The organism is Nitrospinaceae bacterium (assembly GCA_018669005.1).
Lineage (GTDB): Bacteria > UBA8248 > UBA8248 > UBA8248 > UBA8248 > UBA8248.
The window spans coordinates 287,069-344,739 of sequence record JABJAL010000072.1 but is presented as its reverse complement, the minus strand read 5'-3'; the positions used below and the strand labels follow the sequence as shown (position 1 = coordinate 344,739).

Sequence of the window (57,671 nt, the reverse complement as noted above, 5' to 3'; positions counted from 1 at the left end):
AGCTTCACGGGTCCCTCCGGTAATATCATCCGATATCTCATGACTGGACAGGAATCTTCACTCAACTGGGGAGCCTGGATGATTCTCGGAGTACCAGTAGGCGCTTTTTTCGCCGCCTCATGGGCAAAAGAATTTAAGTGGCGCGCTCCAGCACCGGAGAGAATGGTAAAACAACTCATCGGTGGACTCATGATGGGATTCGGCGCTGCCACTGCTGGCGGTTGCAATATTGGGCATAGCCTGACTGGGATAGCCGCTCTTTCATCAACAAGTTTGCTCGCAACTATCTTCATAATTATGGGAAGTTGGTTGGGAACTTATCTCTTTTTCATGAGGAAATCATAAAATGCCGGATCCGAAAATTATCGATTTAAAAGGCGAAATATGCCCCGATCCTCTGATTCAAGTCCAAGCGGCCATGAAAAACAATTCGGTGGGTGATATTTATATCGTCATCGTGGATTATCCCCTTGCGGTCGAAAACATTGCCCGTTGGGCGGAAAACGAGGGAATGGATGTTGAGGTTACGCACAATGAAGGCGAGTGGGAAATCAGCATAACGGTGACGTAAGCCTACTAAACCTGCGAAGGGCCTTTGACTGCAACATGTCGCACATATCGCCCGAGAAAGGGGCGGCTCCCCTGGAGAGGAACGCCCGGCCCCGGGTCGCACAAATCCAGATCAACATACAACCTTTTTAATATCAGTTAAATACAAGTCGAAACGCGCTTCAGGGAACGAGCACCAGCTTGCCCGTAACCTCGCCCCCCCAAAGTAGAGCATGTGCGGCATTCGCCTCGATAAGCGGCATCTCCCGGAAAATTCGCACATCGAAGTTCCCCGCCTCAACCATCGGCGTTAAGTGCCGCATCAACTTGGGCAAGCGCGGTGGCAGGTTCACCATCGAAACGCAAAGAATCTGCGCATCCTTCATCAGCGCCCGCTGCACCCCGAACGCCGCGTCGGGGTCCAGGCCCTTTGAAGTTCCCACGACGACAATTCGACCAAGCGGACAAATCGCATCGACATCCTTATCCAGATTCTCCTCGGCGATCATCTCAATAATAACGTCCACCCCGCGCCCGCCGGTGAGTTCCAGACACCTTTCCGCAAAATTTTCCTCACGATAATTTATCACCTCATCCGCGCCCATCTCTTTTGCAATTTTCAACTTCTCGGGCGAGCTCGCCGTAGCAATCACCCGGCAGCCCACCGCCCTGGCAAGTTGAATCGAAGCCATCCCGACGCCACCCGCGCCGCCCTGCACCAACACCACCTCCCCAGCCGAGGCCCGCCCGTTAATCACCACCGAGTTCCAAGCCGTAATAAACTGAACCGCAAGCCCCGCCCCTTCAGCCCAACTATAGGCGTCCGGCAAATTCAGCGTCCAAGGCGCCCCCAGGCGCACAAGCTCCGCATACGCGCCCCCCATTGCCCGGCCGCAGACCCGTTGCCCAACCTCAAAGCCCTCAACGCCAACGCCCAACTCAACCACCTCGCCCGCCGCCTCTGGGCCAGGCATATAAGGCGGCGTCACAAACTTTTGAAACGGGTGCATTCCGCCCCTAATCGTCACGTCCACCGGATGCGCCCCGATGGCGTGCGTCTTGATCAACACCTCGCCCGCGCCCGGTCGAGCATCTTCTATCTCATCGAGCTGCATCGGCGTCTCAAGACCAAATTTGTGCACGCGCATCGCCTTCATCCTAAACCTCCTTCATCGCCGCCAGAAAGGGAGAATATCTCGATCATGACTCCCCAATATTATTTTGAGAACCACGAACCTCCCCGCATTTCCTGTAGTTTTGTCTTTCCAGCCCGCTAGCTCTCTAAAAAACCCTGCACCTCGCTGAACAGATCCTCGCGCCGCTTTTCAAATTGCGCAAAATGCGTCGCCCCGCCGAGAATGACATAGCGCTTGCCGGGGCTCTTTGTCATCGCCCGAAAAAGCCCCTGCGCCTCGGGATCCTTTGAGACAAGATCGCATTCCATGCGGACTAACAATGCCGGGCTTTTCACCTTCGCCGCATCGAAAAACGCCAGCCCCTGCGTTCGGTCATAATGATCGGCCATCAGACCGTTTGGCACCTTCACCGCAGGCACCCGCCGCCGCGCGCCCCCGGGGTCGTGGCGAAGCTGCTCGCTCCAATAGGCGCGCACCGCCCGCGCCTCGCGCCAGCGGCCGTGCTGCCCCTTGGGTATCAGGCGGTTCCAGTTATGAAGCTGGCCTTTTTGCGTCACCCAGCGCCAGGCGCCACCGAAAAACACGGGGTTAAGCTCGCCCGGCTTTTTCGGGTCCTCAAAAAGCGAAAACGACCCCGGCTCATCACAAAGATAAAGCGGGGAGATGAGAGCCAGCCGCCCAGCCTCTTTTGGATACGCCGCCGCAAAAGCGCAGGAGAGCATCGTCCCTTGAGCCCACCCCAGCAGGTTTACTTTTTCCGTCTCGGACTGCTCGCGAATAAAGCGCACGGCGGCCACAACATCCCTAAATGCCTCCTTCGCCCTTACGGCTGGCGGCGCGCCTTTCGGATTTGCCAACATCTCGGGCGGCCGCGTAGAGGGGCCGAACCCCCTTAACGATAGCGCAAAAACATCAAAGCCCCGCCGCGCGGCGTAGTCCATCCACGAATAGCCCGGCACCGGAAAATCAAACGCAACCGTAGAAGGAATACTCTGCCCGTGCACGCACAAAAGCGCGCCCTCCGAGCGTTTGCCGAGACCCTTTAAGCGCTTCTCGCGCAGGTGGAGCTTGAGGCTCCCGTCCAGGGCGTCGATCATGTGGTCTTCACAAATAATTTTTCGGGTAACTTTAGTCATGCGGGCCGCCTATTCACTATCATCTTTCCACGGCGCGGGAAGCGGGGGCTGCTTCATCCAGCGCAGAAGCTCGCGGCCCCGCGCCTCGTAAATTGCGCGTTCGCTCTCGGGGGTCCATTTATGAAAACCCTCCCCGCTTTTAACGCCCAGCTTGCCCTCTGCCACCATTTGGCGAACAAGCTCAGAGCCCCCTGCATCGCTGTCGAGGTGGGGGAGCACATTTTTCTGGCTGTGATCTGACATGTCGAGCCCGGTAAAGTCTGTGAGCATGCACACCCCCATCACCGGGAGAAGCCGCGCCACCGAGCGCACCACGGTGTCCACCGCCTCGGGTGTCGCCCAACCCTGCTCGATGATGTAGTTCACCTCGCGGCGAAGCGCCGTCGTTAGGCGCACCCCGATGTGCCCCGGAATTTCACTGCAAACAACCGGCTCCTTGCCCACCTTCCGCAAAAGGGCGCAGGTCGTCTCGACAACCTCGGGCGCTGTGCGCTCGCCGGGCACCACCTCGACCACCGGTATCAGCGGCGGCGGGGTGTAGTTGTGGGTTGTAATGCACCGCTCGGGGCGGGTGGTGTCTCGGGAGATGTCCGTCATCCGTAGCCCCGAGGTCTCACTGGTCAAAATTGCATGCGCAGGCGCCAGGGCGTCCATCTGCTTAAAAATTTTCTGCTTGAGAGCCAGATCGTCCACCACCGCCTCGGTAATGTAATCAGCATCCCCTACCGCCTCGGCCAGATCCGTTACCGGGCGAATCCGCGCCAGCGCGGCGTCGGCCGCGGCCTGGGTGGAGATGCCTTCTTCAACAAACAGGGCGAGCCCCTGCTCCACGCCCTTCATTGCGCGCTCTGAGCTCTCCTTGGTGCGGCTGTACATCGCGACCGGGTAGCCTCCCTGCGCGAAGAACTGGGCCACCCCGTGCCCCATCAACCCACCGCCCACGATGGCGATTTTTTTTATGTGATCAATATTGTTCGCGTTCATTGCTCCCTCACTCGGTTATGTAGCCAGCGGTCTTTACTCCGCTGAGCATTTCGCCGATTTTTATTTTATGAACGTCCGAGGTGCCGTCGATGTGGTAGCACATCAAGGTGTCTCGCATGAGCTTTTCAATTGGGTACTCTTTCATGTAGCCGTATCCACCCATAAGTTGCATGGCCAAATCGCAGACTTTGGGCCCAACGTCCGAGGCGAAAATGGACGAGAGTAGCCCCCTCAAGGAGTCGTATTCGGGCTGGTCGGCCAGCCAGGCTGCCTGAATGGACACGGCCCGCGCCGCCTCGATAAGCGTTGCCATCTCGCCAAGCCTGAGGGCGACCGTGGGATGCTCAATAATGGGCCTCCCGCCTTGAACCCTTGTCTTGGCGTATTCCAGGGCATACTCGAAGGCCGCGCGCGCCAGCGCCAGCCCGAACGCGCCCGTGGTCGGTATGTGCCGCGCTCCGAACGAGCCCAGAAACGAGAGCCCCTTTCCCACCTCGCTCACCCGGTTGAAATCGGGCACCCGGCAGTTATCAAAAATCATCTCGGCGTTCATCATCAGACGGTTGCCCATCTTGTCGTGGATTCTACCGATGGTGAAACCGGGCGTGTCCTTCTCAACAAGGAACACTGTCACCCCCTGGGTGACGCCCACAGTTTTGTCGGTACGCGTTGAAACGAAATACAGCTTCGACACCGAGGCGCAGGCGACAAAATGTTTGGTTCCGTTGAGTACCCATTCATCTCCATCGCGCACAGCTGATGTGCGCATACCGCCGTCCGGCTCATCGTAGGGCATTAAGTTATCGCAGCCCGCATCGGGCTCGGTAATGCCCACCGCGAGGAGCGCCCTGGGGTCGTCCGTAAATTTGGGCAGGAAGTGATCTCGCTGCTCAGGCGAGCACCGCTCTACAGGGAGCTTGGCCATCTTCCATGCCTGGTGAAAATGGGTGGCAAAACCTGAATCGGCCTGGCATAGCTCCTCAAGCATTAATAGATGCGTCAGGATTCCGATGCCCGCGCCGCCGTGGACCTCGGGAAGCGCCGCTGTTCGAAGTCCGAGCGCCGAGCCTTTTTCTATGAGATGCCAGGGGAAATTTTCATGTACCTCATTGGGGTCTGCAATCTTATCCATCTCGTCGGTAACGGGCTTGATGTCGTTAATCGCAAAATCGTGAGCCAGCTTTTGAAGGGATAATTGCTCTTCGGTGAAATTAAAATCGACCATGATTGGGCCCTCCCGTCGCACATCAAAGGGAAAACTACGAATAAAAAAACGCTCGCTGGAATCAGCTTACGACAAAAATTTCATCCAGTGGATACTGTTGAAGGTTCTCGATACCGGTATCGGTGACGACCGACGTATCGCCAATCCAGATACCGCCTTTTTCATCCTCGGTCGTAGGCCATCCGATGATATTCATGCATTGGTTTTTCTCGAATACGAAATCTGCGCCGGACACTACGCCTGCCGCCGTGCGGATATCGGGCTTTGAGTTGTAGTTTGACCAGCCGAAGATGCTTGATTTAGCCTTGTAGCCCCCAGCCTGGATGGTATCGGTGCAAACATGGGCAATGTCGCCACCGGTGAGACCCGGTTTTATGGCCGCATGAAGCTCCCGGTAGCTCTGCTGGCCAAGCTTGAACATTGTTTCGTACTCTGGCGTTGGGTCGCCCATGAAGTAGGTGCCCCATAGCTTGCCGAAGTAGCCACCCCACCCCACTGCGATCTCAGTCATGATGACATCACCCATTTCGATGGGAGTCGTCAGCGCAAACTCATGGGCATAGGACATATCGGGGTTCGACATTGGGGTGCGCCCAACATGGCCGAAAGGGATTTTTCCGTCCATGCCCTGGGCTGTCTGCATTACGAGGTTATGGAGATCGCAGGGCCTGGCGCCGGGCCTTGTGGCTCGGACCAGGACCTCATAACAGGCGTCTGTCATCGCCACCCCGCGACGAACGTATTCCATCTCTTCTTCACTCTTGATGAGACGCAAATCCTCGTACCACTCGGTAACATATTCAAACTCTGTTTTGGGGTGCTCCTCGGTGATGGCCATATGGTGGTCGTAGGGCAGATTAATGTTGGCCCAATGCATGGCACCGACGATGCCTACTTTTTTCCCGTCAACGCCGAGCTCGCCCAGACGATCAGCCACACGAAGGGGGGTCTGGGCCATACCTCCGGCGCGGACATCCTTAAGCGGGGTCATACGCTTGGCGTTGGCCAGGTGGTTGCCCCAGGTGACAAAAAGAGTGGGCTCGCCTTCCAGGGGAAAGACGATGTAGGTCTGGACCATGGCGGCAAAACTAGAGATGTAGACAATATTGGGCTGGGCAGGCTCGTTCCCTAAATAACCGCCAATGCCGTAGACAATTAGCGCCTCTAGATTTTTTTCGGCCATCCCCTCGCGAATTCGCGCATAACGGCGCTTGTATTCATCTTCTGAAAACCATGGCCAAAAATTATTCTGACATTTCATGCGCGACTCCCCGTTTCGTGTACTCTTTTTATAATTTACTTGAAGACAGTCATGCTTAACTTATTTGTCACCTTCAATTAGATTTTTACCATCAGCTTTCTTGGCAGCAAGGAATTTTATAACGCTGCTGCAACCTTGAACCGTTTAAGCCAATTGCCGCCGTCTAGATGTTTGATGCAAAACGCGTCCCTCAATAGCTTCTCGAATGGCGCATCTTTCATCACCCCCAGACCACCAGCAAGCTCAGCAGCTTTGTGAGCAATTTCAAAGGCGCCCTCGGTGCAGTAGGTCATTACACCGGGCACCGCCTTGGGATCGGGCGGCTCGTTGTCTATCGACCAGGATACGTTCCATACGAGCGCTCGCATGGCCTGCAACTTCACGTGCATATCGGCAAGCTCACACGCGATGGCCTGGTGCTCGATAATGGGCTTTCCACCCTGAATCCGGCTCTTACACCATTCAACACTTTCCTCAAAAGCTCGCCGCGCCACTCCGAGACACCGCGCTGCGTTTAAAATACCATCGCTTCTCAAACCTGCCCGCATCGAAGCCAGACCCATGTTCAGTGGGCCAAGCATCCACTCCTTTGGTACCCGGCAATTATCGAAGAGAATTTCCTGATTTCGGAGTAGCCGGAAACCCATCTTATCGTGCACCCGACCAAAACTCATTCCGGGGTGGCCCTTAGGAATTAAGAAGCAGGAACAACCGTCAGACATACCCTTGTTCGGATCGGTTCGGGCAAAAACAGTATAAAGCCGAGCAATGCCGGCGTGCGCAATAAACTGCTTGCGCCCGTTAATAATATAATCATCTCCATCTGCAACAGCTGTGGTACGAACCCCAGCGCCAGGTGCGTCATATGGAAGAATATTATCACCACCTGCATCGGGCTCAGTCATGGCGATGGACACCATAAAACCAGGGTCATCACAATATTCTCTCATCCACTTTTCTCGTACCTCATCGCTCGCTACATCTGGGTTAAGCATGTGAAGCAACTTCCGACCATTAACGGGTATACTAGCCAGTGATAAATCAGCTACACCCAACTCCTCACAAACGATACCCACTGTTACAGTGTCCTCTATACCGCCGCCGCCGTACTTTTCAGGCAATGCCAATGTGCGAAAACCCAACTCCGAGCATCGCTTCATAAGAACGTCGCTCACACAATCCTCGGGATTTGGCTGTCTATCTAACTCAGCAACCACGGGCTTTGCCTCGTTGTTAACGAAGTCACGTGCAAGTTGCCGTAGAGCAATCTGTTCCTCGGAAAGTTTAAAATCGACCATATCCTTGTCCTCTTAGTATAATAATCATGTAGATTTTTATATCTATCTTTCCATTTTACAAACCCAACACTTTCCTTCTTCTCAAGTAATTGCATGAAATCACTCTAAATCTTTTGTTGTTATCGGGTTTTCTTATCTTTATCCTGCCACAAAGGCCCCAAAATGGGGAACTCTTTCCCTCTATTTTCTATATTTTATAATACAAAAAATCTTTATTTTCCCCATCAATTTCCTGCTTTTCTATTCTTTTATGCATGCTAGAACTTTTTTTAATTTAACAAATTATACCCACCACCTTAAAACCTCTTTTTTATTTTTGCACAAAAAAAACGGGCAGGTTCGAAAACCAGCCCGTTTTTTTATTTTTTTCTAGCGAGTTTTAGTAATTCACTCCCACCAAAAATTCAAAGGTGTTGTTATCGTATTCAATACTTGATTTATTCTCGTTAGTTGTTTTCCGCTCATAACCGAATTCAATTGACGCATACCATGGAAAACGTTTGGACGGAGACTGATACTTCAATTCCGTACCGAAATTTAAGAGGCTATCTTTACGGCTTGCCCGTATGAAAATGTTTCGCTCCAACGAGGCATCAAGAATTAAGTCAAGGTTCTGTGAAATAAACGGCAGACCTTGCGTCAATGTGCCACCTATAGACGATTTACGAAAACCGAACTGACCAGGGCTCGATGCATTCTCAATTGAAGATGCACCTGTAATGTTAATTTTTGTTTTCGAAGGCCTTGCCGACCATGTTAAATCAACATCCACACTCAGGTTAGTCGAATCACGATCACCGTTGTCCGTTGAACTAATGTTTTCATTGTATTGGCGTAACTCCGCACCAACTGTGGCATGTCCGGTAATCAAGGCAGAGGGTGTGAAGGATAGACCAGCGCGAACCGTGTGGTCTTTAGCATCATCGCGCTGGTCACTACTTGTACGGTTGATGTATTTAACACTCTCAAATTCATACTCAACCCGAATATTTGTTTTCGGAGAAAAGAAGAATTCCGTTAGTGCACCAAATCGGGTCAAGTTGTGCTCCAACCTATCTTGATCCGCTCCGTCATAACGTTTACGGGTTATGCCTGTACTACCCTCAACCTTGAGTTTGCTACCATCGTAGCCACCAAATCCTAGTTCCGTATCAATTACACCACTTGTCGACGCGGTACGTGGACCGGTCGTACTTTCTGTCTCGCTCGATGAGGCATCAGAACCATCAGTCCAGCTCGCAGAGGTTCTGGAATAGATATTTCAGTTAATACGTTCCAGATCAAGGCCCATCGTTCCTTTTTTCTCTTCGTTGTCTTCACCACCGAACTTATTGAAGTCCTCTATTGTATATTCAAACCCTGCCTTGAATGAACTTTCACCTGCAAACGGAAGCTCTACATCAATCGAGGGGGCATACGTCATAACTGAATCGTTCTTTTTATTTGTTTTAGTCTTGAAAACGTTGTCATCCGTTTTTACTGATACTTCTACTCCCGGATGGATATCCATCGCACCAATTCTGAATCGAGGTGCCTCACCAGCTTCTTGGGCCAACGTATTTCCTACTGGCATGGCCAATACCGTTGACACAAAAATAGCGGCAAATAATTTAAGACTTCTCATCTAGGTAGTCCCCCTCCGTATTTCGCAGGAATCGTTAATTCAAAATTAACTTCAAATCTTCACTTTGCAAAATCTTAATTTATGTATAATCCCACCCCATCTAACGGGGTAAAAGGCCTATTAACTAGACGGACTAGCAGTCGCATTTGTAATAACGGTTGCCAATTCTTCTCCTGTCACACCACTTACAACTGCTGCAATAATCGTTGCATCAACAGCTAACGCATCCAGCGCTGCAGCAACAGGTGCTGCAACCGTCGCCTGGACAACTGCAATCACTGCTTGTGCCACCGCAGCAGCACCAGAAGACTGAACCGTTGCAATTACAGCAGCATCAACACCAGCCGCCTGTGCGCCCGCAACAGCGCCAGAGGAGGCCGCTTGTGCAACCGCAGCCACGCTCGAACCAGACGCCTGCGCGCCCTGAACAGCGCCTGAGGAGGCTGCCTGAACAATCGCGGCAATCGCCGCTTCATTCGCACCGGACGCCTGTGCACCCTGAACAGCACCGGATGCCGCCGCCTGAGCAGCCGCAGCAACATCCCCACCTGAGGCCGCAGCTGCCTGAACAGCACCCTGAACCGCCACATTAACCGGAACGCCGGCTGCGGCAGCAGATGCCGTAAGAACCTGAGCCGCTGCAGTTGCACTCTGGCCGGATGTGATAAGTCCTTGAGAAACCGTCTGAGCGACAGCAGCCGTAATCGGCGATGCCGCAGTCACGTTTGCCGGAATAATACCCTGGGCCTTAAGTAACGCCAGGGCTTCCTCCGGATTCGCTGCCGTAAGATTTAGCTGTTGCGCTAGTCGAAGAGCCAGATCTCCCGCATTGTTGGCCGCCTCCGCAGGCTTGGCCACGAGCAACGAAACAACACACAACAAAATAAATACACCCTTTATAAACGCTGACGTTTTCGATCTGGTCATATGACTCTCCATTAACACTTAACTATATAGCTAAAGTGACATTAGTTCCTTAAACGAGAATTAATTATAAACATCGCTTCGAATTAGTCAATTCTCTTACTTACAGTAAACAAAGTAGATCCACTCACACACCAAACACAAAAATGAAACAAAACATCCCAACCCGTTGATATTACACTAGACATACCAATAAAACAGCTTGACTTTAGGGCATACAATATCTACCTTTGCCCCACCAATTGATCTTTTTTCTGAACTCAAAACCCGGATATACTAATATATATCTCCACCAGGGGAGCATTTTTGACCTCAGCACATCCACCACAAACTGAACTTTCAAGCTTAGGTTTAAATAAATTTAATTCCTTGTTGCTAATTGACCATGTTCGTTGGTTTAAACTTCGCCCACAAATAATTTCTCCATTATCAGACCAAAATTTCAAACTTCAATACAAGAACAATGATAAGTTTGCCTTCTACCGAAAATCGAAAATGAGTGTTAGGATTCGCGAAATTTCTCGTATTGTCTTTCTAATCTTTGATAATGATTGAGGTCCCGGTTAATGCAGCGTTCCCTGTTCAAGCGAATTAATCTTTTTTCATACTTGATTTGCACTCTATTCGTTTCCGCTTTTTTAGCTGGGTGCGGCAGCCAGGGGGACAGGTCTGTACGGTTAGCTCGAATACAAGCGTTGGAAATTGAACCGGGCAACAACAGCACTGCCATCACCTTGAAAGGAGATCGCTCTTTTGAGCCAAGAGTCGAGGCAGTGGATGTCCCCCCGAGTCTGGAAATCAGAATCCCGTTTGCCCTTGGCCAAGACATCGGCAACATAAACAAGAAACTCAAATTACCTCGTGGCGGCATCAAGTCAATCAAAGTTTCAAACCTCCGGAGAAAACACGGGGGACTTAACATAATCATCCAAATGGATAGGCCGTTTAAATTCACCTCGAAACAAGCCCGGAATAATTTCCGGATTGAAATCGAATATTCGGGCAATTTGGCCAAAACCACAGAAACCGGAAGCAAATCCAAAAGAGCCGAAAATACTAAGCAAAACAAAGAATCCCAGTTCCTCATTCCCCAGGTATCCGGCTTAAAAAAATCTATCGATTACACTATCGGCGGAAAAGATGTCCTCTCGGTTATCATTTTCGAGGAAGAGGAGCTGTCGAAAAAGGCCATTCGCGTGAGCAACGATGGCTTTATCACTTTTCCCCTGATAGGCCGGGTCAAGGTAATCGGCCTTACAACCAACGAAGTGGAAAATGAGATTACACGGCGACTGAGAAAAGACTTTTTGGTCAACCCCCAGATCACCGTCCAGGTGACGGAATTCTCAAGTAAGTTCATTAACGTCCTTGGCGCGGTGAAGACCCCGGGCGGCATCCCCCTCAAAGGGACGATCACCCTTCTGGAAACCATCGCGAAAGCTGGCGGGGTGAATATCGAAGGCGCAGGGAAAAACATTATCGTGCTCCGCCAGTCGGAGGGGAAAGACAAAAAAGTTCAACATATCACCATCGACCTGAACCGCCTCCTCAAGGAAGGCGACCTTTCACTCAACATGCCACTTCGTGATAAAGATACCGTTTTCATACCGGAGGCGGATCAAATTTTCGTCTTCGGCGAAGTGAAAAGCCCGGGTCCCTACGATCTAACAGATCAGACCCGGTCGGTGGTTGAGGCGATTTCAAAAGCTGGCGGCCTAACCAAACTCGCGGCGGCTAACCGGACCCGGGTCGTACGTGTTGAAGATGGGGAGGAACGCGTTATCGAAGTTGATGTCGAGAAAATCATGGAAGGCGACCGGAGCCACGATCAATTTCTTAAACCGGGGGATATCATCGTCGTCCCCGAGGTCTACTTCTAGTATCGACATTTACTACATTGCAGGGAATGATGGTCCTGCGAGCACCCCAATGCGAGCTGATTTTAGCTGAGTGCCATATCTATTAGAGCCCTTTGTACGGCTCCCTTCTCAAGTTCATCAAACCCTAAGTTGATATCATCAAGCGGGTAGGAGTGCGTAATTAACTCTTCGAGTTTGAGCTTTCCGGCGAGGTAGAGTTCCGCATAAAAGGGGATGTCCTTATCCGGGCGGCTCTCCCCTCCCCAACTACCGACGATTTTCTTTCCCTTGATCAGATCAAAAGGGTCGATAGAAATTCGCTCCCCGAACGGCAGGTTTCCCACAAGAACGCACAGCCCGCCGCCCACACGAACACACCCAAAAGCCACCTCCATTGTCTGGGCGATGCCGGCCGCCTCGAAGGAATAATCCACCCCGCGACCATCGGTGATGTCCATAATCGTTTTCAGCGGGTCTTTTTCGTGGGCATTGATCAGATGCGTGGCGCCGAGGCGCTGCGCCTGTTCAAGCTTACTGTCTACAACATCAATCGCGATAACCACTCCCGCCTCCACAAAACCAGCGGCCAGCACCGCGCTCTGGCCAATGCCGCCGATGCCGAAAATGGCGACACTCTCCCCCGCCCCCACACCAGCCGTGTTGCGAACAACCCCCGCCCCTGTCGGAATGGCACAGCCCAAAAGCGCGGCCTCCCGAAGCGGCAAGGCATCGGGAATCGATGTCACTCGATTTTCACATGTCACCGTCCGGCGCATGAAAGTGCTGATCGCACCGGAGTTAATTTTCATCTCCCCGGATTGATAAACCGTGGCGGGCACATCAGCACCCTCGCCTTTAAGCCAAGAAAGAACCACACGATCGCCGGGCGCAATCTTTGCCACACCGGCGCCAATGGCGGCGACAACGCCTGAGCCCTCGTGGCCCAAAGTATGGGGAAGAAATCGATCAGGTCCCCGTTTTCCCCTAATTTCCAAAAGCTGGGTATGGCAAAGGCCGCTGAACGCAACATCCACTAAGACCTGACCTGGCGCAAGATCTGGGATTTCGAGCGGGAGTATTGAAAGTGGTTTTCCCGTCTCGGTTAATATCGCAGCCTCTGTGCTTTGTGGCATTGGCGCCTCTTCCTTTACATATTAACGGGGCTTTGAGCCCCGACAAAATTTACTCGGCGATGAACCAGTAATAGTCTTTGGTGTAGCCCGCCTCAGCAAAAAAATTCACCCAATCATCCACGTGCATATACGTCAGCGCCGTCAGGTTCCAGGACAGCATGCGCTCATGCTCCTCCTCGTTTCGCCAAGCATCGTTGATGATGAAGGCATGCGCACGGCTCACGCGTTCGATCTCACCCAGCGCCTGTTTACATTCCTCACGAGGCAAATTGTGGATGGTATTGATGGAAATCACCAGGTCGAACGAGTCGTCCTCAAAGGGCAGCTCACGCGCATTGCCCACCCAGCAAAATTTAGCAACCGGCTCAATAGTTTTTCCAATGGCGTATTCGGATATGTCTATTCCGGCAACGGTAAGTTCCGGCATAAGCGCCTTGAAGTCATGCAGCATAAATCCTTTGCCGCACCCGACATCCAAAACACTGGCATCATCGGCCAAACTGTAATGATCCCGAAAACGTTTAACCGTCTCTTGCCAAAAACGAGGGTGGTAATTATAGCCCCCGTATCCGTTCAAACGACCACCATCGAAAAAATCTTTTCCAAACTGGCGTGCGACCTCGCGGTGCGCCTCAGTGATAAGCCTCGCGCGCTCATCGATAGCACGTTTGCTCTTTGGATATCGGTCCATGAGATTAATCTCGACCACTTCAATCACCCCGCATTCGAAATTCGCACACGATAACCCCTGAATGTTTCCCAAAGTCCTCGGGCTAATGGCTTAGCTCAGGGCATATCCCCATCCAACTCCCAAGCGAGCCGCCTGGTCACGCTTCCATTCCAACATCGAGGAAACCTAAACTTTATGGATGTATTCCAGAGGCTCTTTTTCAATCTGGGCCCAATTGGCTTCCACCCATTCGATGACTTCGTCCACACCTTCCTCGAAGGATATCCGGGGCTTCCAGCCAAGTTCCTCCATCGCCCGCGAGCAGTTGAGCCAGTAGCTAGGATCCTGGCCCAGTCGCTCTCCCACCACCGTGGTGGATTGCTCGAAATCGCTGCCCAGCCTCTCGCACACACGCCGGACGATACCCGCGATCACCTCATTGTCAGGAACCGAGAAATGAAAAGTTCCCGTCTTCTCCTTCTCGATTGCAAGCATCAATCCGTTGACCACATCCCGGATATGGATAAAAAATTTACTGGACTTGCCTCCCCCGTGAAGCTCAACCTTCTTGCCCAGCTTATTGTATATAATCATTCGAGGAATGATCTTATAAAGCTGCTGATGCTTTCCGAAAACGTTCGTAGATCTGATCAACGTGACGGGAAAATCAAAATTTCGTATCAGGCTGTACAAAAACATATCGGCCGCCGACTTGGACACGGCATAGGGTGTGGTGGGGTTAAAAAGAGCTACCTCATCAAGCTGGCCCGTATTCGCGCCAAAAACCTCGGCGGAGGAAATATGAATATATTGCCGAAGATAGGATGTCCGCCGGAGATGGTTGCAAAGCCTCACAACCGCAGTTGCGTTCACCGCAAAATATTCCACCGGTTGCTCGTTGCTGATCCCGACCTCGCTAAGGGCCGCCACGTTGATTACATATTCGGGTTTGAATTGATCCAGGAGTTCGGCAATTGCCGCAAAATCCCCCACCACCTCAAATTGATGGAACGTAAAATTATTCCCTGGGTGTCGTTTATAGGGCAGGAAGAAATCCTTGTACTCAGGCGAGCGGCTGATGCCGATAACCTGATTGTCCGGGTTCTCGACAAGCGCGTCCACGATATGGCTTCCCGTGAAACAGTTGCTTCCGATGACAACAAATTTATTTTGAGCCATCTTCAAGACCGCCTATTTATTCGAGTAAAATTCCCTGACTTTCTTAATCGAATATTCAATTTCCCCAAGTGTAAGATGTTGATGAGCCGGAAGGGTAATAATATTTCGGCTATCCTCCTCGCTCTTGGGGAAATCACCCATTTTATAACCCAGATCCCTCGTCGCCTCCTGGAGGTGCATCGGAATGGGATAGTGAATTTTAGCTTCAACACCATTTTCATTCAAAAACTTTAATAGTTCATCTCGACGCGCCACCCGCAAAAGATACAGATGATAAACATGCTGCACACCAGGGCGGCGCTGCGGGATGTCGATAAACTCGCCCATGTCCGCAAACGCCTCGTCATATTTTTTAGCGTTAGCGATTCTTTGGGTGGTGATAAATTCTGTCTGGCCGATCAGACGATTTCCCACCACGGCCTGAATCGTGTCCAGTCGGCAGTTGATCCCATAAATAGCCACCTCATCGCGACCCACTAGCCCATGATTTCGGTAAAGTCGGAGTTTGTCGGCAAGCTCTGCAGAATGGGTGACTATCACCCCTCCATCAGCCCACACATTAAGGTTCTTGAGCGGATGAAGGCTAAAGCCTGCCGCTGCCCCCCACGATCCAACAGGCTTGCCGTTGATTGCTCCCATGATGGCCTGGCAGGCGTCCTCCACAACAATAAGGCCGTGTTTGTCGGCGATTTCCATTATGGCAGGCATGTCCGCGACATTGCCCGTGTAGTGGACGGGTACAATGGCTTTCGTTTTTGGTGTGATCGCCGCCTCGATTTTTTCCGGATCGATTACGAATCCATCCTCGCTATCCACAAACGCGGGTCGTGCACCGGTCATCGCAATGGCGCCCACCGTTGCAACAAACGTCGTCGGCGTGGTAATTACCTCATCGCCCGGTCCCACGCCGAGAACCTTTAGAGACATAGCCAGCGCGTCCGTTCCAGTGCCTACACCAACGGCATGAGGTGCGCCGCATAACTCGGCGAAGCGGTTCTCGAACTCGGCAAGTGCAGCTCCGAGGGTGAAATCTCCGCTGATGACAAGCTTCTTGATGTCCTCAAGATAATCATCGACATTGGCAAACTGCCGGTCAAGATAAGAAAACGGAACGCGGGTGACTGTCTCAGGCTCAGGCGTCATTTTTGGTAAAAGTCCTCTATGGTTGCGGCCACATGGCCGAGATCGTCTTCCGTCAACTCTGGATAAATAGGCAGGCTCAATATTTTATCCGCTTGCCGCTCGGTTTCGGGAAAACTCCCCGGCCCATAGCCCAACGATGCGCCCACCGACTGTAGATGAATCGGCCTGGGATAATGAACGGCCGAGCCCACCCCCCGGCTTTCGAGGTGCGCCTTTAGCTCATCGCGGCGCTCTGCCTGAATCACAAACGCATGGTAGACCGCCCGCTCATGCTCCTTATCGGTTGGAACGGATACATCCGTTACCCCGGCCAGCGCTTTTTGGTAGTGCGTAGCGTTTGAGCGGCGTTTTTCGGTCCAAGCGTCAAGATATTTCATCTTCACGAGGAGCATCGCCGCCTGGATACTGTCGAGGCGCGAATTACCACTCCAGATAACCGTATTGTCCCGGCTCTCGAGCCCAAGGTTGCGCATCAGCTTGAAGCGCTCGAAAAGCGTCTCATCGTCGGTGGTGAGCATTCCGCCGTCCCCGCAGGCATTAAGCGTTTTGAGGGGATGGAGGCTAAAGCAGCCTATCGTTCCGAGCGCGCCGGCGTTGCGGCCCCTGTAACCCGCAGACACGGCCTGGGCAGCGTCCTCGACCACATGGAGGCCGTGGCGGCGAGCCACCTCATTAATCGGCTCCATGTCCGCTGGGCGACCAGTCAGGTGCACCGGAAGAATCGCTCTGGTCTTGGGCGTAACCGCCGCCTCTAAAAGCGCCGGGTCGATGTTGTAGTCATCCCGGACATCGACGAAAACCGGCTTGGCCCCGGTCAACTCGATGCAACTAGCGCTGGCGACAAAAGAGTTGGGCGCGGTGATAACCTCATCGCCTGGCCCGATATCGAGCGCACGCAGGGCAATAACGAGCGCATCCGTCCCGGAGTTGACACCCACGGCATAGCGGACGCCGCAAAGCTCGGCGAAGCGCCGCTCGAACTCGGCCACCGATTCTCCGAGGATAAAATCTCCCCGATCAATGACGCCTTCGACCGCCTGCATCAACTCCACCTTGATGGCGGCATGCTGGCCGGCAATATTTACATAGGGAACGTTTCGAGAATCAGCACTCATTTCACCACCGGCCCGACAGTCCTGAACATTCCGGGCGGAGTGTTCTGTCTTGAAGCGTATTTCTCGTTCGGCGGCCAGGAGTTCCGCTTACTTGAGATTTATATTTTGCATCACTTTGATGTTGTAGTAACGATCATCGGACATCGAATCGGGAATCTTTCCAGCTTCGAACGCGCCCACCAGGTCGGCAGCGGCGTCTTTGATCGTTCTCTCGGGGGCAAAGCCCAACTCGTTTTTAATTTTTTGTGAAGATATATGGTAGGAGCGATTATCGTCGGTCGGGGTCCTGACGATTTCCACGCCCTCGCCAATTACATCCTGAATCGTCTCGGCAATTTCAATGACCTTTTTATTGTCGTAACCGGCATTGAATATTTTTCCGTGAATTTTCTCATCGGGCCACTCAAGACTTTTGACATACAGATCCGTCATGTCCTCAATATGAATGTTGGGACGCATCTGATCGCCGCCAAACACTTTGATCAGCCGGTTGGTGATGGCATGATTGGTGAGGATGTTCACCGTCAAGTCCAGCCGAAGTCGAGGCGAGTAGCCGCACACCGTCGCCGGTCGAAGGATGAGCCAGTTAAAGCCCGGCGTGTCCTTTTCGAGTAGGACGTCCTCACACATGGCCTTGTATTTCGAATAGTCGGTCAGGGGCAGAAGGGGGAGTTCCTCGGTAACGTTATCCACATCCTTTATCCCGTAGACACTGGACGAGGAGGCGTAAATGAAGCGGCGCACCCCCATGTCGCGGGCAAGCTCGGTCAACAACACAAACGCATCGTAGTTGATGGATTTACCCAGTTCCGGGTCAAGCTCAAAGCTCGGGTCGTTCGAAATGCAGGCAAGGTGTATCACCGCATCGCAGCCCTCAAGCGCATTCTCAAGCGTCTCGCGGTTGCGAATGTCGCCCTTGATCTGCTCAAGGTTCGGATTATCCCCATCGGGGCTTAGAATATCTTCACCGAACATGAAAAGATCGAGCACCCTGACCCGGTGCCCTGCGGCAAGAAGCTTGGGCACCAGAACCGAGCCTACGTAGCCAGCGCCACCCGTTACGAGAACTTTGTTAAAGTCGTTATCAGACACTTCAGTTCCTTCCCTTGTCTATGTTGTGCATGGCACTGTCCGTCACATAGTGGGCCAGCGCCATATGGGCAACCTCCACAAGACCATACGAATCCGAGGAAATATGAAAATTCAAGTCGCCCATCCCCCGCAAAGAATTATCCGGTGAAAAACCCGAAAAAGTGATCACCCGGCACCCCCGGGAGCAAGCCGCCTCCACCGCACCAAGTATATTGGCAGACTTCCCCGAGCTGCTAATTGCCATCAACAAATCGTCCGGCCCGGCCCACATTTCCACCATCTGGCGAAACGCCGTGTCATAACCATCGTCGTTCGCCAAAGCCGTCAGTAGCGCGGGCTCATTGAACACCATAGTGGGCACGCCTACGCTTTTACACATGTCATTCTGAATATGGCTGGCAATAGCCGCGCTCCCGCCATTTCCGATGATCATCGCCTTGGGAAGCGAGCCCTCCGCCTCGGATGCACCTGCCTTGGCAGGAACCAGCGAGAGCACCATCTGCGCCGCCCGCGCCATCCCTTCCTCAAGAGAAAGAGCTGCGCCGCCGCTCTGCGTCACCTGCGTTTCCAAAAGCAGACTCCCGAGCTGCCCAAAATAGGTTTCCGCCTTCATGTTCGTAAAATCCAGGGGCCCCATTACAATCTCCAGCAACAAATCTACTTAAGAAGAGACTCGATATGCTTGTATAGTGAAACGCGCTTTATGGCCGAGCGGTTTCCGATCGTAGCGACCGCCTGTGCCCCGGCAGCGCTTCCAATAAAATTTACAACCTCCATGGGTATCCCTTGCGCCACACAGGGGGCCGTCAGCGAGAGAAACGAATCCCCCGCACCCACTCTGTCCACAATCTGTCCCGCCATGGCCGGGCAGTCGCTGAATCCGTCCCTCTCGCTATAGCAGCGGCTCCCGAATTTCCCCCGGGTAACAGAAACGCGCCCGCCTGTGATGATTTTCGAAAGATCGAGAATCAGTTCATTCAAATCGCCCCGGCGATTTCGGGCCTCTAGCCTAATTTCGTTTTCCGCCATGCAGGCGTAATCGGCTCGTGGATAGGTGGAGATGGTGTGGTACCCCAGATTGCCCGCATTCGATTGGGCATTGACCGCCAGGAATCGCGACTTTTCGCACAAAATATCGACTGCATTTTTGCTCATCATGCCATGTCCAAAATCCACCACGAGCACAACGTCAAATTCATGCAAACGCTTATTGAGCAGGGTGCAAAATTGCTGATCTTCCTTGGCACCCAGCCCCTGGTCATCCATCTCATAAATTTCAAATAGCTTTGTAAAGAAATACTGATCGATAAACCGACGTTTTACGATGGTGGGCGAGCGGTCCCTGAAAAGAAACAATTCTTCAATATTGTCGTTCAGATTATCCTTAACAAATCCTATCTGAGAGTTTTCCTCGCCAAGAAAAGTAAGAACGCTAACCTGATCGCAGAAGTTCGACACGTGATTAGCCACGGCCAAAATTCCACCGGCGAATTTTTCTGTGTACAGGTGCTGGAGTGCGAGCATAGGTTCTTTCGACGATTTACCGATGCTATTGCAATATTGATATTCGTCGATGATGGCCTCGCCTACGACCAAAACCTTTTTATCCCGGACACTTTCGATAAACGCCACAATATCATCCGTCGTGTACTTCTCGCCAAACACACGCAAATACTCCCGAACCTCGTCCGTAAAAATATTCATGTGCTGGTTGATCAGGCTTGAGGAGCTGTAGGTAATGTCGTCGGTGAAAATCACCTGCCCGCCCACCGCCTCAACAACCATCGATTCTTTTTCTATTCCACCCGTCCGATCTTCCTCAGAGTATTTGTAGTCCGAGCCCTTGGCATAAAAATCGGGACGAAGAAGGCGTATAGCCTCAACAGCCAGAGGCCATTTATTGATGGCCACATAATCCACGCAATCCAGCGCAGCAACAGCCTCTGCCCGAAGCAAGTTAGGAAAAGCAGGCCGATGGGGGCCTTTATTCACATGCTCATCGGGGGTCAATGTAACGGCTAGAATATCACCAGCTTTCCTGGCTTCCTCGAAATGTCGGATATGCCCTATGTGCAGCAAATCGAAAACACCATGGCACTGGACGATTTTGCTGCCCTGGCTACGATGCTCCTCCAGAATTTCAGCCAAATCCTCGAGGCTCTTTATTTTTTCCTTGGTCTTGCTGGTGAGATTATTATCCGTCAACCTCTCTCAACCTCCCTGGCTTAACCCAGATACTCAAACCAATCCTCCGTGGCCTCGGCAATCGAATCTTTGCTCCATACCGGTGCCTTACGCCATAGTTCGATATTCTTCAGCATGACAGTCACACCCTCCTCAAAGGACACCCGGGGGCGCCAGTCCAGCGCCTCCTGGATTTTCTTTGTATCGGCGAATGTACAATCAGGCTCTCCGGGTCTTTTGGGGATGTATTCAACCTCACCGCCAAGCTGTTCCACCAGACGATTCACGCTATAGGTATCGCCCGAACCGACGTTGAATATTTCACCGCTGACATCCGAGGCGGCAGCGGTAGCGAACGCATCCACCACATCTGCAACAAATGTAAAATCCCGCGTCTGTGTCCCGTCTCCCACCACAGTAAACGCCTTGCCACTAATCTTCTGCGCTAAGAATACACCAAACACCGCGCCATAAGCACCACTTGTACGCGAACGGGGACCAAACACATTGAAAAGCCTAAGAGACACGCATGGAAGTTTATAAACCTGGGCCCAGTGCATGACGTATTGCTCGCCCAGATACTTTGTCAGGGCATAGGGGTACATCGGCCTAATGGCTGCCTCCTCGGGGGTGGGAAATACATCCGGCAACCCATAGCACGATGACGATGCCGCATACACGAGGCGGCTTGCCCCAGCCGTACGCGCAGCCTCAAGGACAGCCACCGTCCCGTTCACATTAGAATGATGGTAGAGCATTGGTTGTTGGATCGAGGGTACGATATCCGCCAGAGACGCGAGGTGAAACACCCAGTCGACACCATCGAAATATGGTTGAATCTTCTCAAGAGAGGCGACATCGGCCTGATGAAAAGTAAAATTCGGATGACCTTCTGCTGTCTTAAGGTTCTCCCGGCGCCCCGCAACTAGGCTGTCGATAGCAACCACCTCATGACCATCCGCTAGAAGACGGTCAACAAGGTGACTTCCAATAAATCCAGCGCCGCCAGTGACGACAGCCCGCTTCAACTCCTTCATTAAATGCCTCTTGATTCAAAATTGTCCGGGCGGGCAACCAGCAAAGTACTGAAGTGTATCGGGAAAAAATACTAATCAGGGCGGTCAATAAAGCGATGGAAAACGGCACCATAACACTTGGCATCAAGGAAAAAGCTGAAACAAACAGCAGCAAATCTATCCGAGCATGAAAATATTAATGTCCGAATTTCGGGTACTAGCCCCTCTGATTAGGAAGGGTTGGCCCTCTGCCGATACAATGATATTCGATTCCCTCCTGGGCAACCTGCTCAGGCACATAGATATTTCGGCCATCAAAGAGAATCGGATCTTTGAGAGCATCGCGGATACGGCCCAGATCGAGTTGAATAAACTCCCGCCATTCTGTCACCACCACTACAGCATCCGCACCCTGGGCAGCGGCAACAGCCCCGCGGCAGTATTCGATGTTTTTTTCACCCATGACTTTCTTGGCATTCTCCATGGAGATCGGATCGTAGGCTTGTAATTTAGCGCCCGCCTTGAGCAATTTATTACACAGCGGCACACTTTTCGCCTCGCGCATATCGTCCGTTTCGGGCTTGAAGGCCAGCCCGAGGATCGCGATAGTTTTCCCCGAAAGTGGATTATCGCCGCCTGCTCCAACCCTCTCGATAATCCTGTCTACAAATCGCTCTATCCGGTTTTCGTTGATATCGACAACTTCCTGCAAAAGACCGAACCCGGTTCCATATTTTTCCGCCATGTGTATCAACGAGTCGATGTCTTTCGGGAAGCACGATCCGCCATAGCCCAAACCCGCATCTATAAAACTTGAGCCAATCCGCTTGTCGGCGCCAACGCCTTTCGCCACCTCCGCAACATCGGCCCCCGAGACTTCACAAAGGTTAGCCACGGCATTAATAAAACTGATTTTCGTGGCTAAAAAGGCATTGGATGCATATTTGATGATTTCGGCGCTAAGAATATCTGTCACGAAAACCGTGCTGTCCCAAGGACGGTAAAGCTCCAAAAGGCGAGCGGCCGATTCTTCGGATGAGGCGCCGATCACTATTCGATCAGGATGGAGGGAGTCGCTTAGTGCCTGCCCTTCTCGAAGAAACTCAGGGTTGCTCACCACATCAAACGAACCGTTCCCTCCGCGATATTCCTCAATCACCTTTCGGACGAAATCGCCAGTACCCACCGGGACCGTGCTCTTATTTACAATAATCTTGTGCCCGTTAAGAGACTTGGCGATAGCTCTTGCGGCCGATTCCACCTGGGAGAGATCTGTTTCTCCTCCATCCTTGGGCGGCGTGCCCACACAGATGAAAATAATTTCGCTTTGCTCTACGCCGTGGGCTGTCGAGGTGGAAAATTCAAGGCGTTTTTCCTGGGTGTTTCGGCTCAAAACCTCTGGCAAGCCAGGCTCGAAAATCGGACATTCTCCCGACTGAAGATCTTTGATACGTTTTTCATCAATGTCCACACAAATGACATCATTACCCATGTCGGAAAACACAGCAGAAGTAACCAAACCAACATAACCACATCCGAGCACACAAATTTTCATTCTTCTTATAGACCCTTCTTCGGCATCGTTGGCGGATAAATCAACAATACGGAAACCGAATGCTGGCACGGTTTCGCAATCTACGAAATTCGATTCATGGATACTACCCGGGCGGGGCACAACGAAGAGATTCTATACCTATCTTTCGACTTGTTTCAATTCGGAAAGGCATAACCCCCCTGTTTTAATTAGGTTTACCACCACCCAGCGGCTTCCACGCCACCCTTCTCCTGTCCGGGCTCGTTTTTTTATGTAAAGTGCATGTGTGAGGCCACTCTTAGAAAATGGCTGATTTCGACAACCATATAAAATACGGAAGCCCTCCCATGACCTATGATATGAATTTCCTCCTATTTTTTCTCATTTTTTTGGTCATTTTTGTTACCGCTATTATCATTATCTTCAAGCAACTAAGGCAAAAACGTCAGGCTCAAGGGGTCTTCAAGGGCATTGTCGAGGCCTTTAATCCAGGCGGGGCAGAGAACATCACCAAAGAGAAATGGACCCAAAAAATGAGCGCCGCCATCGCTATAGGCGGCACCCCCTACACCATCGCCTACACACCCCGGGCGAAACGGAACAACCAGATAATACCGGCTCATTTCGATCTTTCGCTAAAATGCGCGATAAACGTCGAATTCACGATTAGAGAAGAGGGCGCTTTAGACCGACTCGGGAAAAACATCGGAATCGCCGTGGAAATACAAACAGGGGACACCTCATTTGACAATGCATTTTATATCGAGTCTGAAGACCGTATTTTCATGTCAACCTTCCTTGGGGAGCCTGCTAGACGCGAGGCCATCCGAGCGCTGATGCGCATCGGCTTCGCCGAGATCAACCTCGACGGCGAGGAAATGACCGCCAGTTGGGATGATTTTCAGCCCGGCGATAATTTCAATACCGGGCCCATCGAGGAGGCCGCCGGTCAGCTCACCACACTGTGCGAGGATATCCCCGAAATCTCGATAGACACCCTGAGAAGCTCGGTATCCGCCTCCTCAAGAAACGCCCCACCCTCAAAAATTAGGTACGGCATTCTCTACGGCCTTCCCATCATCTTCACAGTGTTTCTCACGATCTGGAATATGAAAGCAGGCACCGGGGAAACTCCTATCGATTTTTTCCCCTTCATCCTCTACACACTCAGGTACAGCCTGCCGGCGATCATCGTGTACTTTTTCATCGCCCTCAGGGTTCTACGGGCAGGCTCCACGGCACACCTCAGCATGGTCAAGATTCTCTTCGTATCAATAATCATGTTCGGTGTCTCTGGATATCAACTGGGCATGTACCTGAACAGCCACCAGGACACCGGGGAGCCCAAAATCCACACGCTCCAGATTGTTAGCAGGACCGCCTCCTCTTCATCATCAAAGAACTCTCATGCTCCCTACATCCAACTAAAACCTTGGCCCCCGCGCACCGAAACGATCAAAATAGATATCTCCCAGAAAGAATACGCGAGCATCATCGTCGGTCGCACGCTTGCCATCGTCACCACCCGGCCCGGCGCGCTCGGATTCGAGTGGATTGCCTCCTACAAATTCGATGGCCCCTTCCGGACAGCCAGCGCCTCTGGCCTCTCTCCCACCCGGCGCCTCAGGGACGGGGCTAAAAATGGCAAGCTTGAGGAAGTGAAGCGTCTGCTCCTAGAGGGAACAAAAGTCGACGCCAAGAGCCGGGCCGGATTCACCGCCTTGCATCTGGCCGCACAATTTGGCCACGCCGATGTCGTCCGCTTATTGCTCTCAAAGGGAGCCAACATCAATGTGCAAACGAGAAAAGGCTGGTCCCCGCTTCTGCACGCCGTCAACAAACAACACCGCGAGGCGTACGAAGCGCTTCTAGAGGCCGGGGCCGACACCATGCTAAAAAACAGAAACGACTGGACCCCGCTTCAAAAAGCGGCACGAGCCGGAGATGTCTTTGCCATCAATGGGCTACTCGGAAAAGGCGCAGACATCAACGCGCACACCGAAAAAAGACCCACGGCTATTTACTACGCGGCGCTCAAGGGACACACCGAGGCCGTGGAAATTCTGCTGAAAAAAGGCGCGGACGCGAATCTGACGTTCAGCAAATGGACGCCGCTCGGCATCGCCGTAAAGCAGGGGCACACTGAAGCCGCCGCCCTGCTACGAAAAAGCGGGGCCAGATAAAAAAATCCCCGCCCTCAGGTCTGAAGGCGGGGAACAAACCATGGTGCCACGGGACGGAATCGAACCGCCGACACGCGGATTTTCAGTCCGCTGCTCTACCGACTGAGCTACCGTGGCAAATAGCTGATGAACTGGATGTGTATTTCTTACTCCGGCTGCGGCCCCTTCAGTCAACGAATTCCAGGGCATCCAACCGGGCTATCTTCTATACCACGCAAAGGCATCCCGGACAATTAGCACCCGGCCCCAAATCTCTGTTTTTTCAGCCCCCTGCCAAGCCGCAAGGGCTCTGCCTCAGGGGCGCACGTTAGGGTAGAATAGGGGACAATCTATCCATTTTCAGAGCGGCCCCAGAGGGGGCCTCTGGAACAATAATTTTTAAAGGAGCGCACCCAAGATGTCAGAGCAGACATGGAAAGTATATCTCTCGGGCGAGGTTCACACCGACTGGCGCGAGGTCATCAAAAACGGCACCGAAAAAGCCGGGTTGCCCGTTGAGTTCCTCGCACCCGTCACCAACCACGATGCCAGCGATAATTGCGGGGTGGATATTCTCGGGGGCGAGAGCAGCTCGTTCTGGAAAGACCACAAGGGCGCCAGCGTCAACGCCATCCGCACCCGAACCCTCATCGAGAAGGCCGATATTGTCGTTGTCCGCTTCGGGGAGAAATACAAGTAGTGGAATGCCGCCTTCGATGCCGGATACGCCGCCGCCCTGGGCAAGCCCATCATCACGATTCACGACTCGGGCAACGGGCACGCTCTAAAGGAAGTGGATGCAGCGGCAATGGCAGTTGCCGAGCAGCCCGAACAGGTGGTCCGCCTACTCAACTACGCAATCAATGGAACGCTCTAGCCGGGCTCATGCGAGACAACATGCCCGCTATGGATCCTTCCACCAAGGACTTGGCATCTAATGGCCACTAATTCTGCGCCCTTCCCTCCGGGAAAGCTTCCGGCCGATCTTCTCGGCAAGCTTCTCTCCGATGTGGAAGGCCATCCCCGCCTCCTGGTCGGGCCCCGTGTCGGCGAGGATGCCGCCGTCATCGACATGGGTGATCGATGTGTCATCGTCAAATCCGACCCCATTACCTTTGCTGAAAAACGCATCGGCTGGTACGCCGTCCACGTTAATGCAAACGACATCGCCTGTATGGGCGCTCGGCCAGCCTGGTTCCTGGCCACTCTCCTCCTCCCTGAGAGGCAAACCGATGAAAGCATGGTCGCCACAATCTGGCGCGACATTCGCGCCGCCTGCAGTGAGATAGGAGCGACTCTCTGCGGTGGGCACACAGAGATCACCATCGGCCTCTCGCGACCTATCGTCTGCGGTCAGATGCTCGGCGAGGCGCCAAAGGAGAACATCATTCGAGGAGAGGGAGCCCGGGAGGGCGACGCCATTTTGCTCACCCGGGCGGTGCCTGTCGAGGGAGCCGCCATCATGGCCGAGGTAAAAGGAGACGAGCTGGCAAAAAGTCTTGGGCAGGATCTGATTGACCGCGCAAAGGGCTATCTCGACACCCCCGGCCTCAGCGTGGTCCAGCAGGCGCTGGCTGCCGCTGCCACCGGCCATGTACATGCCATGCACGATCCCACCGAGGGCGGGCTCGCCACCGGACTTCATGAGCTGGCAGAAGCAGCCGGGCTGGGAGCCGTGATCGATGAGACGGCCATCCCGCTTTCAAGCGAGGGGGAGGCTATGTGCCTGTCGCTTGGCCTTGATCCGCTCGGGGTGATTACCTCGGGCGCGCTGCTTTTGGCCGCGGCCCCCGAGGGAGAGGCGCATGTGCGCCGGGCACTTGAAGAATCGGGCGCCTTAGGGGTGCGCATCGGCACCCTGCACCCCGAATCAGACGGCATACACCTTCGCGGGAACAAGGGGGAGCGCCCCCTTCCCCGCTATGATTCAGATGAAATCGGAAAGATTTTCTAACCTGCCTCAGGCCTTATAAGTGTCGCCTGAGCGCTCGCTAAGCTCGATGCGGATATCCTCGGGGCCCCTGATAAAAGCCGTCGTGCGCCCTCCCATGCCGCTGGCTCCCGGCTCGCGAATGAACTCCGCTCCCCTCTCTTTGAGCTCGGCGGCGGCGGCATGCACATCGTCAACAGCTAGGGAAAAATGGTCCAGCCCCATAATTGCATCCGGGGCGGCCACGCCAAGCGTCTCCTCGGGGCGAACCCCCCGCAAGAAAAAACGCGCACTACCCAGCTTCATAACAGCGTTCGGCGCCCCGTGAAAATTATCTTCCCGGTATACCTCCTCGGCGCCGAAGACACGCTCGAAATAAGCCGTCATCTTGTCAAAGTCTTTACAAATGATATGAACGTGGTCGAATGAATAGTCCATGATTACTCCTTGTTAATGAAAAGAATATTTTTCGTGTTTTCTTTTTAGGCTTTCTTATTACAGTATACTAAATATTTACGCCTAATAAATTCTTGAGTTCATTCTTGGTGCGCTTGCCTACAGAGCCGTTTCACTGCTAAAAGCGCAAAGCTTGTTTGATATAGGTTCTATTTTATCGAGAAAAGGAAACTACATGTCTTCTGAAGAATGGGGCATTCTACTCGATTTCGACGGCACGCTCACTAAGCCAGCCTTCGATTGGGAAGCCATGAAAAATGAAATGGCGATTGAGGACGGCACGATGATCCTCGAGTACATCGAAACCGCCCCGCCCGAGCGGGCCCGCGAGATCGCGGACATACTAGAGCGCCACGAAACCGAGGTGGCGCACCGAGCCGAACCCAATGAGGGAGCCCATGAACTGGTCGCCTCCTTGCGCGAGATGAACCTGCCAATCGGGATTGTCACCAACAACGCCATGCGTCATGTCGACGTTATGCTCAAACGCATCGAACTTTCATTCGAAACCATCATTACCCGAGATGTTGGCATATGGAAGCCAGACCCGCGCCATGTCATTCTGGGCGCAGAGGCCATCGATGTTCCTCCGAAAAATTGTATCTTCATCGGCGACGGCAAACTCGATATGCTCGCAGCAGGAAAAGCGGGTATGACGACAATTCACCTCACACACCAATCCGGCCCAAAATCCGACTACCGGGTTCCTCGCCTCATTGATGCCATTCCGATAATCCGCACAATCGCTTTCAATAAAATTAGCCCCTAAAACGAAAAGAGGGCACGTCGTTAGACGTGCCCCATATTCGGTAGGTGCCTATCCAGCTCGCGCTGTACAGACTATCCAGGTGGGAAAACAGTGCACTGGCCTCCGGGAATCCCTTAACCAGCCACCGGGAGAATGACTCTTCAAAATTTCAAGAAGAGTCTTTGATGAGCTTTTTTTATTTCTCCTGTTTATCTCGTTGACGATGAAGCTATTAGCCTCAGCCTTCTTATCGTCATCGAAGTGTGTTAATTGACACTCAAATTAAATGCACGTTGCATACCAAAGAATCAATTATATTGTCCACTTTAGTTCAATGTTAAATAAGCATTTAAAAACAATCGATTACAGGTACACATCCAATTATAGAGTGTCTAAAATTTAATTTTCTTTAGGCATATTAATGACGTTATGGTTACGATAAATCGTAGACTAACTAAATTCCCGTGACATTTTGACAATTTTAGGTAAAATACCCCAACCGGATGTGTCACTAATGCAACACACCTGGGACACAATTGCTTTGATCTATCTACAATGTAGGTGAATTTGAAACGGTATTTCGAGGATAACTTCTGAATTTCGTCAAAAATTTGAACTATTATGCCGTCTGGTGGAAAGTATTGCCTAGATTAAACCAGCGACAGAGTTTTTCGCTGCCTCGATAAAGCCGCCCGGGAAAATCCCCAGATACAGCGTCGCCAACACGAGAATTGTCAGCGCAACATAGAGCGAGGGTGCCAAGGAAAACTCCACGGTCGGCTGGCTTTCGCCTCGCGGCTCCATATACATCACCATCACCACGCGGAAATAATAATAGACTGAGACTGCGCTCGATAGGATACCGATGACCGCCAGCCAGTAATACTCGTTCTGAATTGCCACACCGAAAAGAAAAAGCTTCCCGACAAAACCGGCGGTTGGCGGAAGACCGCCCAGCGAGAGAAAGAACACCACGAACGCCATTGCTGCCAAAGGATGAGCTTGGCCAACGCCGCGCCAATCCTCGATATTGTCACCCCGGTAATTATCCCGGCAGATGAAAATGAGCATCCCGAAGGCACCCAGGTTCGTCACCATATAGGCCACCAGGTAGAAAAGAACAGCACTCACACCTTGAGCAGCAAACACCGCCTTGCCACCGACAAACGTTGTTGTCGCAACGATGCCCATCAAGATATATCCGGCATGGGCAATACTCGAATAGGCGAGCATGCGCTTTAAATTCGTCTGAGCTATGGCCGCAATGTTGCCCCAGAGCATGCTGAACACCGCGAGCAGCCAGAGGAGGAGATTCCATTTACCCGCTAGCGCCGGAAACGCGACAAAGAAGATACGCATCACAGCGGCCACCGTTGCCATCTTCACCGCCACCGACATGAATGCCGTGATGGGCGTTGGTGCGCCGGTATAAGCATCAGGGAGCCACATATGGAAAGGAACGAGCGCCAACTTGAAACCGAATCCTGCGACAAACAAAATTAGCGCAAAAATCATTACCGGGTCGGCAGCTATTGCAACTCCCTTTGGCCCTGATAGCGCCTGGGCAATTCCTGCCAGCGATGTACTTCCAGTCAGCCCATAAGACAGTGCAATACCATAGAGAAGCACCCCTGAGGCAAAAGCGCCCATAAGGAAATATTTAAGGCCTGCCTCCCGGCTCAATGGGTCATGCCGCATGAAACTCACCAGCACATAACTGCTGATGCTCATCGTCTCTAAACCGAGATATATCGAAATGAGATCGCTGCCAGAGGCCATAACCAACATACCGAACGCCGCGAAGAGAATCATTCCGTAGTATTCGCCATAGTTTATTTTTTCAACTTTCACATACTGAAGTGAAAGAAGTATCGATATCGCCGTCGTCGCGATAATCACCATCTTCACGAATACACTAAAATTATCAGCTACATAGAACCCGCTAAAAGTGGTTCTAACGCCTTCGCCCCATTGGGAAATCGAAATCATCCCGATGATCAAAACTCCGACGAAGCTTAAAACTCCGATGGCCGCTTTGTTCTCAAGAGGCGTAAAGAGGTCTGAGATCAACACTACGCACAGCAAAATTACCAAACCCACTTCCGGGGCGGCAACAGCCAGTGATATGTCGGGTATCACAATCGGCATCGAAATCAGATCCTATTCAAATTCGAGATTAATAGTTGTTGTTTAATTATTTTTCACCGAAGTTCTAACTCGCTTCGGTAGGGCAGCAGATTTTGTATTTTGCGGCACTGAGGCCACGTTCACCATTTTCACCACCTTCGCCACACTCGCTTCCATCCTTGAGAGGAACGGCTTTGGATATAAGCCAATCCAGAACATCAGCACGATCATCGGAAGCATGTACAAAATTTCACGGCTATTGCAGTCGGTGAGTTTCTGGTTCTCAGGGTTATCCAACGTTCCAAAAAACATCCGCTGGAACAGCCACAGCATGTAAGCCGCTCCAAGTACGATACCGACTACGGCAAATGCCGCATATATATAGCTTGCCTTGAAAGCACCGAGAAGTATCAAGAATTCGCCAACGAATCCGTTCAATCCTGGAAGCCCAATGCTGCTCAGCATCGTTATGGCGAAAATCGTTGAGTAAACTGGCATCTGTTTTGATAAACCGCCAAATTCTGAAATTTCCCGCGTGTGCCGCCGCTCGTACACCATTCCCACCAAGAGGAAGAGCGCCCCGGTGCTGATACCGTGGTTGATCATTTGAAGCTGACCGCCGAGGACCCCTTGCTCGTTGAGAGCGAACACACCCAACATTACGAAACCAAGATGGCTCACCGATGAGTAGGCAACAAGTTTTTTCACATCGGTTTGCGCCATGGCCACCAGCGCACCGTAAATAATCCCGACTATCGATAGCAGCACCATGAACGGGACAAACAACTGGCTCGCCTGTGGCAACACCGGCAACACGAAACGGACAAACCCGTAGGTTCCCATTTTCAGCAAAATACCCGCCAGGATGACACTCCCGGCCGTTGGCGCCTCAACGTGGGCATCTGGCAGCCAAGTATGGAACGGGAACATCGGCACCTTGATTGCGAATCCTATAAAGAAGGCTAGGAAGATCCAGGATTGAAGCGCAATCGGAATTTTCGGGCCCACAGCATATAGCTGGGTCAGGTCGAAAGTCAGGTTTCCGGTGCCATATTTCAGGTTAGCGAAGTAGAGCGCCAGTATACCCAACAGCATGAGCACACTTCCGAACAACGTATAGAGGAAAAATTTGATAGCCGCGTAGAGCTTTCTCGTTCCGCCCCAAATACCGATGAGGAAATACATCGGGACCAATGTGATTTCAAAGAATACGTAGAAAAGGAATATGTCGATCGCCATGAAGGTGCCGAGCATCCCCGTCGCCATCAGCAACAGGCATACGTAATATTCCTTCTCTCGCTCTACGATGGCCGTGAACGAAGAGACTGTAGCCACTATCATCGTTATCGTCGTGAGCAAAATCAGTAGAACACTAATCCCGTCCACAGCAACGAAATAGCTCACCCCGATGGAGGGTATCCAGTTCATTTTTTGTATGAACTGAAACCCTGCCTCCGATGTATCAAATCGGGTCCATAGCGGAATGGATAGCAAGAAGTCCAAACCCGCCACCGCCGTGGCGAAACCTTTAATGGCGCTCGTCTGCTCCTTTTTGAAAAAGAGCATAACAATCACCGCCCCCGTGAGGGGAACGAAAGCGATTAGCGAAAGAAGATAATTCTCCATCGGACTCTCCTGGTTCCTTAAACGCCTAGCGGAACAAGTATGCGCTCAGCATTACGAATATGCCAAGAAGCATCACGAAAAGATAATTTTGCACCATTCCGGATTGAATGAATTTCAACAATTGGGAAACAAAACTTAACAACGACGAAACACCATTCACCGCACCGTCTACCGTCCTTAAGTCGAATGCGGCGGAAACGCGACTCGACACCAAAGTAATCAGGCTACTGCCGTTCACTGCGCCATCAACAACTTTAGCGTCAAACGACCACAACGAATTCATCAGCCTATAGATCGGGTTAACGATGCAAGCCTGATAAATTTCATCAATGTAATATTTATTAAGCAATAATTTATGAAACCCGGAGCAACGCTTAGCGATATTTGTCGGTATAGATGTATTCTTCACATACATTAACCAAGCCAGCGCTATGCCGCCCACCGCAATCAAGATAGCAATTACTATGAGAATGGTGGCTGCTGGTCCGCCATGACCGCCGGTTTCTGAGGCTACTTGTACTAGACGCCCACCCTCATTCATTGCATGCGCGCCGCCAGCACCTTTGGCCAGCGACGGTGCAAGGAAGCGGTGAATCCAGCCACCCTCTGGCGGATAGCCCGGAATAATACCCCCAACAATGCTTAACGCTGCAAGAATCATCAACGGCACCGTCATTGACAACGGCGACTCATGGATATGCTCCCTGGCGTGATGATCCACACGCATTTCGCCGTGGAAAGTCATGAAAATCAGCCGGAACATGTAGAAAGCCGTCATGAAAGCCGCCACCGAACCCATGCCCCAGACAAAATAATTGCCGGTGAAAAAGGCATTGGCCAGGATTTCATCTTTACTCCAAAAACCCGCCAATGGCGGCACACCGGCGATAGCCACCGCGCCGATAACGAATGTCCAGTAGGTAATGGGCATCTTTGATTTCAGGCCGCCCATGTAGCGCATGTCCTGCTGCTGGTCCACAGGTGCATGATGCAGCGCATGGATTACGCTGCCACTTCCCAAAAAGAGTAGCCCTTTAAAGAAGGCATGCGTCATCAGATGGAAAACACCTACCGCAAACGCTCCCACGCCAAGTGCCATGAACATGAAGCCTAGCTGGCTCACGGTGCTGTATGCGAGAACTCGTTTGATATCGTTTTGAACCAATCCAATTGAAGCCGCGAAAAGCGCTGTTAGCGCGCCAACGATGGCGATAACCTCAAGCGCCCCCGGGCCCATCACATAAATCGGGCTCGTTCGTGCCACCATGTAAACGCCCGCCGTCACCATCGTCGCGGCATGGATCAACGCGCTGACCGGAGTCGGGCCTTCCATCGCATCGGGTAGCCAGACATAGAGCGGAATCTGCGCGCTTTTACCGCAGGCCCCGATAAACAACAACAGACCAATGGCCGTCGCGCCAGCCGTCGTGATGCCCGGTGCCGCATGAAAAACTTCTGTGTAAGTCATGCTTCCGGTCAGCACCCAAATCATGAAGATGCCGAGCAGGAAGCCTGCGTCGCCAATACGGTTAACGATAAATGCTTTTTTACCCGCATCCGAGGCCGATTTTTTCTCGTACCAAAACCCGATCAACAGATAACTACAAAGACCAACGCCCTCCCAGCCGACAAACATGAGCAGATAATTGTTGCCAAGCACCAGAAGGAACATCGAGAGCATGAACAGGTTGAGATAGGTGAAGAAACGCGGATAACCCGGATCGCCGTGCAGATAACCTACCGAATAAACATGGACCAAGAATCCTACGCCTGAGACCACGAGCAGCATGATCGTGCTCAACGGGTCGATCAGGAATGCCACCGACACAGAGAATTTGCCCGCCTGAATCCAGTTCCAAAGGTGGACCGTATGGGTGCCACCTTTTCCGAAAATCATCTCATAGGCGATGCCAAGGACGACGGCAAAAGAGAGGCCAATCATCAGCGCAGCAATATGGCCCGCCTTGTCCTTCGTGTGCGAGAAGCCGAAGAAACCATTGATCACGACACCCAGCGCCGGGAACAACGGAATAAGCCATGCCAGTTCGATCATGCGTTACCTACCACTTCAAAAGGTTAACTTCGTCAACGTTCAGAATCGATCTATCCCGGTTCAATGAAATCAGTATTGCCAGCCCTACAGCCGCCTCGGCCGCCGCAACGGTGATGACAAAAATAGCGAACACCTGCCCCGCCATGTCGCCCCATTGGCGCGCAAAGGCGACAAAGGTGATGTTCACGGCGTTCAGCATCAACTCGATGCTCATCAATATGATGATGGCGTTTCGCCGCATCAAGACGCCGGCAGCGCCAATGACAAACATAATCGCGCCCAACGCTAAATAATGTGAAAGAGGAACCATCTAAAACCCCTCCGGCTACCGGTCGATTGTTCGTTTTGCCAGTACGATGGCGCCGACCATGGCCGCCAGCAGCAAAACTGAAGCCACTTCGAACGGAAACAGGTACTTCGTATAAAGAATAGCGCCGAGTGCCTCAACGTTACCCGGCGTCGAGCCCATGGCCCAGGCAAATCCCTTGTAACCCGGATACGCATCGCCCCGAGCCAGAACCACCCAAACCTCCACCGCCAAAATTACAGTGATGAGAACCACGAAAAAGGTCTGGCGTTGAAATTGTCTAAGACGTACAGAGACATCCACGTTCATCAACATGATGGAGAACAGATACAGCACCATAATGCCGCCGGCGTACAAAAGAATCTGCACCACCGCCAAAAACTCCGCCCCGGCCAGAACAAACACCCCGGACAGAAATAAGAACGTCAGCACCAACAGCAGGGCTGCATGAATTACGTTCGAGCGCGTCACCATCAGGAGCGAGGCTCCGATGATTCCGGCCGAGAATAGATAAAAGAAAGGCAGTTCCAAGATCAGCGCCTCACGCGTTAGATAAACAACAACTTAAGTAAACCGGTCACGAATATATTCAATATAGCGAGCGGGAACATGAACTTCCAGCCCACCCGCATCAATTGATCGTAGCGGTAACGGGGCAGCGTTGCCCGAATCCAGATAAACACAAAAATCAGAACTGCCATCTTCAACAGATACCAAACGATTCCCGGCAGCGGTATCGCATCGATGCCGCCCCAGCCGCCAAAGAAAACAGAGATGCAAACGGTGGAGATAGCCATAATGCTGGCATATTCAGCCAGGAAGAAGAAGGCAAACTTCATTCCGCTGTACTCGGTATGGAAGCCAGCCACCAGTTCGGTCTCGGCCTCGGGCAAGTCGAAGGGAACGCGGTTCGTCTCGGCCAGCGCCGCAATGAAGAATACGATAAACGCGACGGGCTGATAAAAAACGAACCACACATCCGCCTGCGCCTCGACGATATTTTGAAAATTGAGCGACCCCGCCAGCATGAGCGGCCCGACGAGGGAGAAACCCAGAAAAATTTCGTAGCTCAACATCTGAGCGGCGCTCCTGAATGCACCGAGCAAGCTGTATTTACTGTTCGATGCCCAACCAGCCATGACGATGCCGAACACACCCAGCGAGCTTACGGCCAGAACAAGAAACAGCCCGACGTTGACCTGGGTGATGTAGAAATTCTTATCAAACGGGAGCACCGAGTAAACTACGAACGCCGGCGCCAACACCATGATTGGCGCAATGACAAACACAATCTTATCCGCTTTTGCGGGAATGATGTCTTCTTTTAAAAAGAGTTTGAGGCCGTCGGCAATGGGCTGAAGAAGGCCGTGCCAGCCAACCCGCATCGGGCCCAGGCGCATCTGAATATGCCCGATAATTTTGCGCTCAAGGTAGGTCAAATAGGCCACCACGAGCGAAATCACACCGAGAACCATTGCAATCTTCAAAAACGCCGCAATCAATTCAGGTATCATACCGGTTCAAAATCCTTTATGCCGGAGCCTGGGGGCTCCTTAAACTAGCGGTCGCACTCGCCCAGGACGATATCGATGCTGCCGATAATCGCCACGACATCCGCCAGAAGCTCGCCCATGCACAGTTTTTTCAAACCGGCGAGGTTGATGAATGAGGGCGGCCGGATTTTCACCCGGTAGGGCGTCTCCGAGCCGTCACTCACGATATAAAATCCAAACTCCCCCTTGGGGTTTTCAATGCTGTGATAAATTTCGCCCTCTGGCGGCTTGATTGTCCGCGGTGTTTTACAACTCACCGGGCCACCGGGGAGCATGTCGAGACACTGGTCGATGATGTGTGCGCTCTGGCGCATTTCCACGAGGCGAACCAGATAGCGATCATAGACATCGCCGTTCTCACCAACAGGAATCGTGAAGTCCACGTAGGGGTACGCGGCATAGGGTTTGGCCCGGCGAAGGTCCCACTTCACACCCGAGGCCCTCAGAATTGGGCCTGTCATGGCGTAGTCCAAGGCGTCCTCGGCCGATATAACGCCCACTCCCCGCGTCCGCTGAAGCCAGATGCGATTTTCAGTCAGCAGGGTTTCATAGTCATCCACCCGGCTCGGAAAGAGATCGACAAATTTTCTGGCCTCGACAAGAAACTCAGGCGGCACATCCTGGTGCAGACCACCTAGCCGGAAGGCATTTACCGTCAAGCGCGCGCCAAAAGCCATCTCAAACAAATCGAGAACCATCTCCCTTTCCCGAAATGCCCACAGGAACACTGTCATCGCGCCGATATCTAGCGCATGGGTGGCAAGCCAAAGAAGGTGGCTGGCGATTCGTGACAGCTCGCCCACCATGGTTCGGAGGAACAAGGCACGCTCAGGTATTTCCCAATCAAAGAAAGACTCAACCGCCTGGACCCAGGCCAGGTTGCTTGAGGGCGCAGCGATATAGTCGAGCCTATCGGTATAGGGGATGAACATCGTATAGGTGATGTTCTCGCCAATTTTCTCTGTGCCTCGGTGAAGATAGCCGATATCGCTATCGACATCCGTGACCGTCTCACCGTCGAGCTTGAGGATGACTCGAAGCACCCCGTGTGTACTGGGATGCTGCGGTCCCATATTGATGACAAGCTCCTCGGTGCCCGGCACCGTGGTAATACGCTCAATCCGAGATGAGGATTCGACTCCACCAACCATCAAAAATCTCCTGAATCAAATCAAAATAACCGGGCGCCTCAACCTAGACGCCAGATGCGTTATTCTCCGATTTCCTTGCGCTTGGGCTTTTCGTACACCCGTTCTCCCAAACCCTCAAGAGGATAATCCTTACGGAAAGGATGGCTCCCCCAGTCCTCGGGCATAAAAATGCGGCGGGGATCGGGATGGTCTTTGAACTTGACGCCGAACAAATCGTACACCTCGCGCTCCATCCAGTTCGCGCTCGACCACACGCCCGAAACCGTGGGCACCTCCTGAGACTCTTTCACCATCACCTTGAGGCGAAGCAACCGAGAGTGATCCACACTCACCAACTGGTAGACAACCTGAAAAGTATTTTCATCATCAGGGTAATGCGCAGCGGTCAAATCAGTCAGAATCTTGAAGCTTGAGGCCGGGTGATCGCGCAAATAGGTCGCAACTTTCACCAGCGCGTCATCCGCAAGAACAAAAGTGACTTCATCCTCACGGTCCTCGTATGCCGTCTGCTCGAGAATCGCGCCAGGGTACTCCGCATCCACCAGCTCCCTCAACGCCTTTCCGGGAGGCGTTTTCGGGGCCTCCGGCGCTTCGGTCTCTGGGGAACTACCCCCACTCGCTTCCTCGTTCACTACTTCATCAGCCATTGTCGGGAGTCTACGCCGCTGAAATGCTCTTGCGGACGAACCTTTCCTGTTCAATTTTCTTTTGAAGCTGCATCACACCCCACATCAGCGATTCCGGGCGAGGGGGGCATCCAGGTACATACACATCAACGGGGATGATTTCGTCCACCCCCTGCACCACAGCATAGTTAGAATACGGACCACCGCAGGTCGAGCAATTGCCCATTGCTATCACCCAGCGGGGCTCAGGCATCTGGTTATAAACCTTCACAATCGCGTCGGCCATCTTATGAGTAACCGTGCCGGCAATGATGATTACGTCCGACTGACGCGGGGTGGCCCGAAAGATTACGCCGAAGCGGTCAAAGTCATATCGCGCGGCACCTGAGGCCATCATTTCAATAGCGCAACAGGCCAGCCCGAATGTCATTGGCCAGAGCGAACTTTTCCGAGCCCAAGCCACCAAAGAGTCGAATCTTGTGGTCAGAAAATTATCGCCGAGCTTTCCATCGATTAAGCCCATTCCAGCGCTCCCTTCCGCCAGGCATAAAAATAGCCAACAAGCAGAATCACGATAAACAACATCATCTCAACAAATCCAAACAGACCCAAGGCATCGTATTTCACCGCCCAGGGAAAGAGGAACATAGCCTCCACATCAAAGAGGAGGAAAAGGATACCAAGCAGATAAAAACGAATGGAAAACCGCTCGTGCGCTTCCATGAGCGGCGGCATTCCGCACTCATAGGGCGAGAGCTTTTCGGGGTCGGGCTTATTGGGCCGAACGATCAGGGCAACTAGAAGCGTCCCACCGGCGAACCCAAGGGACACCAGCACAAACATGAACAATGGGACATAGCCATTAATGACACTGTAGTCGCCAAAAAACGCAGATAGAAATTCCTGCAAACCGTCCCTCACTTAGTTTAAAAAGGGCCTTGGGGGCTCCGGATAACTGTTCACATCTTATCGAATATGCCAGAGGAGCGACAAATTGCCACCTCGTGGCCGAGCGGGGTCTAAATCCTTGTATACCCTTGTTACATGGGCAGCGACTATACCACGGGCATAGACCTTCGCCAAGTTAAATGGGGGAAAATAAACTAGTTAAAAAGAACGCCTGATCGGAGGGCAAAATCCATCACCGGGCCCGGGAAGAGACCCAAACCTAAAACCCCTGCAACCGCAATAAGCAAGGCGGCAAAAGCATACGCCCCTTGCCCGGCAAAAGCCGTACTCACCTGATTTTCCGCACCAGCGGGCTCTTGCATATACATCACCACAATGAGCCGCAAGTAATAATAGACCGAAATAACGCTATTGAGCACCGCCAGCACTACAAGCCAGACATAGCCTGCCTTAATGGCAGCGCTGAAAATATAGAATTTTGCGACAAATCCGCCCATGGGCGGCAATCCCGCCAGAGAAACCATGAATATCGCCATGATGGCGGCCAGAGCCGGGCGGGTATAGCCCATCCCGGCATAATCCTCGATAAGGGTACGCTCCCCCTCGTTTTCACCCGCAATGACCACAACGCAAAAAGCGCCGATATTCATAAATGCGTATACAAGCACATAATAAAGAAATCCTGCCGTAGCCATGGCGCCGCTGCCCTGCGCCGCCACCAGAGCAACCAGAATGTAGCCAGCGTGGGCAATGCTGGAGTAGGCCAACATTCGCTTAATATTCGTCTGCTGGATGGCGCCGACATTTCCCACAGTCATCGTAAGGGCCGCGATAACCCAGAGAACCACAAGAAAACTCGCCCCGGCATAGCCCGCTGCCATCAAAACAATCCGGAAAAACGCTGCGAAAGCCGCCGCCTTGGGGCCCACCGACATGAAAGCCACCGCCGCCGTGGGCGCACCCTCATAGACGTCAGGCGTCCACATGTTAAAGGGCACAGCCGCCACCTTAAAGCCCAGGCCAACCACGATAAGACCCAGGCCCAGCAAGAAAATAGGGCCTCTTGCGGCAGAATTGGTGTTCAAATGCTTGGCAATCTCGGCCAGGTCCACCGAGCCTGCCGCCCCATATATCATGGCCATTCCAAAGAGCAGAAAACCCGAGGCGAATGCCCCCAACAGGAAGTATTTCAGGGCCGCCTCGTTTCCCGCCGCCTGCGTCCTTAAGTAACCAGCCAACACATATAAAGACAGGGAAAGAATTTCGAGGCCAATGAAAATCATCAGCAGGTTTCGCGTCGATGCCATCAACATCATTCCAGATGTTGCGAACAGGATTAGCGCAAAGTATTCGCCCGCTGGCGGATCATCAAGGCTCTGCTGAGCGGCAGCGACCAATACGGATAAAAAACTCGCCAGCATGATCAGCACAAACACAAAACCCGTGAAGCGATCAAAAACGTACATCCCACCGAACGAGACGCTCCCTCCCGCCAGATCCGCCACGGACCCCAGCGTGATCCCAACTGCGCTCGCCAACACCATCAGAGTCAGGCCAACGAGAAAGGCTCGATCCCGCGAACGGAAAAATGTATCCCACATCAAAACCGCCACCGCACCGAGAACCACCACGAGGAGCGGGAGAAGATGAGGCCAATGAATTTGAGGAATAGTAGTCGTCATGGCCGCGTCACCTCCCCGGAGCTCGCCTTGGCAAGTCTGGGACGGGGGCTGACCGGCGACTGCACACGAAGCACGCGCCGGTTCACTTTGTTAAGCCACGCCTGGGCGGAAGGCTCTATCTTGCTCAGGATAGGCTTGGGATAAAGACCAAGGCCAAACATGAGAACCACAAGGGGCACCAGCACACACCATTCGCGCACCCCCAGGTCGCGTAGCGAAAGATTAATCTTCGAGGGCTCGCCTCCGAAAAGCACCCGCTGGAGCATCCACAACATGTACACCGCCGAGAGCACCACCCCCGATGTCGCCAACACACCGAACACCGGGTTGCGGCTGAATGCGCCAGCGAGAATCGTAAACTCGCCGACAAACCCGTTTAAGCCGGGAAGACCGATACTGCTCAGCGAGGCGATAACAAAAAACACGGAAAACACCGGCATCACCCGCGCGATGCCGCCAAAATCCTGAATCATCCGAGTGTGCCGACGGCTGTAGATCATCCCGACAAGGAGGAAGAGCGCCCCGGTGCTGATTCCGTGGTTCACCATCTGGAGAACACCGCCCGTTGCGCCGAGCAGGTTGAAGGAAAACAATCCCAGAACAACGAAACCCAAATGGCTCACCGATGAGTAGGCAACCAGTTTTTTCATGTCATCCTGCACCATGGCCACCAGCGCACCGTAGATAATCCCGATGACGGCCAGCACCATGAAGGCCGTAGCAAATTCGCGCGCCGCTGTCGGAAAAAGCGGCATGGCCAGCCGCATAAGACCATACGTGCCCATCTTTAAAAGCACCCCCGCCAGAATAACGCTTCCCGCCGTGGGCGCCTCGACGTGGGCATCGGGTAGCCATGTGTGGAACGGAAATAAGGGCACCTTGATCGCGAACGAGAGTGCGAAGGCGGCGAAAAGCCAACCCTGCAGAGCATGATGAACGGGCTGGCTCAGATGAACCATGATATCGAACGTCTTGGCCCCCGTTGCAAAGTAAAGCCACAGGATCGCCACCAACATGAGTACACTGCCTGCCATCGTGTACAAGAAAAATTTAACAGACGCGTATATTCGCCGGGGGCCGCCCCACACACCGATGAGCAAATACATCGGGATGAGCATCCCCTCCCAGAACACATAGAAAAGGAAAAAATCGAGGGACACGAATACACCAAGCATGCCGGTCTCAAGAAATAGCAGCGCCATTTGATAAAGGCGCACATGCTTCTCTACCTCTTTCCACGAAAACAAAAGCGCCAGCGGTGTGAGAAAGGTCGTTAAAAGAATCAGTGGAAGGCTGATGCCGTCGAGCCCCACGTGGTAGGAAATTCCGAACCGGGGTATCCACGACGCGCGCTCTAAAAACTGCATTCCGGCGAAATTTTCCTGGAAGCCTATATAAATAAGAACGGAAACCACGAAAGCGGCCAACGAGAACACCATCGAAAACATTCGCGCCCGCTCCCGGCCCGCCTCGTCCCCATCGCGCACGAAAAGGAGAAGCAACCCGCCTACCAGCGGGAGAAACACCATCAATGTAACCAACGGATACTCGCTCAAACTCTTCTCCCTCGTCCTGCTATTTCACGCCTGTCGTCAGATACAGCAAAATGGCAAACACGCCGACCAACATCATCACCGCGTAGCTCTTCACATAACCCGTCTGAAGTTTGCGGACCGCGTCCCCCACGAGGGTCACGAATCCACCCGCCCCGTTCACAGAGGCATCCACCATTCCGTCATCGAAATCACGCCAAAGGCGCAACGACACACGGCGAATGGGCTGAATGATCAGAGAATTGTAAATCTCATCGATGTAGTATTTATTGAACAGCAATCGATAGAGGCCCGGTAAACGTTCCACATAGCCAGCGCCGCCTTTTATATTGAGAACAAAAAGATTATAGGCCAGATAAATACCTAAACCCGCGATGGCGAGCGACACCACCATCATTGCTAACTCGAAGAGCACTTCGTGATGGGCCTCGCCTGCGCCGCCAAAAACAGGTGCGAGGAAACCGTCAAAAATATTCGCCCCCGAGATGATGGGAATTCCCACCCACCCACCGATGAACGATAGAACGGCGAGAACCTTGAGCGGCAGGGTCATGGTGGCCGGCGACTCATGGAGATTGCGCTGCTCTTCCATCGAGAGATTGCAGCGGCCGTAAAAAGTTTTAAACAGCAACCGGAACATATAAAAAGCGGTCAGCAGGGCACCAACCGCACCGGCCAGCCAGAAACCGAGCCCGCCGCGCTCTGAGGTCATCGCCGAGAAAAGGATAGCATCCTTGCTGAAAAAACCCGCCAGGGGGAATATCCCAGCGATGGCAAACGCCGCGATAGTGCAGGTCAGGCTCGTCGCAGGAAGCGCTGCACTCAGCCCACCCATCCGGTTCATGTCCTGCTCGCCATGGAGCGAGTGAATAACGCTGCCTGCGCCCATAAAGAGAAGCGCCTTGAAAAAGGCATGCGTCATCAGATGAAAAACTGCTGCCGAATATGCGCCTACACCAACGGCCATCACCATGTAGCCCAGCTGGCTCACCGTACTGTAGGCGAGCACGCGTTTGATATCGGTCTGCACGGTAGCGATTGTCGCCGCCAGGAGCAAAGTTGCCGCACCGATAATGGCAACAATGTTCGTCGCCACCGGCGCAAGGTCGAAAAGGAAATACAACCGCGCCATCATATAGACGCCCGCCGTAACCATGGTGGCGGCATGGATGAGCGCGCTGACCGGCGTTGGGCCCTCCATCGCATCGGGCAGCCAGACGAAAAGAGGAATCTGCGCGCTCTTGCCGGTCGCCCCCGCGAATAGAAGAAGGCAAATGACGGTTACGGCGCTGCCGCCCGCTGCCAACTTGGCAGGCGCGCTCTGGAGAATTTCCGCGAAATCGAGCGTTCCGAAAATACCGATGATCATGAACACCGCGATTAAGAAACAGAAATCGCCTATGCGGTTGACGATGAAAGCTTTCTTTCCCGCCTCAGAAGCTGCGGGCCGCTCGAACCAAAATCCGATCAACAGATAGCTGCAAAGCCCCACACCCTCCCAGCCGACGAACAACACCAGGAAGTTCGAGCCGAGCACGAGCGTGAGCATGAAAAACACAAACAGGTTGAGATATATGAAATAACGAACAACGCTCCGATCGCCGTGCATATAGCCTATCGAGTAAATATGAATCAGGGTGCCTACACCTGTGACAACCAGCGTCATGAGCGAGGAGAGCGGGTCGAGCATCAGGCCCGCATTAACCTTGAACTTCCCGATGGCAATCCATTCGAACAAATCGACACGCAGAATACGCTCGGCCGGGGGGAGGCCCAGAAGCTGGACAAATCCGGCCACCGAGGCCGCAAATGCCAGCACCATAACGGCGACGGCAACCCAGCCAGCGAACTTTTCTCCACGACGCCAGCCGAAAACAAGGTTCAATAGAACCCCAGCCACCGGAAGCAATAAAATGAGTGCAAGAATATTCATTATCAAAGCTTGAGCAAGTTTAGCTCATCCACATCGGTTGATTCACGGTTACGATAAATAAGAATTAAAATAGCGAGCCCGACTGCCGCCTCGGCAGCCGCCACACCCATCACAAAAAATACGATTAATTGTCCGTCCATCGAATCGAGAAACCTGGCGAACGTCACGAATGCAAGGTTCCCGGCATTTAACATCAACTCGATCGACATAACGACCACGATGGCATTCCGGCGCACCACGACGCCCACCACCCCAATGGAAAACAGGAGCGAACTAACAATCAGGTAATGCTCCAAAGGCGCCACGCTTTAAATCCCTTCCATTCGTCTCAACTGGTCCGGCGCTTGGCCAGAACCACCGCCCCAATAACACCCACAAACAACAACACACCCATCGCCTGCAACGGCAAAAGGTAGTCCGTCAAAAGAAGGCGTCCAATTATCTGGGTGTTTCCTAACTCGCTCACACGCTCGGCAGTGAAAGTTCCCCTCGCGCCCGAAAGAAGTTTGTCAGAGGAAAAAACTCTCACCAGCAAGGTGAAAATACCCACCCCGAGAATTGAGCCAACAAATTTTTGAACCGGCAAGCGCAGGGGGATACGCTCCTCGCGCCGCATATCGAGCAGCATCACCACAAAGAGGAAAAGCACCATGATCGCCCCGGCATAAACCACAACCTGGACCACAGCGATGAACTCGGCGTTTAGCGAAAGATACAGCCCGGCCAGACCGAGAAAAGCCGCAATGAGGCTAAGGACGCTGTAGAGTGGGTTGGGCAAAGCTACCACGCCTACCGCGCCCGCGATCGTCACAGCCGATGCGAAATAAAACAGGAGCAAACCCATTACCCTCGCTCCCCTTTGAGAAAACTCATGCCTACTCCTTAGACATAGGTAAGAAGCTTTCGCTCGTCGTAGCGCTTTTGAAGCTCAGGCACCTCATCGGGCCGCTTCACGAGCAAATCGCCTTTCCCGTAAATAAACTTTTCGCGCTCATCCGCACAAAACTCATATTCGTTACCGAGAACAACGGCCCCCACCGGGCAGGCCTCCTCGCAATAGCCACAGAAGATGCATCTGAGCTCGTTAATCTCGTACACCTTCGCGTACCGCTCGCCTTTAGACACCGGGCTCGCCGGATTGTTTTCCTCAGACTCAACGAAAATGCAGTCAACCGGGCAAGCCGCCGCACATAACTTGCAGCCCACACAACGCTCGGTACCATCCTCCCACAGCAGAAGTTTGTGCAATCCACGGTAGCGAGGCGGAAGCTCTTCCTTCACATCCGGGTACAACACCGTTTCCCGGTTTTTCAGCGAGTGCTTTATCGTCACCCACAGACCGCGAACAATTTCGCCTAACATGGCACCTCCTTAAACTGACACACATCGAGGGCACATAGTCCCTGCCTGCGCATCAGGAATCCATCAAAGCCATCACCGCCGCCGTCACCACAACATTCGCAATCGATAGCGGAAGCAGCACCTTCCAGCCAAACGCCATCAACTGATCGTAGCGAAGGCGCGGCGACGATGCCCTCAGCCACATAAAAAAGAACATGAACGCGATTATTTTGATCAAGAACCAGACCACCGGCGGCAAAATGGGACCCCGCCAGCCACCGAGGAAAAATGTTGCTCCAACGGCTGAGAGGGTAATCATGTTGCAGTACTCGGCCAGGAAATAGACCGCAAAATTCATGCTCGAATATTCCGTGTGAAAACCGCCCGTCAATTCGCTCTCGGCCTCGGACAAATCGAACGGCGCCCGGTTTGTCTCGGCAAACATGCAGATCACGAACAGAAGGAATCCCACCGGCTGAAGAAAGATATAGGGGAGGCCAGCCTGGCCCGCGACGATATCCTTGAGGCTGAGCGAGCCCGAAATCATCACCACCCCGAGCAGACTCATTCCAAGCGAGAGCTCGTAGCTGATGAGCTGCGCCGAGGCGCGAAGACCGCCAAGCAAAGGATATTTACTGTTCGAGGCCCATGCGCCGAGCACCACGCCGTACACACCAAGCCCGCTCAACGCGAATACATAAAGAATGCCGACGTTCACGTCGGAGATGATCATGTCGACTTTTAGGCCGAATAGCGTAACCGTGTCGCCGAATGGCACCACCGCAAAGGCGGCCATCGCCGGAATAAGCGTGATGGCTGGCGCGAGGAAGTAGACGAACTTATCGGCCTGGCTCGGGATCACCGTCTCCTTGAACATCAGCTTAATTCCGTCGGCGATGGGCTGGAGGAGCCCGGCGGGCCCAACCCGGTTCGGTCCATATCGGACCTGGACCAGCGCAAATACGCGTCGCTCCATCCAGGTCATATAGGCCGCGAGCAAGAGCAGCGACACGAACGCGACCGCAATTTTGATGATGACAATAAGAAGTTCGGCCATTACGCCCTCACCGCCTCCGCAATCGAGACCTGAATAACAGTGCCCGCTCCCTCATCGCCGCCAAGGTTGAGCACCGCACCCTCGAGCGCGGCCAAATACCCTTCGGGCGCCTGCGCGACGCCAACCGGAATGGTGGGGTCCACCTGCACTGGCAGAGCAACGCTTTTCCCGCCAACTTCGAAACTAACCGCCGCGCCGTCGCTAACACCCAATCTTTCTGCATCGGTGGGCGAAATACGCAGGGCCGCCTCAGGCATACCTGAGAGATGATCCGCCGATGCGATTAGCGAACCTGAGAGCCAAAGCGCAGGGGCCAGAATCATCTGGAGCCCCGCAGGCGGTGGGTTCGTCGGCTCATGCGCCACCGGCTGTGAATTGCCTTTGCGCTCGCGGCTCAAAAGGACACCCGCCTCGGGCGCTTTTCCAAAGGCCGGGGCATATTCTTCGGCAAGCAGGCGAATCTGAGCTTGAATACCTGCCAGGTCATTCGCTTTTAAGGGGTGCTCAAGCAGCCGGGCGATTTCACTTAACACCCGCCAGGCCTCCTTGCTCCCTGAGCCCTGCGGTTTAACGGCTCGCCTGAGGCGCTGAGCGCGCCGCTCGATGTTCGTTACGGTGCCCTCTTCTTCATAAAGAGTTAGTGCCGGGAGAACCACATCGGCGTATTCCACACTTGCGCCCCGGTGCGAGGCGTGGACAACAACAAATTCGGCTCCCTCAAGCGCCCGGCGGGCCAGCGCCCCCTCAGAGTGCTCGGCCACGGGATCACATTCAAGTAAATATAGCCCGCGAATTTTTTTCTCGGCCGCGCCAGCGAGAATGTCGTCTGCGCCCTGGCCACCTGTCCCCAGTGCCTCCCCGCCCCAAACTTCTGCGCAAGCACTTTGCGCTGAGGCCTCATCCACTGACCGAGAGCCCGGCAAAAGCGCCGGGTGAAGACCCATGTCGAGCGCCCCCTGGAGATTCGCCGCACCCGAGGCAAATAGAATTTCCGCATCAAGCATCAGAGCAATATTCACGGCCTCGGTAATCGCCGCCTCATCTTTGAGCCCCGGTCCCACCACCACGCATACCCCGCCCTCATCCGGGCGAAGCGCCCCAGCGGCGTCAGCCAGATCGGTTGTATCGAGCGCCGACTCGCGGCAAAGCGCATCAACGTCGAGCCCGGCCAATCCGCCTCTGGCGGCATCCGCGCCACCACCCTTGGGCGAGGCACCGGCATCAAGAAGCAACCGGGCCAAAGCAGAAAGCGCTCGCGCCTCCTCGCCCGGTATCGGGGTCAAATGATGGATTCGCCCCAGAACACGCAGATCGATTCTCCGCGGATGGACACTGACGATGCTCCCCCCCGCGCTGTGCGCGGCGCGCGCCCTGAGAGCCAGCACCGGATGCTCCTCAAAAGGGTCGCTGCCAATGAGCAATATCGATTTAGCGCTGGCAAGACCCGTCAGCGAGCCATGCCCGCCCACCGCACCGAGCCCGGCACGCTGCGCTTCTGTCTGGCGCATGTCCCTCGGGTTAATTCGACAATCGATATTGGCACTTTCAAGAACCGTTCTGAACAGCGCCCCAAACTGAAAGGCTGTCTCGTTCGTTGATCGTCCGCCGCCTAGACCAGCGAGTGCCGCCCCGCCGCTCTCGGTTCGAATCGCCGAAAAACGCCGGGCGATGAGACCTTGCGCCTCCTCCCAACTCGCGGGGCGAAGCTCACCGTTTTCTCTAATCATCGGGCTCTTGATCCGGCTCTCGTTCTGGACGCCGCTCCAGCCCCAGCGGCCTACGTCGCAAATCCAGGTATCGTTCACCTCCGGGTTATCGCCAGCGGTGACCCGCTTGAGCTCCCCTTCCCGGTTCCAGACCTTCTGCTGGCAACCCACACTGCATAATGTGCAGGGCCCCTCGACTTCTTTCATCTCCCAGACGCGGGCCGTGAAGCGGTACTTGTTGTCGGTGAGCGCCCCTACCGGGCAGATATCTATTACGTTGCCCGAAACGATGCTCGTCAGTGGAAGGTCCGCGAACACACCGACCTCGGTTCGGTCGCCCCTGTTGGCCCAGCCGAACTCACTGCCGCCATCGATTTCCGAAGTGAAGCGAATGCAGCGCGTGCAATGCACACACCGGTTCATCTCGGGTTTGATGAAGGGGCTGATTTCATTTTTGGGATAGATACGTCGAAGCTCGTGTGTCCGGCTGACCGCCTTGGCGTAGCCCAGGGTTTGATCCTGAAGCGGGCACTCGCCGCCTTGATCGCACACAGGACAATCGAGCGGGTGATTCTTGAGCAAAAACTCGAAAACACTTTCTTGTGCCTCTTTCACCCGCGCGTTCGCAGTCTCGACCACCATGCCCTCGGCCGCCGGCATAGCGCACGAAGGCTGAAGCTTAGGAATCGGCTTGCCGTTCCCGGCGTCCACGACCTCGACCAGGCAGGCACGGCACTGACCCACTACCGAGAGATTCTTGTGGTAGCAAAAATGCGGTATGTGCAGCCCCTCGCGCAAAGCGGCGCCGAGGACGCTCTCGCCCTTGCGTGCGGCAACCTCTTTCCCGTTTAGGGTGAACTTAAATTCTGTATCAGGCATCGCTTTCGCCTCTAAGCCCTACACCGCGATCAGGCGGGGTAGGGACTCCCATGCGGGCATCGCCCGCCTTCGATGTGCGCCTCGAACTCACTTTTAAATTTCTTCACGAACGCGCCAAACATCATCGCGCAGGCGTCCGAAAGAACACAGATGGTGTTGCCCCGCATACTGGTATCAATAGAGCCAAGCGTAGACATATCGTCCGGAACGCCCTTGCCCGCCTCGATGCGCGAGAGGATACCGGCCACCCAGCCCGTACCCTCACGGCAGACCGAACACTGGCCGCAAGATTCATGCTCATAGAAAAGCGCCAGCCGTTGCGCGGCCTGAACCATGCAGGTTGTCTCATCCATGACGATCACCCCGCCGCTGCCACCCATGCTTCCAGCCTTGGCCAGCGCATCGAAATCCATCCGAATTTTATCTTCGAGAATTTCCTTGGCGGTTAGGACCGGCGCGCTCGCGCCACCGGGAATCACGGCCTTGAGCGCCTTGCCATCACGCATCCCGCCGCAGTGCTCAAAAATGACTTCCTCAAGCGTTAAACCGAGCGGCAACTCGTAAAGCCCTGGTTTCTCGACATGGCCCGAGACGCAATACATCCGGGTGCCGGTGTTTCTCTCATCGATGCCGATTCCGGCGAACCACTCGGCTCCCTTATTAATAATGTGGGGAAGATTCGAGAGCGTCTCGACGTTGTTCACCACGGTGGGGCGCCCGTAGACACCCACGATGGCCGGGAATGGCGGCTTGAGCCGCGGATGCCCGCGTTTACCCTCAAGCGATTCGATCAGCCCCGTTTCCTCTCCGCATATGTAGGCCCCGGCGCCCATGTGGGTGTAGATGTCGCAGGAAAAACCGCTGCCCAAAATATTTTCGCCGACATAGCCGCGCTCGTAGGCCTCGGCAAGCGCCTTATCGACAGCGCGACCGGGGGCGGCAAATTCTCCCCGGATATAGATGTAGGCCTTCTCAATGCCCACGGCATAGCAGGCAATAATAATGCCCTCGATCAGCTGGTGCGGATCGCGAAGCATGAGTTCCCTGTCTTTAAAGGTGCCCGGCTCGCCCTCATCGCCGTTGACAGTGAGGTACTTGGGCCCTTCCACGTCGGGAATGAAACTCCACTTTAGACCGCAGGGGAATCCCGCGCCGCCGCGCCCGCGCAGGCCCGAGGCTTTAACGATATCAGTAACATCCTTGGGATCGGTCTTGCCGAGAATTTTCCGGATAGCCTCGTAGCCACCCGAGGTTTCGTACCCCTCGATGCTCGGCGCCTCGGAATTGCCAAAGCGCGCCGAAACAATCTTCTCCTCGACCAGAGCGTCCAAACGCTGATTCATCTTTGCAGCCTTTCCCTAATCTTCAATTTTCGCGACCTCGGCGCCCGCCCTCGGCGGCGCCACCTCATCGGCCCCGACGGGAGCAACGTACTCGCCCTTCTCAAGCGCCGAGACGATTTCCTCAATCATCTCGGGAGTTGCACGCTCAAAATAATCCTCGTTAATCTGAACACAAGGCGCGCCGCCACATGCACCCAGGCACTCCACCTTCTCGATTGAAAACTTTCCGTCCTCGCGTCTCTCGCCTGCTTTAATGCCCAGCCGCGCCTCGATGGCCTTCAACAGAGCGCCCGAGCCCATCAGCGTGCACGAAAGGTTATTGCACAACTGAAAATGAAACTCGCCCAGGGGATGGGTCTTGAACATGCTGTAAAAAGTCACCACACCCCAGACTTCCATCGACGAGATTTCGAATATCTCTGCCAGATGCTGCATCACGGCACTTGAGATAAAACCATTTTGCTTTTGCCCAAGCTTGAGCGCTGGCAGCAGCGCCGAGCGTTTGACCGGATATTTTGTGATTATTCGATCAAGCTCGGCACGAACCTCGGGCTCGAACTCGAACTTTTCCTCTTTCGGGGAATGCGGAAATCTGTCTACCGACAATTTATCTCTCCCGAAACACCAACCGCGCCTAGCGGTCGATTTCTCCCAAAACGATATCTACGCTTCCCAGCGCGGCCACTACATCGCCGAACATTCCGCCCTTAACCATTTCTGCCATCGAAAAAAGATTCGAAAAACTCGGAGCGCGCACCTTCACCTTGTAAGGGCTCGGGCTGCCGTCGCTGATGATGTAGTAGCCCAGCTCGCCGCGCGGCGACTCGATGGCCTGATATACCTCGCCCGCCGGGACCTGATAGCCCTCGGTGAAAATCTTGAAATGGTGAATAAGCGCTTCCATGTCATGCCCAAGCTGCTCTTTGGGCGGCGGCACAACCTTGGGATCGTCCGCCATGAGCGATCCTTCGGGCATACCCTCTAGCGCCTGAACAGCGATATTTTGCGACTCACGAAGCTCTGCCATGCGCACAAGATAGCGGTCATAGATATCGCCAGACTCGCCAAGGGGCACATTGAAATTCATTTTATCGTAGACGAGATAGGGCTCTTTCTTGCGAATGTCGTAGTCTATCCCGCAGGCACGAAGCAGCGGCCCCGTCACGCCCAGGGCGATGGCCTTGTCCGCCGATATCGCACCGACTCCTCGCGTGCGGCCTCGGAAAATTGGATTGTCCGTAAGAAGCTCTTCGTAGTCGTCCACCTTTGATGGAAAATCGTCGAAAAATTTTCGGCAATCATCGTAAAATTCCGGGTAGGGCTCTCTCGATACTCCCCCGACGCGGAAATAGCTTGTCATCATCCGCACGCCCGCGACCTTCTCAAAAATCTTAATAATCGCCTCGCGCTCCCTGAAGCAATAAAGAAAAACCGTCATCGCCCCGAGGTCGAGTGCGTGGGTGCCCAGCCAGACGAGATGGCTCTGTATCCGCGTCATCTCGGCCAGGAGCACCCTCAAATACTGACAGCGCGGGGGAATTTCCATGCCAAGGAGTTTTTCGACCGCAAGGACGTAGCCCAGGTTGTTCGACATGGGGGCGAGATAATCCATCCGGTCGGTCATGGGGAGGGCCTTGTTATAGGTCCGCTCCTCCATGGACTTCTCAATACCCGTATGGAGATAACCGATAACCGGCCGGCAACCCTTAACCGTTTCACCCTCAAGGTCGAGCACCATGCGCAGCACACCATGGGTGCTGGGATGCTGCGGCCCCATGTTGAGGGTCATAGTCTCGGTGCGTATGGGACCGAGCAGATCGTCGTCTTGCCAATCGGCCCGTTCGACCTCGGTGCTCATCACTATCTCCTGCAGGAGTGCGCGCCCGACGGGCGGCTACTCCACTGCCTTCGGTTTACCCTCGGGAGTGCTTCTGAACGAAAACGCCACGGGCTCTGCCGAGATGTCAAAATCTTTTCTGTGGGGATACCCCTCGAAACCCTCTGGCGTGAGTATTCGCTCAAGATTCTCGTTTCCCTCAAAGTCGATACCGACTAGATCAAAAGCCTCGCACTCATGGGGCGCAGCGGTGGGCCACACCCCAGCCACGCTCGGCAGACTCGGCGCCAGATCATCCCCGCAGGGAACCTCAAGGCGTATCCGCTTGGCGCGATCCAAATCGAGAAGGGAGTAGGTCACCTTGAACCGATAGGATACCGGCAGCTCCAGACAATCCACCCCGGCGAGAAAGCTCAGCATCTTGAAACCCCGCGAATCCCGGAGAAAGCTAGCCGCCGCCACTAGAGAGGCAGGGGCAATCTCCACGGCGAGCTGGCCTCGGTGAAGCCTAACCGACAACACATCAGCGCCCAGCTTGTCCCTCAAGGCCCGTACGTCCTCGTCGAGTTCCTCTGGCTTTTCTTCCTCGGCCGCCGGAGCCTCCCCGGTCTCATCCACCATGATTCGAACTTCTCCTTCGGGGCCAAAGCGGCCCGCCCAAGCTTGTGAAAAATGGTACAAGCCTCAGCCCAAAAAAAACTTTCCGTGCGGTCAGTGAAATCCCGCAATTAGGCGGAAAGCGTTTTGCTTCGATCCTCGTATAGGGCCCCGGCTTCGATCTTCTTTTGGAGCTTGAGAATGCCATCAATCAGCGTTTCAGGGCGCGGCGGGCAACCGGGCACGTAAATATCCACCGGGACCACCTCGTCCACGCCCTGGACTAAAGCATAATTATTGAAAACCCCTCCGGTCGAGGCGCAGGCGCCCATCGAAATCACCCACTTGGGCTCGGGCATCTGGTCATAGATCTGGCGAAGAACGGGCGCCATCTTCCGGGAGACCCGGCCCGCAACTATCATCAGATCCGCCTGTCTTGGCGAGGCGCGAAACACCTCGGCGCCAAAACGCGCTATGTCGTATTTGCTCGCCGAGGCCGACATCATCTCGATGGCACAACAGGCAAGGCCGAACAGCGCGGGCCAGAGACTATTTTTTCGCGCCCACTTAATTACGTCGGTGGCGCGACCAAGAACAACCTGGCCTTCAAGTTTTTCTTCTAGTCCCATTCGAGGGCTCCTCGCTTCCATTCATAAATCAGGCTGGCCACCAAGAGGAGCATGAACGGCAGTATGGCGACAAAGGCGTAGCTAGGCATTTCGCGGAACACCACCGCCCAGGGAAACAGGAATATCGTCTCAACATCGAATACGATGAAAAGCATGGCCACCAAGAAAAACTTAACCGAAAAACGCCCCCGGGCGCTTGTCTCGGGGACAATTCCGCACTCATAGGCCATGTTTTTTTCGGAGGTGGGCCGCTGTTTGCCCAAAAAGAAGGAAACACCCAGACTAACGGCGGAAAATCCAGCCGCAAGGGCAAGAAGAATCAAAATTGGTATATAAGCCTCAGGCACAACCAGACCTCAGTGAGATCGAACTCTCTTTATTAATAAACCGGCTCTAATGCCACTCTCAACGGCCTTACTTTAATCACGACTTCCAGAGGTGTCAACAAATCAAAGCCTTAAAAACCCATATATTACAGGGATCCGGAGAAGAAAAAGACCAAAAACTCTTAATTTCCTGATTTTAAAGGAAATATCCGGCCTAAATTTTTTTTCGCTTGCCCGCCAGCGCCGATTCGAGCATTTCAATATAGCGAGCCGTGCTCTTTGAGTAGGGTATTATTTTGAGAGTTTGCTTGAAGGCATCGAGCGCCCCCTCGAAATTATCGAGGCCAAGGTAGTTCATTCCCATTCCCGAGGCGGCGCCAAAATGATGCGGATTAAGCGCAAGCACTTTTAGGCAATCGGCAATGGAGTCATGGAAGCGCTTGGCCATATAGAGAGCCGTCGCCCGCTTGTTCCAACCCTCGGCATAGGCTGGCTTCAAGCGGATCATTTCAGAGAAAACAGCGACCGCCTTGTCAGGTTGATCCGAGTTCATCAAGGCGACCCCGCGCTTCATCATTATATCTATGTCCGGGTCCCCCGAGCGCATCCAAATTTTCCACAGCCCGGCATACGCCGCATCGCGAACCACCTCGTCACGGTCCTTGAGTCGCCCCGCGAGCAAAGGGGCATGCTTCATCTCACCCAATTGGCCAAGGGTCAAAGCCGCTTCATAACGCTCAGAGGCATGCTCACTTTTCAAGCGCTTAAGCGTTCCGCTTGGCGGCTCCGCCGAGGCAACAAGCGGCCCCGCGAGGAAAACGACGAGCAACGCAGCCCCTAAAACATTACCAACATATCGCATGGGAGCTCCTTCTAATGAACAATCCCCTGCTTCTCAAAATACTGCTGATGATATTCCTCGGCCCGCCAGAAAACCGAGGCCGGCGTAATTTCGGTGACAACCGGGTTATCCAGCCGCCCAGAAGCATCGAGCACCTTCGCCGAGGCTTTTGCGGCGGCCTCCTGGTCGGTGCTGTGATAGTAAATTGCCGATCTGTACTGGGTACCCATATCAGGACCCTGGCGGTTCATTGTCGTCGGATCATGAATCTGCCAAAGAACATCCAGAAGCGTCTCATAAGAAACGGCTGCCGGGTCGAACTCAATCTCGACGACCTCGGCATGCCCGGTGCCGCCAGTGCACACTTCTTTATATGTCGGGTTCTCATTGTGGCCACCAGAATAACCGACAGCCGTCGATGCAACTCCGGGTACCTTGCGGAAGGCCGCCTCTACTCCCCAGAAACATCCTGCGCCAAACATCGCTTTTTCCATTTCCTTTTTTTACACTCCCTGCCCCATGAGAGGCATATAAATTCGAGCAAAAATTCATCCTTTAACAAGGATAGATCAACCCTGCCGCCGGGGGATAGCTAATAATTCCGCTCTGAAATTTAGGAGCGATTCATCCGACAAAAAGAACGAGAACAACAACGCCAACGAGAATTACCGCCGCGCCAGTCACGATTTCGCGGAACCCCTCGCGCTCTCCGAATAAAACATATCCCATCGCCAGCGCAAAAAGGATTTCAGTTTGCTTGAGCGCCTCAACATAAGAGGAGAGCTGCACCCGGTAGGCCTCCCCTTGCGTGAGGTTGGTCATCACGGCGAAAAGACCGAGCGATACAAAACTCTTCCATAGCCTGGGAATTTGTGCGAAATGATGCGACGAGTTCCACAGTGCTATCGGCAAGACGCAAAGCGTCGCAGCAACATAAGATCCAAAGGTTGCGAAGGGAACGTCCGAGGCGAGGATCGCCCATTTGAAAGTGACCACCGAGGGCGCGTACATGATGGCCGAGAGAAGCGCATAGCGCTGCCCCCGATCACGAACCAACACTCGAAACGGCTCCCAAAGCGATATTTTTGCGCGTGATATGTTGAGTAAATACACCCCGGCGATTGTGATGCCGATACCGGCGAGACCTATCGCCGTGGGCGCCTCGCCAAGCGTGAAAAACGACACCAGCACCAGCCAGATGAGCGAGGTGCGCCAGATAGGCACCACCATTGAGATATTGCCGTGGAGGAGCGCCTTCGACAAAAGAAGCGTCGCCGTCGTCTGGCTAAAACCAAACAGGATGCACGCCCAGTAGAAATCTGGCCGAATCTCCGGCACGCCGTTCCACAAAACCGCCACCCCTGCGAAGGGAAGCAGAAAGAAGAAACGCCCGAATACGTTGATATACTCATCGAGCTCGTGGCCAAGCCGTTTCATCACGGCATTGCGCGAGGCCTGAAACAGCGCCGCCACAACAGACAGACTTATCCAGTACATTTGCGAATCACTCCCATCCAAAAACCACCGCGTCTTCCTGACACCCACCGGGGGCCTGTGCTATCTTCCGTGCGGCAAGTATCTCATATGGTTTATTGCATTCACATTCCCCATGGGCGCTGGCAATCTGTCCCGTAAAACAAAGGCTCGCCATGATTCGAAACTCAGCCTCTGCGCCCGGCAACCTTGGATTCAACACCACGGAACAAATACCTAATGAGTAACCAGGCCCAGCCACAATCCGGCGAGGCGAGCCGCTTTGCCCTCTGGTACGGATGGATAATCCTCTTCGTCGTGTTCATCGTTCTGTGCTCTTTAATCGGGACGCGCACCTCATTCGGCGTTTTCTTCAAAACGCTCTCGACCGAATTTGGCTGGAACCGCGCACAGACCTCGGGCGCCTTTTCAGTGGGAATGGTTGGTTTCGCGATAAGTGCGCCATTCGTGGGCTTGATGCTCGACAGGTGGAGCATCCGCTGGACGATGTCGCTCGGGGTGCTCCTCTTTGGCCTGGGAATGTTCATGGGCTATTTCGTGAACGCCCTCTGGCAACTTTACTTGATGAACTTTCTTCTTTCGCTCGGATTTGGTGCGGCGACCCATGTGCCCCAGGTGCAGGTTCTGTCGAACTGGTTTGTCCGAAAGCGCGGACTGGCCTTCGGGCTCTCGTACTCGGCACAAGGCCTCGCCTTCGCGACCAGCGTGATTATCGCATCGCTAATTGCCTGGCTAGGCTGGCGGGAGACCTATCTGGTTTTCTCGGGGCTTACCCTGTTTGTAACGTTGCCACTCGTTGTCATCTTCATCCGGGATTTTCCTTCGGATAAAGGGACAGTAGCCGATGCACCATTTCTTAATTCAGAGGAAATCGCTAGCGCGCGGGCCAAAGCCTCGTTAATCAAAAATGCCAAGCCCACCATATCGAGATTTCCGAGCGAACAGGTTTTCTCCCTCAGATTTGCCCTTCTTTATGGAATTTTTGGTGCCAGCGGCTTCAGCTTTACCGCCATCGTCGTCCACCTTGTCCCGCTGGTGACGGACAGCGGCTTCTCGCCATCCGGCGGAGCCGCGCTATTCACCACGTTCGGGCTCTCGGTTTGCACCGGCAACCTTTCGAGCGGCATTTCGGATCGCATCGGAAGAACGCTCACCTACATGATTGGCACAATTATGGTCGCAGTGGCCTGCCTTTTGCTCGCCTCGCTCCTCGGCGGAGGAGCTTACCAGCTAATCACCGGAACCATTTTCGCTGGAATCGGCATCGGCATGGCGCGACCCACGATCGCCGCTCTATTGGCCGATCATTTCGGCGGCCCAAACTTTGGCCGCGTGAACGGAACAATGATGATGCTCTTCGCGTTTTCTGGCGCGCTGGGGCCCATTACCCTCGGATATCTTTTTGACCTGACGGGCCGCTATCGAGAAGGGGCGATTCTTCTTTCGACAATATTTTTGTGTAGTTGTTTTTCTGCGGCGACGCTTGAGAAATTAAAACGCCCCGGGGCGGAGGACGCTAAATGAGCCGTTCTATCGAAGAGCGCCTCAAACCCCGTATTTGGTACGGCTGGGTGATACTCGCCGTCATGTTCACGGTCATGGCCATCCTGATCGGGGCGCGCAATTCGCTGGGCTTTTTCTTCAAGGAAATGTCGGCTGAATTCGGCTGGAACCGCGCACAAATTGCCGCCGCCTATTCGATTGGCATGATTTTCCAGGGTCTCACCTCACCCATTTCCGGGT

The 57,671-nt window shown here is 53.6% G+C and carries 55 protein-coding genes, 1 tRNA gene and 1 pseudogene (2 of these 57 running past the window's edge); 9 read left to right on the top strand and 48 right to left on the bottom strand.

All coding sequences use genetic code 11. From position 1 onward, the window contains the following. Together HOJ95_11305 and HOJ95_11300 are read left to right on the top strand one after the other, a co-directional pair. Positions 1–345, top strand: the final stretch of a protein-coding gene (locus HOJ95_11305; GenBank protein ID MBT6395285.1) for a YeeE/YedE family protein. Its footprint begins 645 nt before the window's first position; only the last 345 of its 990 coding nucleotides appear in the window; its start codon lies off the left edge, out of view; the stop codon is at positions 343–345. 1 nt (position 346) lies between these two features. Further along, on the top strand, positions 347–571 hold the full coding sequence (locus tag HOJ95_11300; GenBank protein MBT6395284.1) for a sulfurtransferase TusA family protein: 225 nt from the start codon (positions 347–349) through the stop codon (positions 569–571). Between the two features lie 160 nt (positions 572–731). On the opposite strand, the gene HOJ95_11295 is transcribed toward HOJ95_11300, so the two are convergent. The 9 genes from HOJ95_11295 to HOJ95_11255 form a co-directional block, all read right to left on the bottom strand. Then, a complete protein-coding gene (locus HOJ95_11295; GenBank protein MBT6395283.1) occupies positions 732–1,706 on the bottom strand; it encodes an NADPH:quinone reductase in 975 nt (324 codons plus the stop codon). Positions 1,707–1,822: 116 nt separating this feature from the next. Then, positions 1,823–2,821 (bottom strand): alpha/beta fold hydrolase, encoded by a 999-nt coding sequence (locus tag HOJ95_11290; GenBank protein ID MBT6395282.1) that lies wholly within the window; start codon positions 2,819–2,821, stop codon positions 1,823–1,825. Between the two features lie 9 nt (positions 2,822–2,830). Next, complete coding sequence (locus HOJ95_11285) at positions 2,831–3,805, bottom strand: 3-hydroxyacyl-CoA dehydrogenase family protein (GenBank protein MBT6395281.1); 975 nt, start codon at positions 3,803–3,805, stop codon at positions 2,831–2,833. A 7-nt stretch (positions 3,806–3,812) separates the two neighbouring features. Further along, a complete protein-coding gene (locus HOJ95_11280; GenBank protein MBT6395280.1) occupies positions 3,813–5,030 on the bottom strand; it encodes an acyl-CoA/acyl-ACP dehydrogenase in 1,218 nt (405 codons plus the stop codon). Positions 5,031–5,091: 61 nt separating this feature from the next. Then, positions 5,092–6,291, bottom strand: coding sequence for an aminopeptidase P family protein (locus HOJ95_11275; GenBank protein ID MBT6395279.1), 1,200 nt, complete (start codon positions 6,289–6,291; stop codon positions 5,092–5,094). Positions 6,292–6,407: 116 nt separating this feature from the next. After that, positions 6,408–7,589 (bottom strand): acyl-CoA/acyl-ACP dehydrogenase, encoded by a 1,182-nt coding sequence (locus HOJ95_11270; protein MBT6395278.1) that lies wholly within the window; start codon positions 7,587–7,589, stop codon positions 6,408–6,410. A 379-nt stretch (positions 7,590–7,968) separates the two neighbouring features. Then, positions 7,969–8,847 (bottom strand): outer membrane beta-barrel protein, encoded by an 879-nt coding sequence (locus HOJ95_11265; GenBank protein ID MBT6395277.1) that lies wholly within the window; start codon positions 8,845–8,847, stop codon positions 7,969–7,971. 3 nt (positions 8,848–8,850) lie between these two features. Then, complete coding sequence (locus tag HOJ95_11260) at positions 8,851–9,213, bottom strand: hypothetical protein (protein MBT6395276.1); 363 nt, start codon at positions 9,211–9,213, stop codon at positions 8,851–8,853. Positions 9,214–9,333: 120 nt separating this feature from the next. After that, positions 9,334–10,140 carry a hypothetical protein gene (locus tag HOJ95_11255; GenBank protein ID MBT6395275.1) on the bottom strand — a complete coding sequence of 269 codons (807 nt, stop codon included), beginning with the start codon at positions 10,138–10,140 and terminating at the stop codon, positions 9,334–9,336. A gap of 692 nt (positions 10,141–10,832) precedes the next feature. Here HOJ95_11255 and HOJ95_11250 point away from each other — a divergent pair. Then, on the top strand, positions 10,833–12,017 hold the full coding sequence (locus HOJ95_11250) for a hypothetical protein (GenBank protein MBT6395274.1): 1,185 nt from the start codon (positions 10,833–10,835) through the stop codon (positions 12,015–12,017). A 62-nt stretch (positions 12,018–12,079) separates the two neighbouring features. Here HOJ95_11250 and HOJ95_11245 read toward each other — a convergent pair whose 3' ends face one another. The 10 genes from HOJ95_11245 to HOJ95_11200 all read right to left on the bottom strand — a co-directional run bounded on the left by HOJ95_11245 (position 12,080) and on the right by HOJ95_11200 (position 23,083). After that, on the bottom strand, positions 12,080–13,129 hold the full coding sequence (locus HOJ95_11245; GenBank protein MBT6395273.1) for a zinc-binding dehydrogenase: 1,050 nt from the start codon (positions 13,127–13,129) through the stop codon (positions 12,080–12,082). A gap of 49 nt (positions 13,130–13,178) precedes the next feature. Then, a complete protein-coding gene (locus tag HOJ95_11240) occupies positions 13,179–13,820 on the bottom strand; it encodes a class I SAM-dependent methyltransferase (protein ID MBT6395272.1) in 642 nt (213 codons plus the stop codon). 165 nt (positions 13,821–13,985) lie between these two features. Continuing rightward, entirely contained in the window at positions 13,986–14,978 is a 993-nt protein-coding gene (locus HOJ95_11235; GenBank protein ID MBT6395271.1) for an NAD-dependent epimerase/dehydratase family protein, read from the bottom strand. Between the two features lie 12 nt (positions 14,979–14,990). After that, positions 14,991–16,121: a DegT/DnrJ/EryC1/StrS family aminotransferase gene (locus tag HOJ95_11230; protein ID MBT6395270.1), complete on the bottom strand. Its 1,131-nt coding sequence runs from the start codon at positions 16,119–16,121 to the stop codon at positions 14,991–14,993. Then, positions 16,118–17,236, bottom strand: coding sequence for a DegT/DnrJ/EryC1/StrS family aminotransferase (locus HOJ95_11225; protein ID MBT6395269.1), 1,119 nt, complete (start codon positions 17,234–17,236; stop codon positions 16,118–16,120). Before HOJ95_11225 ends, HOJ95_11230 begins: the two co-directional genes overlap by 4 nt. A gap of 87 nt (positions 17,237–17,323) precedes the next feature. Then, on the bottom strand, positions 17,324–18,328 hold the full coding sequence (locus HOJ95_11220; protein ID MBT6395268.1) for an NAD-dependent epimerase/dehydratase family protein: 1,005 nt from the start codon (positions 18,326–18,328) through the stop codon (positions 17,324–17,326). 1 nt (position 18,329) lies between these two features. Next, positions 18,330–18,965, bottom strand: coding sequence for an SIS domain-containing protein (locus tag HOJ95_11215; protein MBT6395267.1), 636 nt, complete (start codon positions 18,963–18,965; stop codon positions 18,330–18,332). 20 nt (positions 18,966–18,985) lie between these two features. Further along, positions 18,986–20,533, bottom strand: a complete 1,548-nt coding sequence (locus tag HOJ95_11210) for an adenylyltransferase/cytidyltransferase family protein (GenBank protein MBT6395266.1) — start codon at positions 20,531–20,533, stop codon at positions 18,986–18,988. A gap of 20 nt (positions 20,534–20,553) precedes the next feature. Next, positions 20,554–21,549 (bottom strand): SDR family oxidoreductase, encoded by a 996-nt coding sequence (locus HOJ95_11205; GenBank protein ID MBT6395265.1) that lies wholly within the window; start codon positions 21,547–21,549, stop codon positions 20,554–20,556. A 196-nt stretch (positions 21,550–21,745) separates the two neighbouring features. Continuing rightward, positions 21,746–23,083, bottom strand: a complete 1,338-nt coding sequence (locus HOJ95_11200; protein MBT6395264.1) for a UDP-glucose/GDP-mannose dehydrogenase family protein — start codon at positions 23,081–23,083, stop codon at positions 21,746–21,748. Positions 23,084–23,409: 326 nt separating this feature from the next. Between HOJ95_11200 and HOJ95_11195 the strand changes: the two genes are divergently transcribed. Beyond that, entirely contained in the window at positions 23,410–25,245 is a 1,836-nt protein-coding gene (locus tag HOJ95_11195; protein ID MBT6395263.1) for a hypothetical protein, read from the top strand. Between the two features lie 41 nt (positions 25,246–25,286). On the opposite strand, the gene HOJ95_11190 is transcribed toward HOJ95_11195, so the two are convergent. Then, positions 25,287–25,362 (bottom strand) — tRNA-Phe (locus HOJ95_11190). 280 nt (positions 25,363–25,642) lie between these two features. Here HOJ95_11190 and HOJ95_11185 point away from each other — a divergent pair. Further along, positions 25,643–26,101: pseudogene (locus HOJ95_11185) on the top strand (YtoQ family protein). Between the two features lie 60 nt (positions 26,102–26,161). Next, a complete protein-coding gene (locus HOJ95_11180) occupies positions 26,162–27,178 on the top strand; it encodes a hydrogenase expression protein (GenBank protein ID MBT6395262.1) in 1,017 nt (338 codons plus the stop codon). 6 nt (positions 27,179–27,184) lie between these two features. Here the strand turns inward: HOJ95_11180 and HOJ95_11175 are convergent, their stop codons facing one another. Beyond that, a complete protein-coding gene (locus HOJ95_11175; GenBank protein MBT6395261.1) occupies positions 27,185–27,592 on the bottom strand; it encodes a VOC family protein in 408 nt (135 codons plus the stop codon). 193 nt (positions 27,593–27,785) lie between these two features. Here HOJ95_11175 and HOJ95_11170 point away from each other — a divergent pair, with 193 nt between their 5' ends. Then, positions 27,786–28,379 carry an HAD family hydrolase gene (locus tag HOJ95_11170; protein ID MBT6395260.1) on the top strand — a complete coding sequence of 198 codons (594 nt, stop codon included), beginning with the start codon at positions 27,786–27,788 and terminating at the stop codon, positions 28,377–28,379. Positions 28,380–29,003: 624 nt separating this feature from the next. On the opposite strand, the gene HOJ95_11165 is transcribed toward HOJ95_11170, so the two are convergent. The 27 genes from HOJ95_11165 to HOJ95_11035 all read right to left on the bottom strand — a co-directional run bounded on the left by HOJ95_11165 (position 29,004) and on the right by HOJ95_11035 (position 55,931). Then, positions 29,004–30,506 carry an NADH-quinone oxidoreductase subunit N gene (locus HOJ95_11165; GenBank protein MBT6395259.1) on the bottom strand — a complete coding sequence of 501 codons (1,503 nt, stop codon included), beginning with the start codon at positions 30,504–30,506 and terminating at the stop codon, positions 29,004–29,006. A gap of 42 nt (positions 30,507–30,548) precedes the next feature. Further along, a complete protein-coding gene (locus HOJ95_11160) occupies positions 30,549–32,111 on the bottom strand; it encodes an NADH-quinone oxidoreductase subunit M (GenBank protein ID MBT6395258.1) in 1,563 nt (520 codons plus the stop codon). Positions 32,112–32,136: 25 nt separating this feature from the next. After that, positions 32,137–34,164, bottom strand: a complete 2,028-nt coding sequence (gene nuoL, locus HOJ95_11155; protein ID MBT6395257.1) for an NADH-quinone oxidoreductase subunit L — start codon at positions 34,162–34,164, stop codon at positions 32,137–32,139. A gap of 7 nt (positions 34,165–34,171) precedes the next feature. Then, the gene (nuoK, locus tag HOJ95_11150; GenBank protein MBT6395256.1) at positions 34,172–34,474 is read right to left on the bottom strand and encodes an NADH-quinone oxidoreductase subunit NuoK; all 303 of its coding nucleotides are present in this window, start codon (positions 34,472–34,474) and stop codon (positions 34,172–34,174) included. A gap of 15 nt (positions 34,475–34,489) precedes the next feature. Beyond that, positions 34,490–35,002: an NADH-quinone oxidoreductase subunit J gene (locus HOJ95_11145; GenBank protein ID MBT6395255.1), complete on the bottom strand. Its 513-nt coding sequence runs from the start codon at positions 35,000–35,002 to the stop codon at positions 34,490–34,492. Between the two features lie 17 nt (positions 35,003–35,019). Beyond that, complete coding sequence (nuoH, locus tag HOJ95_11140; protein ID MBT6395254.1) at positions 35,020–35,985, bottom strand: NADH-quinone oxidoreductase subunit NuoH; 966 nt, start codon at positions 35,983–35,985, stop codon at positions 35,020–35,022. Positions 35,986–36,029: 44 nt separating this feature from the next. After that, the gene (locus HOJ95_11135; GenBank protein MBT6395253.1) at positions 36,030–37,127 is read right to left on the bottom strand and encodes an NADH-quinone oxidoreductase subunit D; all 1,098 of its coding nucleotides are present in this window, start codon (positions 37,125–37,127) and stop codon (positions 36,030–36,032) included. Between the two features lie 107 nt (positions 37,128–37,234). Beyond that, positions 37,235–37,822, bottom strand: a complete 588-nt coding sequence (locus HOJ95_11130; GenBank protein ID MBT6395252.1) for an NADH-quinone oxidoreductase subunit C — start codon at positions 37,820–37,822, stop codon at positions 37,235–37,237. Between the two features lie 10 nt (positions 37,823–37,832). Further along, the gene (locus HOJ95_11125) at positions 37,833–38,324 is read right to left on the bottom strand and encodes an NADH-quinone oxidoreductase subunit B (protein ID MBT6395251.1); all 492 of its coding nucleotides are present in this window, start codon (positions 38,322–38,324) and stop codon (positions 37,833–37,835) included. Further along, positions 38,315–38,644, bottom strand: a complete 330-nt coding sequence (locus HOJ95_11120) for an NADH-quinone oxidoreductase subunit A (protein MBT6395250.1) — start codon at positions 38,642–38,644, stop codon at positions 38,315–38,317. Before HOJ95_11120 ends, HOJ95_11125 begins: the two co-directional genes overlap by 10 nt. 260 nt (positions 38,645–38,904) lie before the next feature. Beyond that, complete coding sequence (locus HOJ95_11115; GenBank protein MBT6395249.1) at positions 38,905–40,392, bottom strand: NADH-quinone oxidoreductase subunit N; 1,488 nt, start codon at positions 40,390–40,392, stop codon at positions 38,905–38,907. Then, positions 40,389–41,921 carry an NADH-quinone oxidoreductase subunit M gene (locus tag HOJ95_11110; GenBank protein MBT6395248.1) on the bottom strand — a complete coding sequence of 511 codons (1,533 nt, stop codon included), beginning with the start codon at positions 41,919–41,921 and terminating at the stop codon, positions 40,389–40,391. The genes HOJ95_11115 and HOJ95_11110 overlap by 4 nt, the downstream gene beginning before the upstream one ends. A gap of 46 nt (positions 41,922–41,967) precedes the next feature. Beyond that, positions 41,968–43,881, bottom strand: coding sequence for an NADH-quinone oxidoreductase subunit L (nuoL, locus tag HOJ95_11105; GenBank protein MBT6395247.1), 1,914 nt, complete (start codon positions 43,879–43,881; stop codon positions 41,968–41,970). Beyond that, positions 43,881–44,183, bottom strand: a complete 303-nt coding sequence (gene nuoK / locus HOJ95_11100; GenBank protein MBT6395246.1) for an NADH-quinone oxidoreductase subunit NuoK — start codon at positions 44,181–44,183, stop codon at positions 43,881–43,883. Before nuoK (HOJ95_11100) ends, nuoL (HOJ95_11105) begins: the two co-directional genes overlap by 1 nt. A 23-nt stretch (positions 44,184–44,206) precedes the next feature. Further along, positions 44,207–44,722, bottom strand: coding sequence for an NADH-quinone oxidoreductase subunit J (locus HOJ95_11095; protein ID MBT6395245.1), 516 nt, complete (start codon positions 44,720–44,722; stop codon positions 44,207–44,209). 38 nt (positions 44,723–44,760) lie between these two features. Further along, positions 44,761–45,240: an NADH-quinone oxidoreductase subunit I gene (locus HOJ95_11090; protein ID MBT6395244.1), complete on the bottom strand. Its 480-nt coding sequence runs from the start codon at positions 45,238–45,240 to the stop codon at positions 44,761–44,763. Between the two features lie 52 nt (positions 45,241–45,292). Then, positions 45,293–46,276, bottom strand: coding sequence for an NADH-quinone oxidoreductase subunit NuoH (gene nuoH, locus HOJ95_11085; GenBank protein ID MBT6395243.1), 984 nt, complete (start codon positions 46,274–46,276; stop codon positions 45,293–45,295). Next, positions 46,276–48,861, bottom strand: coding sequence for an NADH-quinone oxidoreductase subunit NuoG (gene nuoG, locus HOJ95_11080; GenBank protein MBT6395242.1), 2,586 nt, complete (start codon positions 48,859–48,861; stop codon positions 46,276–46,278). The genes nuoH (HOJ95_11085) and nuoG overlap by 1 nt, the downstream gene beginning before the upstream one ends. Before the next feature lie 29 nt (positions 48,862–48,890). Beyond that, complete coding sequence (gene nuoF, locus HOJ95_11075; protein MBT6395241.1) at positions 48,891–50,204, bottom strand: NADH-quinone oxidoreductase subunit NuoF; 1,314 nt, start codon at positions 50,202–50,204, stop codon at positions 48,891–48,893. Between the two features lie 15 nt (positions 50,205–50,219). Then, the gene (locus HOJ95_11070) at positions 50,220–50,810 is read right to left on the bottom strand and encodes an NAD(P)H-dependent oxidoreductase subunit E (protein ID MBT6395240.1); all 591 of its coding nucleotides are present in this window, start codon (positions 50,808–50,810) and stop codon (positions 50,220–50,222) included. Between the two features lie 28 nt (positions 50,811–50,838). Then, on the bottom strand, positions 50,839–52,062 hold the full coding sequence (locus HOJ95_11065; protein MBT6395239.1) for an NADH-quinone oxidoreductase subunit D: 1,224 nt from the start codon (positions 52,060–52,062) through the stop codon (positions 50,839–50,841). Positions 52,063–52,098: 36 nt separating this feature from the next. Further along, the gene (locus HOJ95_11060; protein ID MBT6395238.1) at positions 52,099–52,662 is read right to left on the bottom strand and encodes an NADH-quinone oxidoreductase subunit C; all 564 of its coding nucleotides are present in this window, start codon (positions 52,660–52,662) and stop codon (positions 52,099–52,101) included. A gap of 107 nt (positions 52,663–52,769) precedes the next feature. Then, positions 52,770–53,267, bottom strand: coding sequence for an NADH-quinone oxidoreductase subunit B (locus HOJ95_11055; protein MBT6395237.1), 498 nt, complete (start codon positions 53,265–53,267; stop codon positions 52,770–52,772). Further along, the gene (locus HOJ95_11050) at positions 53,258–53,614 is read right to left on the bottom strand and encodes an NADH-quinone oxidoreductase subunit A (protein MBT6395236.1); all 357 of its coding nucleotides are present in this window, start codon (positions 53,612–53,614) and stop codon (positions 53,258–53,260) included. The genes HOJ95_11055 and HOJ95_11050 overlap by 10 nt, the downstream gene beginning before the upstream one ends. A gap of 193 nt (positions 53,615–53,807) precedes the next feature. Then, positions 53,808–54,455, bottom strand: a complete 648-nt coding sequence (locus HOJ95_11045) for a hypothetical protein (GenBank protein ID MBT6395235.1) — start codon at positions 54,453–54,455, stop codon at positions 53,808–53,810. An 11-nt stretch (positions 54,456–54,466) separates the two neighbouring features. After that, on the bottom strand, positions 54,467–54,928 hold the full coding sequence (gene msrA, locus HOJ95_11040) for a peptide-methionine (S)-S-oxide reductase MsrA (protein ID MBT6395234.1): 462 nt from the start codon (positions 54,926–54,928) through the stop codon (positions 54,467–54,469). A 130-nt stretch (positions 54,929–55,058) separates the two neighbouring features. Beyond that, a complete protein-coding gene (locus HOJ95_11035; protein MBT6395233.1) occupies positions 55,059–55,931 on the bottom strand; it encodes an EamA family transporter in 873 nt (290 codons plus the stop codon). Between the two features lie 216 nt (positions 55,932–56,147). Here HOJ95_11035 and HOJ95_11030 point away from each other — a divergent pair, with 216 nt between their 5' ends. Both HOJ95_11030 and HOJ95_11025 read left to right on the top strand, forming a co-directional pair. Next, positions 56,148–57,452: an MFS transporter gene (locus HOJ95_11030; GenBank protein MBT6395232.1), complete on the top strand. Its 1,305-nt coding sequence runs from the start codon at positions 56,148–56,150 to the stop codon at positions 57,450–57,452. Continuing rightward, on the top strand, positions 57,449–57,671 hold the beginning of the coding sequence (locus HOJ95_11025; GenBank protein ID MBT6395231.1) for an MFS transporter. Its footprint extends 1,067 nt past the window's final position; 223 of the gene's 1,290 nt are visible here — the first part of the coding sequence; the start codon lies at positions 57,449–57,451; its stop codon lies beyond the right edge, outside the window. The genes HOJ95_11030 and HOJ95_11025 overlap by 4 nt, the downstream gene beginning before the upstream one ends.

Excerpts from the sequence above, each read along its gene's own strand:
- HOJ95_11300 (MBT6395284.1), top strand. The coding sequence starts at position 347 with ATGCCGGATCCGAAAATTATCGATTTAAAAGGCGAAATATGCCCCGAT.
- HOJ95_11295 (MBT6395283.1), bottom strand. The coding sequence starts at position 1,706 with ATGAAGGCGATGCGCGTGCACAAATTTGGTCTTGAGACGCCGATGCAG.
- HOJ95_11290 (MBT6395282.1), bottom strand. The coding sequence starts at position 2,821 with ATGACTAAAGTTACCCGAAAAATTATTTGTGAAGACCACATGATCGAC.
- HOJ95_11285 (MBT6395281.1), bottom strand. The coding sequence starts at position 3,805 with ATGAACGCGAACAATATTGATCACATAAAAAAAATCGCCATCGTGGGC.
- HOJ95_11280 (MBT6395280.1), bottom strand. The coding sequence starts at position 5,030 with ATGGTCGATTTTAATTTCACCGAAGAGCAATTATCCCTTCAAAAGCTG.
- HOJ95_11275 (MBT6395279.1), bottom strand. The coding sequence starts at position 6,291 with ATGAAATGTCAGAATAATTTTTGGCCATGGTTTTCAGAAGATGAATAC.
- HOJ95_11270 (MBT6395278.1), bottom strand. The coding sequence starts at position 7,589 with ATGGTCGATTTTAAACTTTCCGAGGAACAGATTGCTCTACGGCAACTT.
- HOJ95_11260 (MBT6395276.1), bottom strand. The coding sequence starts at position 9,213 with ATGAGAAGTCTTAAATTATTTGCCGCTATTTTTGTGTCAACGGTATTG.
- HOJ95_11255 (MBT6395275.1), bottom strand. The coding sequence starts at position 10,140 with ATGACCAGATCGAAAACGTCAGCGTTTATAAAGGGTGTATTTATTTTG.
- HOJ95_11245 (MBT6395273.1), bottom strand. The coding sequence starts at position 13,129 with ATGCCACAAAGCACAGAGGCTGCGATATTAACCGAGACGGGAAAACCA.
- HOJ95_11240 (MBT6395272.1), bottom strand. The coding sequence starts at position 13,820 with ATGGACCGATATCCAAAGAGCAAACGTGCTATCGATGAGCGCGCGAGG.
- HOJ95_11235 (MBT6395271.1), bottom strand. The coding sequence starts at position 14,978 with ATGGCTCAAAATAAATTTGTTGTCATCGGAAGCAACTGTTTCACGGGA.
- HOJ95_11230 (MBT6395270.1), bottom strand. The coding sequence starts at position 16,121 with ATGACGCCTGAGCCTGAGACAGTCACCCGCGTTCCGTTTTCTTATCTT.
- HOJ95_11225 (MBT6395269.1), bottom strand. The coding sequence starts at position 17,236 with ATGAGTGCTGATTCTCGAAACGTTCCCTATGTAAATATTGCCGGCCAG.
- HOJ95_11215 (MBT6395267.1), bottom strand. The coding sequence starts at position 18,965 with ATGGGGCCCCTGGATTTTACGAACATGAAGGCGGAAACCTATTTTGGG.
- HOJ95_11205 (MBT6395265.1), bottom strand. The coding sequence starts at position 21,549 with ATGAAGGAGTTGAAGCGGGCTGTCGTCACTGGCGGCGCTGGATTTATT.
- HOJ95_11200 (MBT6395264.1), bottom strand. The coding sequence starts at position 23,083 with ATGAAAATTTGTGTGCTCGGATGTGGTTATGTTGGTTTGGTTACTTCT.
- HOJ95_11195 (MBT6395263.1), top strand. The coding sequence starts at position 23,410 with ATGACCTATGATATGAATTTCCTCCTATTTTTTCTCATTTTTTTGGTC.
- HOJ95_11180 (MBT6395262.1), top strand. The coding sequence starts at position 26,162 with ATGGCCACTAATTCTGCGCCCTTCCCTCCGGGAAAGCTTCCGGCCGAT.
- HOJ95_11175 (MBT6395261.1), bottom strand. The coding sequence starts at position 27,592 with ATGGACTATTCATTCGACCACGTTCATATCATTTGTAAAGACTTTGAC.
- HOJ95_11170 (MBT6395260.1), top strand. The coding sequence starts at position 27,786 with ATGTCTTCTGAAGAATGGGGCATTCTACTCGATTTCGACGGCACGCTC.
- HOJ95_11165 (MBT6395259.1), bottom strand. The coding sequence starts at position 30,506 with ATGCCGATTGTGATACCCGACATATCACTGGCTGTTGCCGCCCCGGAA.
- HOJ95_11160 (MBT6395258.1), bottom strand. The coding sequence starts at position 32,111 with ATGGAGAATTATCTTCTTTCGCTAATCGCTTTCGTTCCCCTCACGGGG.
- nuoL (MBT6395257.1), bottom strand. The coding sequence starts at position 34,164 with ATGATCGAACTGGCATGGCTTATTCCGTTGTTCCCGGCGCTGGGTGTC.
- nuoK (MBT6395256.1), bottom strand. The coding sequence starts at position 34,474 with ATGGTTCCTCTTTCACATTATTTAGCGTTGGGCGCGATTATGTTTGTC.
- nuoH (MBT6395254.1), bottom strand. The coding sequence starts at position 35,985 with ATGATACCTGAATTGATTGCGGCGTTTTTGAAGATTGCAATGGTTCTC.
- HOJ95_11130 (MBT6395252.1), bottom strand. The coding sequence starts at position 37,822 with ATGGCTGATGAAGTAGTGAACGAGGAAGCGAGTGGGGGTAGTTCCCCA.
- HOJ95_11125 (MBT6395251.1), bottom strand. The coding sequence starts at position 38,324 with ATGGGCTTAATCGATGGAAAGCTCGGCGATAATTTTCTGACCACAAGA.
- HOJ95_11120 (MBT6395250.1), bottom strand. The coding sequence starts at position 38,644 with ATGTTTGTGCTGGTGTCCCTTGGGTTCGCCGGTGGGACGCTTCTAGTT.
- HOJ95_11115 (MBT6395249.1), bottom strand. The coding sequence starts at position 40,392 with ATGACGACTACTATTCCTCAAATTCATTGGCCTCATCTTCTCCCGCTC.
- HOJ95_11110 (MBT6395248.1), bottom strand. The coding sequence starts at position 41,921 with ATGGTGTTTCTCCCGCTGGTAGGCGGGTTGCTTCTCCTTTTCGTGCGC.
- HOJ95_11095 (MBT6395245.1), bottom strand. The coding sequence starts at position 44,722 with ATGGGTTTGCTCCTGTTTTATTTCGCATCGGCTGTGACGATCGCGGGC.
- HOJ95_11090 (MBT6395244.1), bottom strand. The coding sequence starts at position 45,240 with ATGTTAGGCGAAATTGTTCGCGGTCTGTGGGTGACGATAAAGCACTCG.
- nuoH (MBT6395243.1), bottom strand. The coding sequence starts at position 46,276 with ATGGCCGAACTTCTTATTGTCATCATCAAAATTGCGGTCGCGTTCGTG.
- nuoG (MBT6395242.1), bottom strand. The coding sequence starts at position 48,861 with ATGCCTGATACAGAATTTAAGTTCACCCTAAACGGGAAAGAGGTTGCC.
- nuoF (MBT6395241.1), bottom strand. The coding sequence starts at position 50,204 with ATGAATCAGCGTTTGGACGCTCTGGTCGAGGAGAAGATTGTTTCGGCG.
- HOJ95_11065 (MBT6395239.1), bottom strand. The coding sequence starts at position 52,062 with ATGAGCACCGAGGTCGAACGGGCCGATTGGCAAGACGACGATCTGCTC.
- HOJ95_11060 (MBT6395238.1), bottom strand. The coding sequence starts at position 52,662 with ATGGTGGATGAGACCGGGGAGGCTCCGGCGGCCGAGGAAGAAAAGCCA.
- HOJ95_11055 (MBT6395237.1), bottom strand. The coding sequence starts at position 53,267 with ATGGGACTAGAAGAAAAACTTGAAGGCCAGGTTGTTCTTGGTCGCGCC.
- HOJ95_11045 (MBT6395235.1), bottom strand. The coding sequence starts at position 54,455 with ATGCGATATGTTGGTAATGTTTTAGGGGCTGCGTTGCTCGTCGTTTTC.
- msrA (MBT6395234.1), bottom strand. The coding sequence starts at position 54,928 with ATGGAAAAAGCGATGTTTGGCGCAGGATGTTTCTGGGGAGTAGAGGCG.
- HOJ95_11035 (MBT6395233.1), bottom strand. The coding sequence starts at position 55,931 with ATGTACTGGATAAGTCTGTCTGTTGTGGCGGCGCTGTTTCAGGCCTCG.
- HOJ95_11030 (MBT6395232.1), top strand. The coding sequence starts at position 56,148 with ATGAGTAACCAGGCCCAGCCACAATCCGGCGAGGCGAGCCGCTTTGCC.